This window comes from uncultured Paenibacillus sp. (genome assembly GCF_963515335.1).
GTDB lineage: Bacteria > Bacillota > Bacilli > Paenibacillales > Paenibacillaceae > Paenibacillus_I.
On the sequence record NZ_CAUPYC010000028.1, the window covers coordinates 1 to 46,673 of the forward strand.

Here is a 46,673-nt window from a genome sequence, read left to right on the forward strand (position 1 = left end):
GCTTAACGTAATCGACCACGCCGGGAAAGATCGCTCCATCACACTCTCACTGAATGACATCCAGGATTACACGACGTTCTTCCGCGCCATCGCCCCCAAATTGCCTTACGGTAAGACATCGCACTTGAAGCTTGACCGCTTTATGAAGATTTACGGCAATCGGCACGCTTATAAACGTATCTCCCCTGACTACCAAACTCGCGAACCCCTCATAAGTACATTCTCTTGGGATACTGTCACTTCAAAACGGTTCCATCTTGATCAGATTGCCTTAAGAGCGAACGCCGATAGGTTGTTTGCCTGTTTCTTGCTGACGCTGGAATCCGAGAACTGCTCACCCGAAGAGTTAACGATTGACGACGTTATTACCCGGTTGCCGCTCGGCACCGGAGGACTCTGCAATCCGGCGAGCTTCAACTACGCGCTGGTCGCGCTCTTCGGCGGGCAACGACAGCGCGATTTCTGGATTTTCGAGAAGCCCGAACTGCTTCATGCCTTTACAGCGCAAGCCAATCAGTCGACGCGAAACATGCGATATTATCTTGCACACGCTTCGGAAAAGCTGTCCGTCAACCCCAAGTACGTGAAAGTGAGCGATTGATTGCATGGGCAATGAATATGTAAGGAAACATACGGAATTGATCGAGCGGGAGGATGCGTTGCTCGGACAGGTCGATACTTGCCAGCAACTACTCGCCGCGACTTGGCGGTTTATTCATACTTCTGACGAGGCAATCGATATACCGACCGTTCGGCGTCTGATCATCGCGCTTTACGGTGTTGAACGAAGCATCGAGAATGAATTGCTGGATGTCAGGCTATCACTTCTCCCGTTTGCCATTTCCCGCAAAACCGCCCCGCCCTCGCAAACAAACCATTAGGGCAAACGTAGACATCTACGTAGATGTCTATGGTGCTGCAAATGTAAAAGTAGACGAATCGGTTGCCCGAAACTTTGCGAGGAGTGTTGTGACCATGAAGAGATCATTCCGTCTCTCCGAGTCTGCAAGCAGAGCGAAAGAACAACGCAATATGTGGTCGAGCGAATACCAGGATATCGATGTTCGGGAAGAGGAAAGTGTAGACGAATTAATGCTTAAGGAAGATTTGGCCATTAACGAAGAACCCGTGAATACGGAGCCGCCAAGCGAAGCCGTCCCCGTCAACGTCCCTGCCGAAACCGCCAAGCCGAGAAAAGCCAGGCCGGTCAGCAAGCCGAACTCCGCCCCGAAGCCCAAGTCCGTCCTGCGCCCCAAGTCGACTCCTGTCCCCACACCGCAAGCGACAGCCGGACCGGCAGCCAAAAGGCCACCGGCTGGCCCCGCCGTCAAGAGCGACAGACCAGAGCCAGGACACAAGCCGCTCAAGCGAAAGTCGCCGCCTTTCGGCGAACGGTACGCACGGATCACGACGTACCTGGAGAAGCCACTGTTCCGGCGCGTCCACGACTTGCATCAGCGCGGCGAGTTCGCCAAAATCGCAAGTCTGCTCAACGCCGCCGTCCGTGAATATCTGGACCGTCATTACCCGTCTTAAAACAAACGACCCGATTCCTCTTGGAATCGGGCATTTTCATTCCTGCCTGTTCTTTTCCGAATCGATCGTTGCCATAACGTCTGTAGCCAATCTTCGAATGAGCTCGACCTCCTCCAAGCTGCGCTCATTCAGAAATGCGGCAAGCAGCCGTATCGTAGCTTGTTTTCCCTCCAATCCCTCTCCTGTGTCCAGTCCACCGAAGCGAAAAACTTCGATCGGCTCTACTTCCAACGCGGCCAGCACGCGGGCCAGCGAGTCAAGGGATACGTTACGGACTGCCCGTTCTATGCCTGCGAGGTAGCTCTCTTGCATGTTGGCCTTCTCGGCCAACTCACTTTGAGTCAAGCCCTGACTCTTCCTTAACTGCCGGACTCTTTTCCCTACCAAAACCTTCAAATCTATTTCATCTGTTTTTTGATTGGTCATACGATCACCCTTCTTCCCACCTCTAATGGTAAAGAAGGTAATCGTTTGCTAGAAGGATAGTATAAGGCTATTAAATATTGTTTTTGAACTTATTAGTCCTGTATAATTAGAATAGGACTTATTTCTTACATGCCTTGTCCAAGGATGTCAAAAATACGAACGTTCGGGGGATCAAAAAAATGATAGTGCTCTATTTTGCAGGATTCTGTTTGTCCATTCTGCTGTTACTGATCGGCCTCATTAAGCCGTCCCTTGTTTACCGATGGGGCGAGCGTCGCACGCGGGGACGCTCGACTCTTCTGTACGGTCTGCTGATTGTGGCGTTTGCCGCCGCGATGGTCGCGACCACGCCCGATACGGATGATTCTGGCGTAATACAAGCCGGTTCCGCTAAACCAGCAAGCACGAACGCCGCTCCAACAACTACTCCAGCCGACGAAACAAACACAGTGCAAGCGCAGGCTGCGCCCGATACGCAAGTAAAAGAAGTCGAGGCGTCAGCCACACCAGCCGTTTCGAAACCGGCACCTGAAACGGAAGCTGAGCGAAAAACGGTTCAAATGGTCATCAACACGCCAACCAGCGAATATCTTGGCGTTTCCACGATGTATGAAGGAGAAGTAAATGAAACGGGTAATCCGCACGGCGAGGGAATCATTACCTACACATTCGATGATGTTCCCTACATTCTGTATGAGGGACAGTTCAATAACGGTGTCTACGACGGCATGGGGACTGCTTACTACAATGGCGATACCGAGATCGAGTTTAGCGGGGTTTTCCGAAATGGCGAGCCGGTACATTACCCGCTTGAGGACGAGTTCTATTCCAACAAAGGTTCCATTACGTTTTACGGCGACACGGACAAGCAGAAGACCGGAGATACGATGACCGTCTACTATACCGGCGGTAATGTGTATTACTCGGGCGGCTGGAAAAACGCCCAGCCGAACGGGAAAGGCACGACCTTTTACGACATCTACCCGCAGCGCAAGCTCGTAACGGGCACGTTCCGCAACGGCATGCTGCATGGAGAAGGCACCACGTTCTACCGCAACGGCAATCCCGAACAGACAGGAGACTTTGAGGACGGACAACTGAACGGGAAAGGAAAAGCGTTCTTCGAGAACGGCGCGGTTTACCTGGAGGGTAACTTCAAGAACGGACGGCTGCACGGCAAGGGTAAATCGTACTATGAGAACGGAAATCTTGAGTCCGAAGGCACGTTCGAGGAAGGCAGACTCATGGGCAAAGCTAAGCTGTATCATGAGAACGGGCAACTGGCGTTCGAGGGCTCTTACGACGATGGCTTCCTGAAATCCTACGGCGTGCAGGGCGACGGCGTCCTTTATCACGAAAACGGCAAATTGAAGTACAAGGGCGGATTCAAGAACAACCAATACCACGGCCAAGGAACGCTGTACAACGATTCCGGCGAAGTCATTCAAAAAGGAAAATGGGACGAAGGAACGTTTATCGGCGATTAGTTCTTGGCTTCCCCATCCAATCTAACCTGAAGGAGAATGTTATCATGCGAAAATACTCAATCATCCTGCTGACCGCGTTACTTATACTTGCCGCCGGGTGCGGCACACCAAACAACAAAGCGGAAGAAGCTCCGACGGCACAACCCGGCGCAAGCTCCACCCCCGCTGCTCCAACTGCACCTGTTGATAGTGAGCCGGAGAAGACCGGAGAAGAACAAGCCGTATCCGTTCAATTAGTCAGCGCACAATACATGGTCGATGACCTCAATCAGCCCATCGTATTCGAAGTTATACTTGAAAATAAGACGGATGCATCGCTCCGCATTTCCCATTTAGACTGCTACCTCATTACGCAGACCGGGGAAGTATTGGAGACCGGCTTATCGGGGTACAACAGCGAGGATCGCGTGCTCATCTCTGGCGGCAGGACAGAAGGCTTTAAGGTTGCGTTCGTAGTGGATGCGCCAGAAAATATTCGTTCCTTCGTGTTCGGCAAGCAATCGGAAGATATCTTTGTTGAGGTTCCGGGGCAGGACTTTCCCGAGCTTGTCGTGGTAGATAAGAGCGGCCAAATTGTTACCGAACCAGATTCCGTCGAGTCCGTCGTTCCTGAGGGCGGCGGCGTGAAGGCTGACGATTACGCTGAATAAGTACTCAAAAATAGCGCTGCGAGCGCTATTTTTTTGTATGCTCCTCGTTGTACTTCTCCGACTGCGTTGGATTTTTCCGCTTCAGATGCTTCCAAGCAAGATAAAATGTCGAAATGCTCAATGGTTCATCTCTACTCCAGCCCAAGTGGAAGTACGAACTTGGATGCGCTCTGATTTCATCCAGCACATCCTTGATCCTGATTTTCCCCGTCCGTTTGTTCGCTCGAACATTTTTTTCAGCTTCGATTAGCAAAGCGTCCCACTTCCCCTTGCTTACAGGCCGCACAAAGTATTGCTCTGGATGATCGCACGACTCGACTTTATCCAAGTATTTGCGCACGGTATTCCTATGTAAATCTAGCCGTTTTGAAATCTCCCGGATCGATGTTGCCTCTTCAAAATACAGGTGCAAAATCTCATATTGAAGTTCCTCGCTTATCATGGCTTCCCCTCACAGTTTGTCGTGGTGGCATGTCGACTAAACCATCTCATCTATCATGGTACACTTTTTTAGAAATTTGACAACCAACAAATCATTAGAAGATGCGTTATCGAAATTCGATACCATTTTCAATCTGAGATGAGGAGGTGATTGTATGAATGAACTGTTATGGATTGACGATGAGGAAAATGACCCGGTCGGCACGGTTACAGGCGTCCGCTTCCTGTTGCCGCCGTCGATTGCAACCAACCCGGATCATGTAGCTGCCGTTCGTAAGTTCCTGGAAGACTGCAAATTACCAGACACCAGCCTGGAACATTCTACGAATCTGGATCATGACGGAAATCTGGTGATCGGCTGCACGTGCACGTCAGGCATCATCGACGTCTTTATCCTAAACGACCTGTCTGACATGTTTTTAAACTTGCAGGATCGCTTTTCCGATATGATCGACGGGCGGTTTAACTCACATCGGGCGCGTCTGGAGGTTCTGATTTGCTGTGACGACGGTGAGTACGTTGTCGTTGTCGACCCTCGCGATTTGAGAAACCTTCTTTGCCTGAAGGCTGAACAATCATGGTAAAAGTTGCGGGGAGGTTCAGGGTCCTCCGTCCTTCCCCGCTCCATTAAAAATCTCAATTCGAATGGAGTGTTCATCTATGCCACCAGCAAAACGCATACTGTCAACAAACGTCTCACGTAGCACTTATCCTGCTCCACCTTCGGACGATCTCCTGATCGTTCGCCCCGCCTTCGACTCTGTAACAGACGGCCAGTACCCGTTCAAACTAAATACGGCCAAGGTCATTCAAGCAGGCGGCAAAAAGATGGTTCGTGTGTCCGGCGATTTCCGGGACGACGAGGGCGGCTCCCTTGAGGAATCGTTCCTTGTTGCCCCGGACTGGAAAGCGGGCAGCCCCTTCCGGCTCCTGTTGGAGGCGACCCAATGCTTGCCGGAGAAAAACTGCCCCTTCCGTCCTGAGCAGATGGTCGGCCAAGATCTGCTCCTGACGATGAAGGTCGAGTCGAACGGGAATAAGGAATATCTCAATCTGGTCTCTGCCGAAGTGCTGCAGGATGAGTTCGAAGAAGATCTCTCGGCTGTGGAGCAAGAATAACGAGAAGTAGTCAAATCGGCGGCTCCACTGCAATCATTGTGGTGGAGCCGCCATGACGGGAGGAAACGCACTTGAAGCGTCATCGACAGACACATTCGGACTGGAAGCCGGGCAAGACAGCCGCACTCTCGCTCGCAAAACTCGGCATTCCCGTCATACCGCTTTGCCCGCATGATCACACCGGAGTCAGCGACCAGCATAAGCAGATGTGTACAAGATACGGCAAAACCCCGCTTTTACTCAACTGGAGAACTCGTGCATCAACCGATCCTGACCAAATTGCCACTTGGTTCGATAAACTGTCTTTTGCAAATATCGGCATGGTGTTGGGTAAGCGATCAGGGATCATTGCTATAGATGTTGACGGCGAGTATGGCCAGGCGAAACTTGAGAAGCTATCCAGCGGGCAACTCCCCCAAACCTGGGAGTTCGAAACACCTGGTGGCGGGTATCGTTACCTGTACGCGGCTCCTGTAGGATACACATTCAAGAAATTCACCCTTGCATCGCCTGACGGCGGTCACGAAGAAATCGCATTACTTGGAGATGGCCAGCAGACCGTCATGCCGGGCTCCATCCACGCAAACAGTCGTCCATATACTTGGGCGGAAGGAAGAAGTCCTGATGACATCCCACTGGCCCAAGCTCCGGAATGGATGCTGAAACTAATGTCCGATCAGTTTAGCGCAGATCGGATTTTTGATGACGAGGTATCGAGCACTGCGGTATCTTCTGACCATGCAGGAATGCAAGCCGATTCATCGCTATCCACATTTACGTCTACGTATACATCTACGTCTACATCCAAGCGGACGGATACTTCAGTGGAGATGTTGGCTTCCATTAAAGATATGCCCGTCATGTCCAAACTGACTAAGCGTTGTGCCGTAATAGACGAAATCGCAACCGCCCAACTTGACGGAGGCTGCGATGAGGAGTCCTGGTTTAAAATAATCTCGCTTCTTAGCCGTCTTGGCGCGGCATCTGAAGCCGATGCATTTTCTCGGCGCTCGCTCAAGCACAACGCCCGCAGCCAAGACCGGCTGGAGAAAATCAAAGCTGACGCTGCAGCCAAGCATTTTGGTCCGCCGCGCTGCACAAGGTTCGGCTGCGGGGAAGATCAAATCCGGCGTTGCTTCGGAAACGTGCAGACAAACAAGAACAACGAGATTGCCAACAGCCCTGCCTGGTTCTTGACGAGAGACTTTGAATCTTTACGGAGAGTCGAAACACTTCTTAAGCGCACAAAATACAGAATTTCGGCAGGGAAATTGGGAGCTCCGACATTCGATAAGAACGGCGAGGAGAACGGCTTTAGCCCGATCGCCAACTTCGTCGCGATTCCGGTTCGCGAGGTTAGCGTCGACAACGGACTGGAAGCCAAGAAATTTTTCGAAATAGAAGGCGTCATGCTGTCGGACGGCATGTCGCTTCCTCCCTTGAGGATCGAGCATTCGGACTTTACTGATCTCAAATGGATCTCCGAATGGGGGCTACTGCCCAACCTGGAGCCATTCCCGGGCAGCAAGGACCGGCTGCGCCACTCCATCCAGCAGCTCGCGGGCAGCACCGAGAAACTTCATGTATACGCGCATCTCGGCTTTAGAAAGCTCTCCGGAAGCTGGCGATACTTGCACGCCGGGGGCTGCCTCGGCGATGCAAGCGTAGAGGTGGGGGTCGACAAGCGGCTAGAGAAATACAAGCTACCTGCAAGCTCGCCCGACATCAAGGCCGCCGTCGAGCAAAGTCTTTCTTTGCTGGATATTGCAGATGCAAGGGTCACGACACTGCTTCTTGCAACAGTTTACCTCGCGCCGCTGTGCGAGGCGCTGCGTCAAGCGGGGATCGAGCCCGCGTTCGTGGTCTGGATTCACGGTCAGACGGGAACGAGGAAATCCTCCCTGGCCGCGCTTTACATGTGCCACTACGGGAGTTTCTCTTCCAGAGGGGCTCCGGCCAGCTTTAAGGACACAGCGAATTCACTGGAAAGAAGGGCATTCGACACGAAGGACTCGATTCTTTGGATCGACGACTTTCATCCGAATAGCAACGTCGTCGAGGCTCGAAAAATGGAGCAGATCGTTCAGGCGGTTGCGAGAGCTTACGGCGACAGGGTGGGTAGAGGAAGGCTGACGTCGACCGCTCTGCTCCGGCCGGACTACCCGCCAAGAGGTCTCGCGATCGGTACCGGCGAACAGTTTCCTGACGGCCACTCCAGCAACGCCCGGCTTCAGGCCGCCGAGCTTCTGCCGGAAAGCGTGGACCTCGCCAAGCTGACGGCTGCGCAAGCCCGGGAGCCACTTCTCGCGGAGGCGATGGCCGGGTACGTGCAGTGGGTCGGAGAGCGGATGAACGATTCCGCGTACGCCAACCGGCTCAAGCAGGCGTTCCACGAGCGGCGCGAAATGGCGCTGGCCGTTCCCGGTCAGGCTCACGGCCGCCTTGCCGAGGCAGCCTCTTGGCTCTACCTCGGCCTCGACTCCCTGCTCGAGTTTGCGCTTGAAGTCGGTGCCGTGACAGAAGACGAGCGGCGCGACAAGCTGACTCAAGGCTGGGAATCCCTGCTTGCCGTTTCAGAGACGCAAAGCGAACAGGTCGCCGACGCCCAGCCCGCCAAGCAGTTCCTGTCGGTCGTGTCCGGGATGCTGCAGAACGGCTCTCTCACCGTGCTGCCCGCCGACCGAAACGAAAGAGAGAAGTACGAAGGGCTGTCTCCTGCTGAAACCCACGTGGGCTGGAGGGACGACGATCACTTCTACTTCTTGCCGGATATCCTTTACAACAAGGTGAACAGCTTCCTCTCGCGGCAAGACGAGCGGGTGCCCCTGAAGCAGGACGCGCTCTGGAAGCAGCTTGAGGCGGAGGGCTGCCTCGTCCCGGAAGTGTCTCGGGAGAACGGCAAGGAAAAGCTGCGGCGAAAGCGAAAGAAGGGGATCGACGGCAAGCGTCCCCTCACCGTCTGGCTCCGGAGAGAGTGCCTGGAAGAGCACGACGAGGAAACGTCGGAGAACCGGAGGCAGGCCCGCAGAGCTGCCGCCGCAAGCGGCGACGGGACGCCACGCGAGGACGTGTTCGGCGAGGGGTGATCCCCCTCTGCCGCCGGGTGCCCCCGCACAACGGGGTCGAAAAAGCCGAGGCGAGGCAAGGACTGGCAGCGACCTGCCCCCAAAGCCCCCTCAAAAAAACGGAACACACAAAAAAGCATGAACGAGACGGAAGCCCCCCCTAAAACCAAGTGGACACGGAGGCACTTGGGCCCCCCTGACTTGTTGACACTGGGGCCGCGCAGCGAAGCCGTGACGACAATAATTGAAAACATAAATTATGGATATTGAACCTATCAAAATGACGGAAAGGAGCAATATCCATGATCCAGATACGTACGATGAAAGATTTGCATTTACTGGCCGAAGCTCGCCTGCCCGAGCCGCTTATCGCTTACGCAAGGGAGCTGCTGGCCGGACTTCAAGCCGAGGCGGGGGAAGACGATTCCGACGACTTCCTCCTCCTCAGCCCTGTCTTTGTCTGCGAGGCTGGCGACAAGTTGCTGGATCGCTTCAGGGCCGTTCCTTACGGTCCCGAGTACGTCGAACTCGTTGACATATCCAGCTTCAGGCTTTATCGCGTCGGCATTTTGCTAGACAACGATTGGATCGCGCAATACCTCGTACCCGTCCATTCGCAAGACCAAGTTACGGAAGCCTGGCTCAGGGAACAAAGCGGCGGGGCGGTGAAGGAACGTGAGTAAGAAAAGCGCTGCGAAGCGGATCGAGATCGTAACGCTGCGCATGGTTCGGGAACGTTCGGCCATGTTTTACGCGCAACGGAAGATCACTCAGCCGGGCAACGCCGCCGAAATTTTCCGCCAGTTCATCGGCGACTGTGATCGCGAGTCGTTCTGCATTCTGTGCCTGAACACGAAAAACGAGCCCACCGCTCTGCACCAAGTGTCCAGCGGCACCTTGAACGCTTCACTTGTCCACCCGAGGGAAACGTTCAAGCTCGCGATTCTCGCCAACTCGGCATCCATTATCGCCTGCCACAATCATCCGTCGGGCAATCCTTCTCCAAGTCAGGAAGATGTGGAGTTGACGGAGCGACTGCGCGATACAGGCGCTCTGATCGGCATTGAATTGTTGGACCACATCGTACTCGGTGACGGCACGTACGTAAGCATGAAGGAACGGGGGCTCATGTAGATGTTCTCCAAACCATCGCGATACGTCACAAGGCGCGTGCAGGACACCGTTAGCCCTGAGATTCAGTCCGCCCTCTGGTCTATCATTGATCAGAACCTGAACAGCGGCAAGGATCTGGACTACTTGCAAGTGTTCTCATTATCCATTATTCCTGCTGGGGATGTCATGTATCAACGGGTCAGGCATACGCAAGAACAGCCAAACCGCCAACAGACCTACGACATTACTGGCATTCGGGAGCCCGTCTCGGGTGTCACGGTCTGGGTCATCGACAGCGGCGTTTACTGCACGATGCTGCTGCCGGACGAGTATTGAGGCCGTTGCGATGAAGAAGGCAATTGTTGCACTAGTCATGGCCACTACCCAGCTCGTTCTTGAAATCATCGAATATCGAAAGAAGAAAAAATAATCTGGGAAGGAGCCTATCCATGGATGATGTAGCTACGAATCGCTTCGCCCTTGTGTGCGATTTAATTGCCGAACTGCTGCTGCCCCATCTGGCCAAGCAGGAGCATTCTCTGCGTATATCAGAAATCAGCCCGGACGTCATTGCCGCGTCCGAGCGTGAAATCGAGGCGCACCTGGATCATGAAATGACGGCAGAGTTGCTCGGTACGCCGGATTATCGGCTCATCGCATGATGTCGCCTAAAGGTTCAAAAGCCGCGCTGTACGTGCGGGTCAGCCTGGCTGAGCAGGCACAGCACGGATTTAGCATTGACGGCCAGATCGAGGCGCTGCGCCGCTACTGCAAGTTAAACCATCTCGAAATCTACGACATTTACGTGGATGCAGGCGCATCAGGCCGCTCTACGAAAGGTCGGCCTCAACTAGCGCGCATGCTCGCTGACGGAGCTCAGCGGCGCTACCAGATCGCCTTAATCTGGCGCATCAGTCGGCTGTCGCGCCATTTTAGCGATCTGCTTGCCATCGTGGATTCGTTTAAGCAGAACGGCATCGTTCTCCGCAGCCTGACGGAACAGTTTGACAGCGAAACGCCACTTGGCGGCTTTGTGCTTCAAATGATGGGCGCAGCGGCAGAACTTGAGCGGGTGAACATTGGCGAGAACGTGAGAATTACGGCGTTGGAACGCGGTCGTCAGGGAAAATGGAACGGCGGCAACAACGTGCTAGGCTACCGCTGGCTCTCATCGCTCTCTGAAGGGGAAGGGTGCGTGGAGATTGTTCCCCACGAAGCGGCCATCGTTCGACGCATCTTCGAGATGTACGCCACGGGAAAGTTCGGCTTGAAAGCCATCACAAACCGCCTGAATCATGACGGCCTGCGAACGAAAAAAGGAAACCTGTTCAGCATCCTGGCTGTGCGGGGAATCCTCCAGAACCGGAATTATATCGGTCATATTCGCTACAACGGGACCGAAAATCGGCGAACCCGTGGAGCCGTAGCTGTCGAATGGTCGGTAGGCGAACACCCCCCTATTATTTCCGAATCCTTGTGGGAGTCGGTTCACGCCATCTATACCAAACGTTCCAAGCCGGTAAAGCGGAAAATTGATCGTCCCTTCCCGCTGGCGGGACTGCTCCGATGTCCGCAGTGCGACAGCGGCATGATACCCGGTCGAACGCAGCGACAGCGTAAAGACAGAACGTATCGAACCAACTACTATTACGGCTGCGGCAGCTATAACGCGAAGGGCGCGACCGCTTGCAAAGCGAATCACGTTCGGGCCGACGACGTGGAAAGAACGTTTTACCATCAGCTCCAGCGCTTCCTTGGCACACCTGAAATGATAGACGGCATTGCGAAAGCCGCCGCAGCCAAGCGGGATGTCGCCCGAACTCCCATTTTGGAGCGCATCCGGCACATCGACGAAGAGCTTGCCCAGTTGGCCACCCGTCACAAGCAGATTTTTCATGATTTCGAAAACGGAAAGCTGGATAAAGAACGGTTGGTGGACGAACTGGACTCACTCAAGCAATGTCGTCAGGAGCTTCAACTGGCCCGAGAAAACGCCGAGCGCGAACTTACTTCTTGTCCAGTTCCCGCCTTCTCTGCTCAAGCGATCCAGGCAGCCTTGAAAAAATTACGCGTGGTGCTGGAATCCGAGCCAACCGACAAACAAAAGCACCTGCTGCGCAAACTTGTCAACAAGATTACGCTCCCGCCTGACCGGGATCTGAGTCGCTTGACCATTCACGGGTCTGATGCTCTTCTGAATCTCAAAATTACTAATCAAATGGAGGAATTTAAATGAAACAGCCTGTTCGTGTCGCCCTTTACATCCGCTCTCATACCAACTCACAGCCTCTCGTTGACGTTCAAATCGAACAACTGCGCAATGCCTGTCTGCGCGAAAACAAAACCGTTGCTGAGATTTATGTCGATCATGGTTTTAGTGGGAGGAATCTCGACCGGCCATCGCTGCAAAGGCTGCTAACAGATGCGGCAACGGGACGGTTTGATGAAGTACGAGTTATCGGGCTTCACAAGCTATCGCGCAGAATGCTCGATTTGCTGCGTCTTACAAAGACACTTGATAGCAGCAACGTTTCCATCGTTACTGAAAACTTCGATTCCCGCGCAGCTCTGATTTTACAACAGACAATGGCCAGCCTTAAAACGCTTATGCAGGAAACTACCGATGGACACGATGCCTTATGCTAGCAGCTGCCAACAAACCGACACTTACCGCTATCTATATTCGCGTTAGCACCGAGGAGCAGGCCGAGCACGGGTATTCCATTGATGCCCAGCGGGAAACGCTACTCCGGTTTTGCGAGGACACCGGGCGAACCGTATACAAGATTTTTTGCGATGCCGGGGTCAGCGGCAAGAGCATCTCCGGTCGCCATGCCCTCCAACAGTTGATGCGCGATGCTGAAATGGGTCTGTTTGCCGAACTGTTAACGTGGAAAATTACACGCGTTGCGCGGCGCAATCTGGATTTGCTGCACATCGTCGACCATCTGAGTAAGCATAACGTAACGTTTCGCTCGTTCTCGGAAAATTTCGAGACCGAAACGCCGATGGGCCGGTTTGGCTTGCAGATGATGGGAGCCGTCGCGGAGCTTGAGCGAAATACGATTCTGGAAAATATTCGACTTGGGCAAACGCAGCGGGCGCGAACGGGAAAACACGTCACCAAGCCTCCGCTTGGCTACCGGCTCGTAGACGTGCCGAATAGCGGAGCGAGGAGACGCGAACGGGCGTTGGAGCTTGTTCCCGAGGAGGCCGCCATCGTGCGGCTCATCTTCGAGCGGTTCGCTTCCGGACGCGGCCTGAAGTCGATTGCCAACGAGCTGAATCACGACGGCCACAAGACGAGGAATGGCAACGCGTTTTCCATTTGCGCCATCCGGGACATTCTTGAAAACCCGTTCTTTATCGGACAAATCCGTTACAATCGGTACACTAACTGGAACGACCAGCGAAGAAAGGGCAAAAATCCAGCCCCTTTAATCGCCGAGGGAAGTCACCCAGCTATCATTGATAGAGCGCTCTGGGATAAGGTGCAATTTCTACGCAACCGCAAGTCTCACACTTCGAAGAAACGGTTTCACGGCGACTATCTGCTGACCGGTTTAATCCGTTGCCCTCAGTGCGGGGCGGCGATGACGGCCAGCCGAACGAACAACAAGGCCAAGGACGGGAGTCCCGTCGTGCGCATGTACTACTCCTGCGGGAACTTCCGCAGCAAGGGCAGCGCCGTCTGCCGCGCCAACAGCGTCCGCAAGCAAGAGGCCGAGAGTTACGTGACCGACCGGATCAAGGAAGTGCTGTCCAAGCCGCACATCCTGCAAGCGATCGTTAGGAGCGTCAACGAGCGGAAAGTGGGCCGGGTCAAGCCGCTGCAGGACGAACTTTCATCCGTCTGCGCCCGGATCGAGGAAGTGCACGAGAAGAAACTGAAGTACGTGGAACTTTACGAAATGGACCAGTTCGACCGTAAACTATTCGCCGCCCGTCTTGAGGAGTTGGAACACGATTTCGATCGGCTTCACGCCAGGAAATCCCAGCTAGAGTCCGAGCTTGACGGCAATCATGCCCAACCAGTCTCTCACGAAACCGTGCGTTCGCTGATTGCAAGATTCGAGCACCTACTACGCACGTCTCCTGTAGATCAGCGAAAAACGCTGTTACATCTCATCATTCACAAGATCACCGTAGGCGACAACCGACGGATCGACAAGATTGAAATGCACTTCGACGAAACGACGGAACACCATTTTTTAAGCGTAGCCCCTTCCGCTGATTTAATAGCGGAAGGGGCTTTCCTTTTTAACAGGAAAGCCCCGGCGTTGAAGAATAAAGTGACTATTGCCATTTAAAGATGCTGTTATGCCTGCATAGATCATAGCTTGGCAACGAGTCACATTAAAAATATAAGGAGTCCGATCTAATAATAGATAGCGGACTCCTTATATTCAAGCTAGTTTTTGCAACCGTTTTTGTCACAAGTGATATTGGAGTAAGTCCCGACCCAATGGCTTGGGTTCTCGTTAGTGTTGAATCCACATCCGGTTGTACCACCCTTTGTTCCACTGTGTACGATACCTGTCGGTGTATGTTTCACTGCCATCCTCTCACCTCCCTTATGAATCAAATATCTATCAATGGATATTTGATTCATTAATAATAGCACACCGGAAATACAGGAACAAGTGTTCCTTTTTATTAAAAGTCTACAGAGGACACTCTGAAAGACTCAACAAATTGTCAGGCTGATCTCCATCAGCTTCAGTTTTCAAATACTTATTCCCGTATCGGCTCGTCGATACAATTACATTGACGGTATGACCAGCTCTGTTTACGTAGAACGACCACTTACCTCCCTCAATACCGGCGATAGCATCTTGTTGGGTTAGCTTCCACCTTGACCCGTTATCATTTTTGCCACCGATATGAGTAATTCGTTCGTGAGGATTGTATCGATCACTTTTGTTTACACATAAAACCTGATGTCTGCTTGCCATCTTTGATCATTCTCCTTTTATCGTAATATTAGCCTTCCCTGCGAACTCCCTTGAACGGAGCTTTGCTACTTGTTTTCTGATCCATGAACCTTCCAGTTTCAGTATTTCTCTTGACCCAATGACCACTTAGAGTCTTCACCTGGCTTCTTCCTTTAACTGCTCCAATACGTCCATTTCCCTTTGCACCATTAGTCGCCATTGATTCGTCACCCCGGATAAAATAAGTTATTTATGTGAACATGCTGAAATGCATGGATTTTTATTGTGTTGATTATCAACTCAACATTTAGTTTAAAAGAAAAGGCAGATTAAAAATCGAAAATAATCTGCCCTTGGCTTTCACTTTTGGAATCATAAATCGTTCCGTCATCATCTATGTACAATAAATCCAATTGTTTGAGTCTAACTATTAAAGCGCTAATGGAAACCTTAAACATTGGTGCTAACCAGTATAACTGCTTCATCTGTATTTTTCCTTGAGCCTTCATATTACCCACTACTTTTTGAATGATTGGTTTGGGAATTAATAGAGACCCAGCAAACATATCGGCCTGATATTCTTCTGGTGGTTTCTTTGACCGACTTCGGCAAAAAAATGTCTGGGACGAGTCATTGAAGTCTATTGATGTTTGCAGGTTCTCTCTGTCACTCACATGAAGTACCCAATGACCCAATTCGTGTGCCATTGTGAAATGCATTGTTCCAATCTTTTCTTCAAAGAGTTCCTTACATGACTCGTTCATAATAATTCGCTTGTCGCTAGGAATGATTGCTGCCATAACTAACCCAGATGGATCAAAGTGGTCAATTGGTTCCCAGTGAATGTCTAAGCCATAATGAAACTCAATAATCTCATCAATTGGAACTGCTTCAGGGAAATCCTTATTTTCAAAGTCGAACCCGTAATCTCGCAAAATCCCTTGGGTTATTCGTTCCATTTCATCATGCGTTATAAACGGATATTTACTCACTTTTATTTCTCACCATTTTCTGGAGTCTCATTCATGATCCCCCGGATTCGCTCCCATTGATGAGGAGAGAAACTTGAAGCTTTCCTAAGAAAAACAGGTACGTCTTGATGCTCAGTAATAATTTTCTGCAATTCACTTGGCACCTTTTTAGCGGAAATCAAAAGTTGGTCCGGGTCTACTTTAAATACCTCTGCCATTTTAATGATTTTATCTTCGGCTGGCGGGTCCATTGTGCCGCTTTCAATTTTGCTAATGTAAGTAAAATCAATACCCACCAACTCAGCTAGCTTTCGCTGACTAATTTTGTGCTCCTGACGTAGCGATTTGAGCAAATCCCCAAACTCGCTCATAATATCACTACCTTTCTTTATTCACTATATATCGTGTTGATTATTTTGTCAACATACTAAATACGGGAGGCATAGTGAACTAGAAGATACGGGGGACTCTAACTATTTAGAATCCCCCCATTCCCGTCCCGCCGAGTCCATGCACCTCAAGCAGCCCACACGAGCCCGCCTGCGCAGCAATCTTCCCCCGAGGCAGCCCATCCTCCACCCCGCCCCTCGGGGGCACGTTTCCGCGCCCAGCAAGCGGTTAATACAAAAAATTTCGCCTCATTTATGATAGGTTTCCCCCCGATTAATCTTCACCGCTCGGTAAATCTGCTCGGTCAGCACCAGCCGCATCAGCTGGTGGGGCAGCGTCATGCGGCCGAAGCTCAGCTTCTGCTGGGCACGGCGCAGCACCGCCGGCGACAAGCCATTGGAGCCGCCGATGACGAACACCACATGACTGCAGCCATAGGTGCCCAGCTTGTCCAGCTGCGCGGCAAGGTCCTCGCTCGACCATAGCTCGCCGTCTAGCGCCAAGGCCACGACGTGCGCGTCTGGCTTCACAAGCGCCAGCAGCCGCTCGCCTTCCCGTTCCCTCACCTGCGCCTCCTCCGCCGCGCTCATCGATTCCGGCGCTTTCTCGTCGGGCACCTCAAGCACCTCAAATTTCACGTACGGCTTCAATCGCTTCGCATATTCCGCGATCCCGTCCGTTAAATACTTTTCCTTCAACCGGCCTACCGCTGCAATCTGAATCAGCAACGCCCGCTCCCTCCCTGCCTCGAAATCCAATCCTATCTCGAAATCCATATCTATATTCAACCCGATATCCTTATGTGGTGTGACCGTCGCCCATTCAGCGCCGCAACGCGCACCGGGAGAAACGCGTGTTACTTGCCGCGTGTTTCCATCCATCCCCAACCGTCCATTATCACCACCTTGCTCATCCCATGAATCTTAATGTTTTCTAATGCGAATTTCGTTTGGCAAGCAAGGATTGCCGTTTATTGTATGTACAGCAACACCAAATACATTTTGCAAGATGAAAGGGGAAGTCTCTCATGAAGAACGCGAAATGGCTCAAGCTGTTCCTCACGGCACTGATGTCCGTCATCCTGGTCTTCGGCGCAGCCGCTTGCGGCGAAGCGAACGATGACGTGGTCGTCAACGAAGAGAACGGCGGCGGCGCGCCGGACGTTGACGTGAACACACCGGACGCACCGGACGCACCCAACGTTGATGTAGACGCGCCGGACGCAGACGTTGACGTTGACAATGGCGCCGACGGCGGCGCAGCCGATGACAGCGCGGCTGACGACACGACGACCACGACGCCATAACGAAAAGCGGCGATCTGGCAGTCATCCTGCTCTGCACAAATGCAGACACAATGACAACCAGACGTCATAGCAGACGCGATGCACCATGCACGATGCGGAAAACCCGTGGACAGGCGCGCTCAGCCTGAACCACGGGTTTTCGTTGCGCAGCGAAGCTTCCCTACACGATCAGCACCTGCGCCTCGTTATCGCACCAATCACACTTGCGCGGCGGATCCCAGTCGGAGAACTCGGTCACCGCGAGATTCACCATGTCGGGCGCGTCCTCGTATTCGTCCACGAACTTGTCGAGCGCCAGTTCCACATGCTCCTTGCATACACAATACATAACCCGCCGACAACCTTCTCTCTATTCTTCGTCTGTCTTCTCCGCCAGCTTGAACGACACCTTCTCCAGCTTGCCGTCCCGGTAAAAGCTGACTTCGATCTTGTCGCCGATCTTCTTGGCCTCATACAAATACTTCCGGAGCTCCATCGTGCTCCCTACCGGCTGATCGTCGAGCTTGACGATCACGTCGTTGAACGTCAGTCCCGCCTCCTGGGCCGGCCCGACCGCCTCCAGCACGATAACGCCCTCCGTCACATTCTTCGGCAGCTTCAAGTCTTCCCCTTCCACGGCCTCATCCGAGGGCGAATCCGTGTCAGCACCGCCGGCTCCATTGTCCACAGCGTCATCCGCGCCGCCCGACTCCGGTTCGTCCGCGCCCGCTCCCGAGCGCTCCCCATCTCCCGAACCGCTGCCGCTGCCATCGCTGCCATCATCCGCACCGTCCGGCTGCTGCGCGAAATATTGCTCCAGATCCATCGTATATACGCCAAGATAAGGGCGCGCCACCTTGCCGTACTTCATTAGCGTTTCCACAACCGGCATCGCATTATCAATCGGAATCGCGAAGCCGAGCCCCTCTACGCCGTAATCGGCCACCTTCATGCTGTTGATGCCGACCAGCTCGCCGTTCAGGTTCACCAGCGCGCCCCCGCTGTTGCCCTGATTGATCGACGCGTCGATCTGGATCACTTCCTGTTCCCAATCGTACACGCCGTCCTGGTTCAGCGACACGGGAATGACGCGCTGCCGCTTGCTCACAATCCCCATCGTCAGGGAATCGCCCAGTCCGAGCGGATTGCCGATGGCGATTACGGTCTCGCCGTCGCGCAGCTTATCCGAATCTCCGATCTCCACCACCGTATCGATCCCGCGCCCGTCGATCTCCAGCACGGCCAGATCCGTGATCTGATCCTTGCCGATCACCTTCGCCTCGCGAAGCTCGCCGTTCCCCAGCACCGCCTTGACCGAATACGCGCCTTCAACGACATGGTTATTCGTTATGATGAGCGCTTTCCCCCCGCTTTTGCGGAAAATAACGCCCGAACCAAGGCCCGCCTGCTGCAGCGTTCCCTCATCCTCCGGCAGCGTCGGCTCCGCGTCTCCGCCTGCGTTCGGCTCGCCTTGCCGGTCATCCGTCCCAACACCGGAGTCCCCGCCGTCGGGAAGCATTTGCTCGTTAATGATACTCACGACTGCAGGCCGCACCTTCGCCGATGCTTGAATAATCCGTTCTGCCGTGTCTCCTGTTTGAACCGGATTTGCCGTCGTCCGACCGCCCGCGGTGCCGTCTCCGACACCGCCGAAGCCGAAGATCAGGCCGAACAGCAGCACCGCTCCCAACGCGCTGACGAAAGAGGAAGCGAACGCGATTTGGACTGGCCCCCAGTTACGGGTTTTTCCGAAGGAGCTGAAGCCCCTGTCGTCTTTTCCCGTCCGCGCCTTCCGCGACACCCGTGTGGAATAAAAATCGTCGTCGAACAAACCCATATCTATCTCTCCTCTCGATGCTTGCCCAAGCATCAAGACTATTTTCCTCTATTAGGAATGATTTCGGCAGAACGGACTACAATAATAATAGGACCAGAGTTACTAGAATACCCTTAATGAACGGAGCTTAAACCCAGGCGGACTGCGGATCGGTCCGGCGTCTTTCAAGCCTGCAGCCTTACCGCCCCTATGATCCGCACCCTATAATGCCTATATCGCCGTAAAGGAGCTGTTAACCGTGAAGCCGCCGAAACCGCAAACGCAAACGCAATCGGAACCACACCCGCAACCGCAGCGTTCGATCCACACATGGGAGCAAGTCAACCTCGCCGCCTCAATCGCAGATCTCAAGGATCAGCATTACCGCACGCTGCTCGCGCTCGGCTCGCTGCTCGATCTCCTGATCGACAAAGGACTGATCAGCCGGGAAGAGCTGGAGCGCAAAGCCGCGCAGCTCGATGCCGAAAGCGAACGTGACATGCTCACACGATTGCTTTCCGCCTCACTTCATCCCAGGGAGTAGCGCGGTCGTGGTAGGTGTGCTGCAGCACGGCCTCATCGCTCTTAAAAAATATGCCGCGGTCTTCCAGAATAGACTGTACCGTCATCCGCGCCAGCTCCTGCATGTTGTGGTCCAGACTGAGGTGGGCCAGATACACCCGCTTCGTCCGGTCGGTCAACAGCTCGCACAGCGCTTCGCCTGCGGCCTCATTCGATAAATGGCCGATGTCGCTCAGAATGCGGCGCTTGATGTTCCACGGATACCGCCCCATGCGCAGCATGTTCACGTCATGGTTCGATTCCAGGACGAGCACGTCCGAATCGATCGCCATCCGCCGGACTTTATCGCTCATGTAACCGAGATCGGTGACCAAACTAAGCTTCACATCGCCATCCATGAAGCAATAGCCCACCGGCTCGGCCGCGTCATGCGAAATCGGATACGATTCCACCCGCAAGCCGCCGAACTCGACCGTTTCCCCTGTCGCCACAATGCGCCGCCTGTCATCCGCAATCTGGCCGACATGCCTCTCCAGCGCCGCCCATGTGGCATCGTTCGCATACACGGGCAAATTATATTTGCGGGCGAATGCGCCCAGGCCCTTCACATGATCGGAATGCTCATGCGTGACGAAAATGCCGTCGATCTCCTGTCCGCTCACGCCGCGTTCCCTCATCAGCTCTTCCAGCTTCTTCGCGCTCAGGCCGGCGTCGACCAATAGCGTCGCATCGTCGGTCCGCACAACGGTCGCGTTCCCCGTCGACCCGCTGGCCAGCACCGTAAACCGCAATCCCATCGTTTGCTTCGATCCTCTCTCCGAACCCAAGCGGCTCTCCCGCCGCCGGGCCCCTTCGCTAGCCTGCCGTGTCGGTTGCTTCATTCACGGACACGACTTCCCCGCTGATGGCGTCCACGTAGTAGTCGGGGCCTTCTTCAAGCAGCACCCGCCAGGTCGGCGCCGTTCCCTGTATATCCTCGGTATTGAACGCTTGACCCTGATAGCCGTAGCCGAGCCGGATTTCCCTGATGATCGAGCCGGGCTGCAAATGCTTCAGAATCAGGCTGTCCACCGCCGTAGCCGCCGGAAGCAGCGGCTGCTTCTCGGAGTCCTTATCCCCAATCAGCATGATCCGATCCTGCTTGTAAGCCACGATTTTCTGATTGCTGTAGTAGAGCTCCAGCTTCACATCGTACATCGGAAGCCCTTCATACAGCCTATACAAGACGAACACGCCGTCGCCGCTGGCCGCCGGATCGTACCGGTACATCGCCAGATCGGGCACGATTTCTCCCAAGCCTTCTATTAATTCTCTCTCGGTAAAAACAATCCTGCTGTCGACCGGCGTTTCCAGCGTTATTCTGTCGTCTTGCCCCGGCTTCGACGTATAGCGGAACGACAAGTCCGCCAGCTTCGGCGTATCGGACGGTATGCTGCCGGTCAGCCGTATCCCTTTCTCTTGCATGACGAGCTGCGTCTCTTGAGGAAGGGCCGTCAGATCGACGTTCGAGTTGAGCCGCTCGCTCATGTCCGTCCAGAGCTGATAGCCGAGCAGCACGTTCAGCAGCAGAAAAGCGATGATCAACACACTTTTGGCCCGGCCCCAATCCATGCGGCTGACCGCCCCCTTCCCACTAATCCGCTCACGCGAAAATGTTGCCGGACGGACGGCTCAACCGCCCCCGCCCGCCGAATCCCCCGGCTGCGCCGGTTCCGCCGGCTCCCCGTCATCCGGCAGCAATGACCCGGACCCGAAGCCCGGATCCTGCAGCCCGCCGGTGCGGGGAGGAATATCCCCGCTTCCCGGGCCGGCGCCATTCGGCGCATCCGGTCCCGCTCCGGCGGGCGGCTGCACGACCGGCTCCGTCTCCGGCTTGAAGCCTGCCGCCCAAGCCTGCGCAATCGTTGCCTGTGCGCCGTCGGCCAGGCGCACAGCCCATACCGGCTCCATCACCAGCGCCGGCTCGACGCCTTTATCTCCGTGCTGCTGCGCGACGACCAGCGCCGGAAACACCGCCTCGATCTCGCCCCGCCGGGCGAATTGATTCAATGCGCTGCGAAGCCCTTCTCCGCCGGGCAGCCAGCGGACCGTGCTTTCGCCCCGGCGCTCTCCGCGGGTCAGGAGGGAACGCTCGTAATTGCGGACGACGCCCTGCTCCAGCTCAAGCTGAATTTGACCGTAACGCAGGTTCGGCGAATCGAGCAGCGGATACGAGCCGAAATATTGCTGGAACACGATGCTGCGGTTATCCGATTCCGGACCGGGCCCGACGAACCGGTGAACGCCGTCCCATCCGCCGTGCTGATTGACGAACTGCAAGGCGGCCAGCGTGTTGTCCGCCAGACTGTTGGGACTATCAAGCATCGCCACCGGATCGGTGTAGACCATCCAGGTGCCGTTCGACTCCAGCTTCAGCCCGCGCTTGCCGTCCGTGTAAATCTGATTTCCGTCATAATCCTTCAGGTTGCGTGTCTTCGCCTGGTCGAAAAACAGGTTGCGCTGCATCTGCTCCGGCGAATACGACGCATAGCCGAACCGGTACTCGACGGCCTCCACCGGCTGCTGCGGAATATAGATAGAGCCCCGCCAAAGGGTATAGGCCGGCAGATAAGCCCCGTATCCCACTTGCCGCTGCAGCCTTTGCGCCGACAGGTCGCTTTGGCTCGACTCATATACGGTAACGCCGTCCGTGCTGAAGAAATAAGCCTTCGGCGTCTCATTGTCGGCCCGCTTCATGATCCAGATCCGCTCGATCGAATCGCCCATGAACAGGATATCGCCTTCAAGCCGCGGCACGACCCGCTGCAGCAGCGTGACCGGCACGCCCTTCCCGAAACGAAGCTCGACACCGGCCGCCTGCGCCCGCAGCTCGTTCCAGTTCGTCCGGTCGACCCGCGTTCGTTGGAAGCTTCGGTACTCGCCCTCGCGGATATCCGCGTAAATATTGTTATAGAACGTCATGTCGGGATACAGCACCGTATGCCGATCCTTGCCCATATGCAGGACGATATCCTCGGGAAAAAGGACCTGATCGATCTTCTGCGCCTGGCCCATCGTCTCCGTCGGAATGTACTCCTGCTCCGCCGTCACGGTCGCTCCCAGGTTCGGAAAGCTGTAAGCCAGCAAATAGCTTTGCAGCAGGCTAAGCATGACGAGCACGACAAGAGCGCCTGTCTTGATCCTCTCGATCATACGGCTTCGCCCCCTTCATGGACCGTCGGCAGCGTGAACGTAACCGTCGTGCCTTCGTTCCATTCCGACTCCAGTTCGATCGTGCCGCCGTGCGCCTTGATTATTTCCCGGGCAATCGACAAACCGAGCCCGGTGCCGCCCATATTGCGGGAACGCGCCTTGTCGACGCGGAAAAACCGGTCGAAAATCCGCGAGATATCCCGCTGCGGAATACCCATGCCGTTATCCTTGACGCTGATCGCCACCGACGAAGCATCCGGCTTGCGCGCCGCGATCTCGATATGCCCGCCGTCAGGCGTATACTTGATCGCGTTGGACATCAGATTGTCCAGCACCTGGTCGATCTGGTCGCGGTCGAGCCAGACGTTCTCGATGCCGTCCTCAATCAGGACGGAGCTTCCGATCGACTTCTGCCGCATCTGGAACGAGAAGCGGTCGGAAACCTCCTCCAGCATCTCCCGCACCCCTGCCGCCTTGCGCCTGAGCGGCGCCTGGTTCGAGTCGAGCCTGGAAAGATGCAGCAGGTCGGTCACCAGCCGGATCATCCGCTCCGACTCGCCGCGGATAACGCCCACGAACCGGCCGGCCAGATTCTTATCTTCCAGCGCCCCGTCATCCAGCGCCTCGACATAGCTCTTGATCGTCGTCAGCGGCGTGCGCAGCTCATGCGAGACGTTCGCCACGAACTCGCGGCGGGACCGTTCGAGCTTCTCCTGCTCCGTGACGTCCTGCAGGACGGCGATCGTGCCGGATGTCGTCTTGTCCCGCCGGTGAATCGGCGTAAACGTAACGCGGAGCAGCCATTCCTCCTCGCTGTTCTCCAGCTCCTTGCGGAGCAGGGTGGAATGCTGAACGCCCGTCTGCAGCTCATGGACCTTGTCTTCCGGCATGCCGAGCAGCACGGCAAGCGGCTGGCCCGTGCCTTCCTTCACGTCGAGCATTTCCCTTGCGCGCCGGTTCGTGACGATCACAAGCCCGTTCTCGTCGGCCGCGATGACGCCGTCGCTCATATTGGCCAGAATGGAAGCGAGCTTCTCCTTCTCTTCCTCGTTGGCGGACAGCGCTTCCTGCAGCCGCACCGTCATATGGTTGAACGCTTCGCTCAGCTGTCCGATCTCGTCGTCGCCGTATACCGGCACCTGCTTGTCGAACTTCCCTTCCGCAACGGCCGACACCTGCCGGGTCAGCCCCTTGATCGGGGTCGTAATCGTATGGGCCAGCAGTACGCCGAGCACGCCCGTCAGGCCAAGGGCGATCAGCATGCCGGAGACGAAAATCCGGTTGATCCGGTTGACCGTCTCGTACAAATCCTTCATCGAGGCCACGATGTAGACCGCCCCGACCACCCTCCTCGGCTCGACGTTGCGGCCGTATTCGTAGGCCGGACGGGCAATCACCTTTTTGCGCACATTATCGCCGTCGATGATATCCTCTTCGATATTCGAGATGCCCTGCAGCGCGCGGATGACCGCGAGCGTCGTATTTTTGCGCCCGACGATCGATTGCTGGGCCTGGTCGGAGGTGGCGAGCACCTTGCCGTTCGCGTCGAGAATCTGGATATCGGCTTCGCTGATGTCGAAAAGCGAGCGGAGCAGGCTGTTCAGCTCCGCGGAGATTTCCTCCTCCGTCGCCTCGTTGTCGCCCGCCGCCTTCGTCAGCGTATCCTCGACGAGCACGGTCAGCATGTTCGTCTGTTCGCTCAGGCTGCTCGTAAACGAATCCGTAAGCGATGTTTTCATCGTGCTGATGAAATAGACGCCGATCAGCTGCATGGCGATGAGAATGAGCAGGACATAAATAATAATCAGCTTGACCTGAATCGTGCGGAACAGCCGGCCCCTTCTCATCCCGCGCCGAATCCGCCCGTTTTCGGGTTGCGCATCATATAGCCGAGCCCCCTGCGGGTCAGAATATATTCCGGCCGACTCGGATCGTCCTCAATCTTCTCGCGCAGCCTGCGGATCGTCACATCGACCGTCCGGACATCCCCGAAATATTCGAAGCCCCATACCGCCTGCAGCAGATGCTCGCGCGTCATCACCTTGCCGCTGTTGCGCGCCATATAATAAACGAGCTCGTATTCACGGTGGGTCAGGTCAAGCGGCTCCCCGTCCTTGCAGACCACGTACATATCGGTATCGATGAAAAGATTGAACAGCTTCAGTCCCTGCTTCTCCGGCTCTTCCTCCTGTCCGCCGTCGCCGGCCTCCCGCAGCTTCGTCTGGCGGCGCAGATGCGCCTTCACGCGGGCCAGCAGCTCGCGCGTGCTGAACGGCTTCGTGACATAATCGTCCGCGCCGAGCTCCAGGCCGAGCACCTTGTCCAGCTCGGTATCCTTCGCGGTCAGCATAATGATCGGCGTCTGCATGCGGGCGCGAACCTCGCGGCACACATCCATGCCGTCCTTGACGGGGAGCATCAGGTCCAGCAGGATCAAATCCGGATTCTCCTCATACGCCAGCCGGACCGCTTCGCCGCCGTCGAAAGCGCAGACGACCCGGTAGCCTTCTTTCTCCAGATTGAACTTCAAAATATCCGCAATCGGCTGCTCGTCGTCCACCACCAGAATTTTTCCTTGCATTTCTTCACCACCTGCCCCGCCTGTATCCATTCCTTTTCATTTTACCACAAGCCGCACGCCCGTCCCAATGAAAGTTCTATCGCTTTTCCACATTTTCTCGCGCGCGGAAAGCCCCGAAGCGGCAGGCAAAAAGGCACCGCAGCCTTCGGACCTCCCGCCGGCTGCGATGCCTTTATAACGCGCAATCGATTATAGATACTTCATCGGATTTTGCACTCTTCCGTCTTTGCGAATCTCGAAATGCAGGTGTACACCGAAGGAATTGCCCGTATTGCCCATGACGCCGATCTTATCGCCCTTCTCGACGACCGCATTCTGCTTGACGTCGATTTTGCTTAAATGGGCGTAAACCGTTTTGTAACCGTTTTGGTGATCGATGATGATCGTCTTGCCGGTGCCGTTCCTCGTGCCGGCAAATTCGACGACCCCGTTGTCCGCGGACAGAATGCTGCTGCCGCCGACCATGTCGAGACCCTTATGCAGACGGCCCCAGCGCTCGCCGAAGCTGCTCGTCAGCGTCGGGTTGCTGACCGGCCAGGCGAAATTGCCTGTCCCTTCGCCGAGTATGACCTTGGTGCCCTTCATGACGATCGCCGGAATCGCCGGTTCGATGATTTGTTGGTTGATGAGCTCCTCGCTCATCAGATAACCGTTCTGCTTCACAAGCTTATACGTGACCTGCCTGGAGCCGGCCACCCCTTGGCGGATGGTCTTCTGCTGCCCCGCGCGCATTTGGTCGTTTTTCCGCACGATAACGGCCGGCTCGATGACCTCCGTTTCGGTGACGTTCTCCACCGTCTCCACCGTCAGCTGCGGCTGAAGCACGGTCAGGTCGAGCACTTCGCCGGCCTTGATCTCTTCGCCCTTGAGCCACGGATTGTTCCGGTAAATCAGCTGCGGCGAGATGTCGAATTTGTCGGCGATGCAGCCGATGCAGTCGCCTTCCCGAATCGTATACTTCGTCGGCTTCGCATTGCCGGTGACAAGCCGCTTATACAAGGTGTCCGCATCCTGGATGCGCTCCGGATCGACGTCAACGCTGCCGGTGTCGACCTTTTCCACGAATTTGACCGACGCGATATCCGGTTGCGACGCTGCCGCCGGCTTCGTCTTCGCATTGAACGCCAGCGCCGTCACTTCAACCTTCGGCCCGGCCGCCGCCCGGCGCTCCGGCGCGAATTTGCCCTGCACCCGCTTCAGCACGGCGTCGGCTGTCCGCTCATCCTTCGCGATGCCGATCAGCTTCCCGTTCACACGCACCTCCACGCCGACGGCATGGGCGGCGACCATTCCCTCGAGCTTGGCCAGCGTCGCTTCATCATCGGTCTTCGCCTTGAAACCGCTGCCGCGCTCATATGTAATCTCGCCTGCATCCACCGCCATCCGTATACCCGGATACTGCCGCTCCGCCTGCTCCAGCTTGCGGCCCAGCAAATCCTCAACGACTTTGGGGTCGCTCACCGTTCCGACCGCCACGCCGTTCCGCAGAACGCGCGCATAATCGATTGTGTTGGATTTCACATAATAGGTACCGCCGAATCCGACGACAGCGAGAAGCGCCAGCGCTCCTCCTGCAAACAAAAGTTTCTTCTTTCCGGCGTATGCGAACGAAACGCTCATGCTTGCGGCTCGATGCCGAATCTTGCCTTTCCAGTCTTGCAACCGGCGGCCGATGGCGGAAGGCGCTGCGCCTGTCCCCGTCCGCCCTTCCCGGTCTCGGTTCCTGAAAACGGTCATGTTCTTCTCCTTTGCCAACAATCAGATGTCTGTATCATCATCCGCCGCAAAAGGCGGAATGCTCCCATCCGGGTCATTACGCCTTCTACTTTAACATAGCCTTTACAAGCCGGGCAACCGAGGTATCCTACTTAAGCATTAATATTTACTCAGAATATCCATCATTTCGTCATATTCCGCCTGGTTCAGATATTTTGCGACAATCTGCTGGACATTGGTCATTTCCGTTCCGGTGAGCCCGTCTTCGACGTAAACGGAGATGGTCTGCCACTCCTCCTGCGGCAAACGGCTGACAAGCAGCGCAAAAAGCTTGCCGCGGTCCTCTTCGCTCATCAACTCCTTTTTCTCCGCAATCTCATCGGGCGTCAGGACGGTTTCCCCTGTCGTGCCTTGTGCGCTTTGGGTCTCCGGTCCCAACCCTGCGCCTATGCCTGTCACGGGCGCGGATTCGATAGCCGAATCGTCCGCCGCCTCAGCAGCGGATTTGTCTTCTTCGGAGGCTCCCGCTTCCGCTTTGCCGTCATTTCCATTGATGATTTCATTCGTGCTGCCATCGCTCTTTTCCGTGCTTCTGCCTTCGCCGCTTGCCGACTCCGCGGCCGCCGCTCCGTCCGGTGTCTCGATATTTTCCGCTCCCCACAGCTTTCCCCACAGCCCCGACAGGGCAAAAGGCTGCGTCTCCAGCGGCAGATTATACTGCTTGATAAGCGTTTCCACATAGCTGGTGACGATGTAGCCGGATGTCCATATCGCCAGGAAGCTGACGATCAGCGCGGCCGCGACGGTCCTTCCCAGCCAGCCGAACATTTTCCACATAGCAATCCTTCCTTTTCTATCATACTTTTCCCCGCAAAGGGACATATATGCCAGTATGGTCGAATCGCTGCCGGTACATTCCTGCGAAATGGGAAAATGTGCGGCCCGTACCGCGGTTGTTTCGCCTGAACGGTTAACATGCACTTGATAGATGAGGACGCCTCCGGGCATCGCCACGGTGTATTTCCGAACAACCGGATCATAAGGCTGGTTATTGCAGGACGAAAAAACCGCCAAGGCATCCCGGCTCGCGGGAAACCTCGGCGGTTAGCCGATTCGATTGATTTACGGATAGATGCGCACAACCGGGTTCGTCTGCTCGCGGTTGCGTCCGACCGAGAAAATCGCGATCGGAATACCCGTCAGCTCGGATACGCGGTCCAGATAGCGGCGGGTCGTCGCGGGCAGATCCTCAAGCGTCTTCGCACCCGAGATGTCCTCGCTCCAGCCCGGCATTTCCTCGTACACCGCTTCGCATTCGGCCAGCATTTTCAGGCTTGCCGGGTAGTGCTCGATCACTTCGCCGCGGTACTTGTAGCCGGTGCAGATCTTGACGGTTTCAAGTCCGGTGAGCACGTCGAGCGAGTTCAGCGACAGGCCCGTGATGCCGCTCACGCGGCGGGCATGGCGGACGACGACGCTGTCGAACCAGCCGACGCGGCGCGGACGGCCGGTGACCGTGCCGTACTCATGGCCTTTCTCGCGGATCCAATTGCCGGTGTCGTCGTGCAGCTCCGTCGGGAACGGGCCGTCTCCGACGCGGGTCGTGTACGCCTTGGCCACGCCGATGACCTGCTGAATCTTGGAGGGGCCCACGCCCGAGCCGATGCACACGCCGCCGGCCGACGGGTTGGACGACGTAACGAACGGATACGTGCCCTGGTCGATGTCAAGCATAACGCCTTGCGCGCCCTCGAACAGCACCTTCTTACCGGCATCGATCGCATCGTTCAGCACGACCGACGTATCGGTTACATATTTGCGCAGCACCTCGGCGAAACCGAGATATTCCCGAACGATCACGTCCGCGTCAAGCGGCTCGCCGCCGTATACCTGACGGATCACCTGGTTCTTGTCTTCGATCAAGCGGCGCGCCTTCGACTCGAATTCTTCGGCGTCCAGCAGGTCGGCGATCCGGATGCCGTTCCGTGCCGCTTTATCCATATAGCAAGGGCCGATCCCTTTGCGGGTCGTGCCGATTTTGTTGTCGCCTTTGCGGTCCTCTTCCAGCGCGTCCAGCACCATGTGGTACGGCATGATGACATGAGCGCGGTCGCTGATTTTCAGATTGTCCGTAGAGAAGCCGTTGTCGTGGATATAATGGATTTCGTCGATCAGCGCGGCCGGATTGATGACCATTCCGTTGCCGATCACGCATGTTTTATCAAGATTGAAAATACCCGACGGGATCATGGTGAGCTTGTATTTCTTGTTATCGATAAGAATCGTGTGCCCGGCGTTGTTACCGCCTTGATAACGGGCGACGACGTCCGCGCCTTCCGCCAGGTAATCGGTAATTTTGCCTTTTCCTTCGTCCCCCCATTGGGTTCCGACAACCACAACCGTAGACATGCTCATACCCCCGCACGTGTGCAAATGAAGCGCACAAGAAATTTACCGCCTACAAGCCGCGGGGGATTCCCCGGTTCTCGGATTCTGAAGGCAGCATCCTTAGTTTAGCAGTACGTATACGCGATGTCAACCGATAAAAACGAACGATCACAAGAATATATCCTGTAATTGTTCGGAATTTATGAGGCCATTCCGGGGTCATGCACCCGATCGATGCTTACGAATTTATTGAATTGCTTGAGGAACGCCAATTCGACGGTGCCCACCGGGCCGTTACGCTGCTTGGCGATAATGATCTCGATGATGTTCTTCTTCTCGGATTCCTTATCGTAGTAATCGTCCCGGTACAGGAACGCGACGATATCCGCGTCCTGCTCGATCGAGCCCGATTCCCGAAGGTCGGACATCAACGGCCGCTTGTCCTGCCGCTGCTCGACGCCCCGGCTGAGCTGCGACAGCGCGATCACCGGCACCTCGAGCTCACGCGCGATCTGCTTCAGCGTCCGCGAAATTTCGGATACCTCCTGCTGCCGGTTCTCGCCGGCCTTGCCGCGGCCCTGGATGAGCTGCAGGTAGTCGATCAGGATCATGCCTAGCCCTTTCTCCTTCTTGAGCCGCCGGCATTTGGCGCGAATATCGGCAACGGTGATGCCCGGCGTATCGTCGATATAAATGCTCGCCTCCGACAAGGAGCCGATCGCCATCGTCAGCTTCTCCCAATCGTCGCCCTCCAGGAAGCCCGTCCGCATCCGGCCCGCATCGACGTTCGACTCGGCGCAGATCATCCGCTGCACGAGCTGGGCGGCCGACATCTCGAGACTGAAGATCGCGACCGTTTCCTTCGCCCGCACGCCCACGTTCTGGGCGATGTTCAGCGCGAACGCCGTCTTGCCGACGGACGGTCGTGCGGCAACGATAATGAGGTCGCTCCGCTGGAAGCCGGCGGTCATTTTGTCGAGGTCCTGAAAGCCCGACGGGATGCCGGTCGTGCCTCCCTTATGGGAGTACAGGAACTCGACCTTCTCGAACACCTCCATCAGCACGTCGCGGATCGAGATGAACCCGCTGCTGGACCGGTTGTTCGCGATTTCGAGAATGCGGGACTCCGCCTCGCTGAGCAGCACGCCGACGTCCTCGGAGGCGGCATAGCCGTTCTGCACGATTTGGGTCGCCGTCCGAATGAGCCGCCGCAGCAGCGACTTCTCCTCGACGATCTGGGCGTAGTAATCGACATTAGCCGCCGTCGGCACGCCGCTGACGAGCTTCGCCAGGTAGCTGACGCCGCCGATCTCCTCCAGATGCTGCTTGTTCTGCAGCCAAGCGGTCAGCGTCACGAGATCGATCGGCTGGTTGTCTTCGCCGAGCTCGATCATGGCTTCATAGATCAGCCCGTGTTCGGGCGAATAGAAATCCTCGCTGCCGAGCCGCTCCATCGCCGTGACGAGCGCTTCCGCCTGAAGCAGGATAGAGCCGAGCACCGCCTGCTCGGCTTCGAGATTTTGCGGCGGAACGCGGTCAAACATCGGTTCGTGATTCATCGTTCCGTACTCCTTCCCGAACAATTGTTTCCCGGCGGCGATGCCGCCCAAAAGCGGATGCGTCCCATCGTTACTCTTCCGCCGCCTGCACCTTGAGCGTCGCCTTTACGTCCGGATATACCCTCACCGCCACTTGCGTTACGCCGAGCGCCCGAATCGGCTCATCCAGCTCGATTTTGCGTTTATCGATCGTAAAGCCTTGCGCCGCCAGCGCTTCGGCAATTTGCTTGCTGGTAATCGCGCCGAACAGCCGTCCGCCCTCGCCGGCCTTCGTCTTGACGACGACAGTCGTCTCATTCAGCCGGGCTGCGAGCTTCTGCGCTTCTTCCTTCTCCTGCGCCTTCTTCTTCTGCTCGGAAGATTTCTGCACCTCCAGCGTCTTGATGTTGCCTTCGGACGCTTCCTTCACGAGCCCTTTCGGCAGCAGAAAATTGCGCGCATACCCTTCGGAAACGTTCTTCACTTCGCCTTTCTTGCCTTGCCCCTTTACGTCCTGCAGGAATATAACCTTCATTCGAACAACCCCTCTTCCTTCTCGATTTCATCCAGAATGCCCATCAGCTTCGCCGCGGCGGCGGTCACGGAACCTTCGAGCTGCGCCGCGGCGTTCGTCAGGTGGCCGCCGCCGCCCATCCGTTCCATGACGATCTGCACATTCATATGTCCAAGCGAGCGGGCGCTGATCCCGATCAGGCCGTCCGTCCGCTCCGCGACCACGAACGATGCGAGCACATCCGTCATATTGAGCAGCGTATCCGCCGATTGCGCGATCAGCAGCTGGGAGTACTTGCGGCCCGGCTCCGTTACCGCGATCGCGACATGCTCGTAATGGATGACCGCATGCTTGATAATATCCGCTTTCTTGTTGAACTCCTCGAGATCCTCCTTCAGCATCCGCTGAATAAGCGTCGAATCCGCGCCGTTGCGCCGGAGGAACGAGGCCGCCTCGAAGGTGCGCGCTCCCGTGCGGAGCGAGAAATTTTTCGTGTCAACCGTAATGCCCGCGAGCAGTGCGGTCGCTTCCGTCACGTCAAGCGCGACACGTTCATGAATATATTGCAGAAGCTCCGCGACGAGCTCGCATGTCGAAGAGGCATACGGCTCCATATAGATAAGCACCGGATTCGTAATAAACTCCTCGCTGCGCCGGTGATGGTCGATGACGACGATCCGGTCGGTTAACGACAGCAGCTTCGGCTCCTTCACCATCGATGCCTTGTGCGTATCCACGACGACGGCGAGCGTCCGCGGGCCGACCAGCCCCATCGCTTGCTCAGGCGTGACGAACCGCTTCGACAGCTGCTCCTCATCCTTCAGCAGCTCCATCATTTTCTGGATCGCGGGGTTGACGCCCTCAAGCACAATGCAGGCTTCCTTCTGAAAAAGATGCGCCGCCTTCAAAACGCCGATCGCCGCTCCGATCGCATCCATATCGGGCATCCGATGCCCCATAATGACGATGTTGTCGCTGTCCTTGATCAGGTCGCGCAGTGCATGGGCCACAACCCGGGCGCGCACCCGGGTTCGCTTCTCGACGGCGTTCGATTTGCCGCCGTAGAACGTCTGGCGCTGGCCTACCTTCACGGCGGCCTGATCGCCGCCCCGGCCGAGGGCAACGTCCAGGCTGGCCTGCACCCACCGACCCAGCTCGATGACGTTGGCGGCGCCGGATGCGATGCCGATGCTGAGCGTCATCGGAATTTTATTGTCGAACGTCATTTCCCTGACTTCGTCCAGAATGACGAAGCGCGACGCTTCCAGCAGCTTCAATGTTTTATGATCCGTGATGATCAGATAGCGGTCGGACGTCAACCGGCGCAAATACAGCTGATAACGCTGCGCCCATTCCGTAATTTCCGCGGTTACCTTCGACAGCAGCGCGGCACGCTGCTGATCGTCCATCCCCTGCGTAACTTCCTCGAGATTGTCCATCATGACGACGCCGAGCGCAAGCTTCTCATCCTCATACCGCCTCGCCATTTGCACACGGGCCGTAATGTCGCGTATGTAGAGCAGACGCTCTCCCTGATTCAACAGCAGCTCGTAGGTTCGGTCGCCGAGCGCAATCTCGATTGCGTCTTCCTTGTCCCGGTCCTTCAGCTGCAGCGTCGGAAACAGCTCGGACAACGGAACGCCGACCGCCGAATCGCGATCCAGCATCCGCGCGACGAACGGATTATGCCATTCCACAACCCGCTCCTCGTTAAATAAAAGAATACCGAAAGGCAGATCGCTGATCACTTCGTTCCCGGTTTTCTTGATCCGGTGCGACAGCGTGCCCAGGTAGATTTTCAAATCGCGGCGAAAAGCCCGCTCCGCCATAATCGTATATACGGCCATCGCGCCGGTCAGCATGAGGCCGACCAGGCCCAGCACCCATTGATACCATGCCAGCGCAAGCGTCAATGCGATAATAATCACGAGCGCCCATACATGATGCATCCCGTGCCATCGTTTCATTAAAAACTTCGGCATCTCCCATTCGCCCCTGTACTCAAGGTCTCACAAACGATTTCCGAATCGGAAACGCGACATCCAGCACGCCGATCAGGCTGAGCGGCGGGAACAGCAGCACCGGCACCGCGAGGAGGAGCGGCACCGAACGGTGCCATTTCTTCTGTGCGGCCAGGAAAAAGAAAAACCCGATCGCCTGCACCGTGAAAGCGAACCGCAACAATGGCAACAGGTTGATCACGACGACCGACAGGAACGAGCCGTCTTGCTCCGGCGTGAGAAAATCGAGCACAATCACGATCAAATAATAAAGGACGAACGTTCTCGGCAGCATCCAGTCCTTCGCCTGCCGGAAGGCCGGCACCTCGACGCCGGATTTAAGCAGGGCCCTTCTGGCCGCCCAATGCGAGAACGCCGCATAAATGAACGAGATGACAATGAGCGCCATCGGCAGCGAGGCAACCATTGAATCGATCAGTATCTCCGTCATGTCCGGCGTCCATACGTCCGTCGGAAGCAGGCCCTCATCGGCAAGCGACTCGAAATTGCGCCGAATGAGGCGTCCCATCTCGCCGATGAGCTGGATATCGAAAATAAACGACAAGGCCGCCAGCTCAAGCAGGAACAATCCGAGCAGCGTCAGGGTAACGCCGGTCATGACTGTTCTTGCGGCGGTTTTCCTGCGGTACAGCTCACCCATGACGAACGCCGGAACGATGAAGAAAAAACCGATCATGAGCGCGGCAGGCCCCATGATAACAAAAGCGGCGAACCACACCGCCGCTACATGGACGGCGAACGATCCCACCGGCAAAATGACATATAAAACGGCAAAAGGGACGAGCAGCAGCATGATTGTGACCATATTGACGACCGGTACGGCGACGGACAGCAGCAGCAGCAATGCCGCGGCGCTCCACAGCAGCGGTCGGGTTCCCGTCTTCAAACCTTTCACTCCTCGGCGCATAAGCTTTACTCCCCATTATAGCATAAAGTGCGGCTTGAACACATGGGAACAAGCGGGCAACAGGCGGGCAGCACCACCGGCTTGTCCCACCGCAAGGCGTTCCACGACCCCTTCCGGAGGCGGAAGAAAAAGGGCACCCCGGTCGGCCCCGGCATGCCCTTTTTTCTCACATCGATATTGCTGTTTTGACGTGCACCTCACCTTATGTCCAATCTATCCCGATGCGCTAATGGTCCTCAATCGGGACGGCTCCGACGGCCGATGCTCCACTTTTATCCTTCGTTCGATCCGGCCGCGGCCGTCTCCTTGCCGGACTTCACATGCTCCACCATGGCGCCGGCGCAATAATCGATAATGTCGCTTCGGCGGACGATCCCGATGAACCGGTTCATATCGTCGACCACAGGCACGAAGTTCTGCACCTTCGCCAGCGAAATCAAATCTTCCATTCTCGCATCGATCGGCACGGTCCGGTTGTCCAGGCGGAGCGGCACATCCGACAGCTTGACCCGGTGGCTGTGCTCAAACGTGATCTCGGGATGACTCTTCATATACCACAACAGGTCGCCTTCAGTAACCGTACCCGCGTAGCCGCCTTGCGCATTGAGAATGGGTACGGCCGTATAACGGTGATACTCCATCCGCTCCAGTGTCTGACGGAGCGTCGCGTCAGCCGTGACAGTCACAACCTCCTGCTTCGGCAGCAGAAAAAACGCGATGTTCATCGTACTTTCCCCCTCGCTTACGGCCGATCCGGCTGCGTACCGGTCCGGCAGCGGCAGCAGCGGCTTCGGCGTCGCTTCATTCAACCAAGCCTCAATCCAGCCTTTCGCCTTCTCCACGTCTTCCTCATCCGCAAAATAATACCAAGCGCCATTTTCCCGCCGATCCTCACCCTTCAGCGTATGGCTGTAAATCGTCCGGCTGTCCGCCGCAACCATGCTTTTGGCAAGCCCGACCATCCTCTCGGGAGCCATGTCGCCGCCCGCATCCTCCCGGAAACGGACGTAATTCAGCGCGTCTATTCCATTGTAGAGCGGTTGCCCCGCTTTGACAACAAACTTCTCGTGCCCCGGTTCGTCGTTGGCATGGGTAAACTTATCCGGACATCCGGACCGCTTGCGTCCCGGAATTTCGACATACGTATCCTGCTTCCTTCACCATACACGATATACACGGCATGGCATTCCGGCAAACATGCATGGATTCTCTTATATGACGGCCAGCTTGTGCAGACATAACAGGGGACTTGGACGAATACAATGGCCGTGAGGGTCTCCGATGGAGGTCATGATAAGAAAGGGGAGGGAATCGGATGAGCGAGCCGTATGTGCCGAAATCGTCGACCGGCCTAGATCCGAAGCTGGTAGGCTTACTATGCTATCTGCTCGGCTTCGTGACTGGAATTTTATTTCTTGCGATCGAAAAGGACAGCAAGTTCGTGAAGTTTCATGCTTTGCAATCGACCCTGCTGTCCTTGTCTCTTATCGTGATCCATTCCGTGCTCGGCTTCATCCCCATCATCGGATGGCTGTTGGGACTCATCCTGGGTCCGCTGACGCTGATTCTCTGGTTCGCTTGCATGCTGCTGGCGGTCCAAGGCCGCTTCTTCAAGCTTCCGCTCATCGGCGATTTGGCGGAGAGGCAGGCCGGCAAGCTGTGACCGGAGAAAAACGGCCTCCCGGCAAGACGGGAGGCCGTTTGCTTGTCAATCGATTCGGATCTGCCTATCCCCCGACTAATGGCGCTCTTCCTTTTTCCTCCCTTGGAAAGCAGCCTGCACGTTGTCCACCATGCCTTCCACGGCATCGGCCGCCGGATCTGTCGACGCTTGATTCTGTTGATCGTTGGACGTCGTAATATCGGCCGCCGTATTGGCCGTTCGCTCTCTATCATCTGAGTTCGGCATAGATCTTCACTCCTTCGCAGTCGTGTACGTCGTGTGTACGTTTTTTTCATTATTATACCCGTTCGCGGCCGGCCGGAATCATTGCCGCTGAAATGCCGGATTCGTCCGTTTCCATAGACATCAACGGCTGCCGATTTGCATGACCAATAGGCCCACGAACATCGCCGGCAGCGCATAATCGAGCCCGTATTGCCGCGGAACCGCGATCTATGCCCCCCTGATCGCGCCGGCCAAATTGGCCGCTATCCAATTCACATGCGCCGTTACGTTCAGACCTAACATCCAGCGGTCGGCGATTTCGGTTTTCGGTCAATTTGCCTGCCGCCATCATCCCCGCTACGATGAACTGGGCGGAGCCGGCTAAGCCGAAGCTCAATAACCCAGCAGCCGTAGGGAACAGTCGACCATACCCCGGTAAAAAAGATAATTCGTCGTCCGTCCTGCCGTTCGAATACATCTGCCGATGGCCATGATGTCCCTCCCGGAATTGAACCGTTAACGCTTCTGCACTCTGCCGTTTGTCCCATCCTGCAAAAAGCACCCTTGGAGTTCTCATAATGAGAGCTCCAAGGGTGCCCGATGCTTGAACGACAACTACTCCGTCGTGTAAGGCAGCAAGGCTACCTGACGCGAGCGCTTGATCGCGATCGTCAGCATACGCTGATATTTCGCGCTCGTTCCCGTCACGCGGCGCGGCAAAATTTTGCCGCGCTCGCTGATGAACTTCTTGAGCAGGTCGGTGTCTTTATAGTCAATGTGCGTGATCTTGTTGACCGTGAAGAAGCAAACTTTGCGGCGCTTGTTGCGTCCGCCTTTGCGGCCGAACTTGCGTTCCGGACGCTCTCCGTCGCCGCCTTCTCTTGGTTTGAAAGCCATGTTCATTATCCTCCCTTTCGTCGAAAATCATTCACCGGCCAAGGGCGTCGCCCCCATGCCTTAGAACGGCAAATCATCTTCCGATATATCGATTGGTCGTCCGTCATCCGAGAACGGATCGTTGTCGTTCCGCGAAGCATTCCCCCGGCCGCCGGCATTGCCGCCGCCGTAGTTGCCTCCGCCGCTTCCGCTTCCGCCGCTGCCGTAGCTTCCGCCGCCTCCGCCGCCGCTGTATCCGCCGCCGGATTCGTCGCGATTTCCGCCCTCGCGGTTCGCCGACTCAAGGAAACGAACGTTGTCGGCGATGACTTCCGTCACGTAAATCCGCTTGCCTTCGTTGTTCTCGTAGTTGCGTACCTGCATGCGGCCTTCAACGGCTGCGAGCCTGCCCTTGCGCAGATAGTTCGCGCAAGTCTCGGCCAGCTGCCGCCATGTGACGATCGGAATGAAATCGGCTTCCCGCTCGCCGCCGCCGCTCGTAAACGGACGGTCGACCGCCAGCGTAAATTGCGTAACCGCCACACCGGACGGCGTATATCGCATTTCGGGGTCTCGTGTGAGCCGCCCGATTAGAATGACACGGTTCAACATTGGTTATTAACCTCCCAATCGGTTAACATCCCTTGCGCATAATCGCATGATTACGCTACGTCTCTGACGATCAAGTAGCGGATGATTTCATCCGTAATCTTCATGACGCGGTCTAGTTCTGCAATGACTTCGGAAGAAGCATTGAAGTGGACCAGCACGTAAATGCCGTCACGAATCTTATTGATCTCATACGCAAGGCGGCGTTTGCCCATCACGTCTTGCTTCGTGACTTCTCCGCTGGTTCCGATGATGCCATTGAATTTTTCGACGAGCGCTTGAACAGCTTCCTGCTCAACCTCCGGACGAATAATGTACATCACTTCGTATTTGCGCATTTGATTCACCTCCTTCTGGACTAAGCGGCTCCTTTGCAAGGAGCAAGGAGCGAGGAATTCTCGCATACCGGAATATTATATCAAAGACAAGCTTGCTATAGCAACCCTTATTTCTCCTTATTTTCTCCGCGCGAACGGCGGACCGCCACATTGTTCCGGTCATCCGATGGAAGGACGCTGCGCACACTAACCCTGTAGTCGATCCTCGAAAGGAGGTATTCCGCATGGGCGAATGGTCGGAATTCGATCCCGGGCACAGGGCGCCGAACGACGGGGTCTACATCGAAGTCGGCGAACAGTCGTTCCATATGGGCGTAAATGACCCGAAAAAAATTTCACTTAAAAAAGGCGAGCGTTTCCCCGACACCTCGAACCATAACCGCAAGTGGAAGCGGCTGAAGTAGCGTCAAATGACTGGCCACAAAAGCTGGCCCGACGGATGCATAATCCGTCCCGCATCGGGTCATCCTATTTAATGACGGTGCGAAGAGAGGTGTGGTTCCGTTGGTCCTACTGGCGCAACAACCGCAGGAGGAACAGATCGAATCGGCTTAGAAGCGGAGGGATGTGCCAAAGACACGTCGTCTGCAACACACGCGCATTTTAGGATGCACCTGTTTCTGATCGCTTGAGGAAGATGCTGAAGACTCAACCATCAACCACCGTCGGAAAGGGCCCGCAAGGGCCCTTTTTCTTCGCGCTGCCGAAACGGGCTCCTTCATCATACTTTCCTATACAATAAAAAACCTCCCACGACACAGTCGGTCGTAGAAGGTTAGTCAACGTATGTAGTGGCGGAGAGGGTGGGATTCGAACCCACGCACGCTTTGACACGCCTAGCTGATTTCGAGTCAGCCCCCTTGGGCCTCTTGGGTACCTCTCCATTTTTCACAAGCAAGATTCATTCTAGCACACCGGCTTGTCCGATGCAACAGCCAAAACATGTAATAACGGGCGCCGGGCAAAGTCAGAATATTCGTTCTTCCAGCCGGTTCGGTCCGCCATCCAGCGCCTCAACGCGTGCCGGGAGAGATGCGCGCTAACGATCCGTTCCCTGCCCTTCCGCTTCGTTCGAAACTGCGGCGCTCCGCACGACCTTCTTCATATTTTTCTCGAATTTCGCCCTCGGCACCAATACGCTGTGCTTGCAGCCGATGCATTTGATCCGGATGTCCATCCCCATGCGAATGACCTCCATCTCATTGGCCCCGCACGGATGGGGCTTTTTCATCTGGACGACGTCGCCGAGCTCGAAAACTTTTCGTTCCAACGGTCACGCGCCTCCCTTTTCTCCCTTATGGTAAGTCACTACTTTCGGATAAGGTATTTCGATCCCTTCCGTGTCGAGCGCCTTTTTGATTTCCGCATTCAGCAGCCGGGACACGATGGCCTGCGTGTTGGGCAAACATTCCGCGATCACCCGCAGCGTCACCTCCGAAGCGCCCAACGCCTGCACACCGAGCACCTCGGGCGTTTTCGCCAAGCTCTCATGCTTCACCTGCATGACCGTATTTTTGATCACCTCGATCGCCCTGTCCATGTCCTCTTCATAAGCCACGGATATATCAACGATCGCCAGCGCATTGCCGAGCGAGAAATTCGTCACCTCGTTAATCAAGCCGTTCGGTATAATATACACCTCGCCCGTCCAGCTTTTCAACCGCGTCGCCCGCAGTCCGATCACCTCTACCGTTCCTTTGAACTGGCCCGTCTGAATGACATCCCCGACCGCGAATTGGTCTTCCAAGATAATGAAAAACCCGGTTATCACATCCTTCACCAAGCTCTGCGCGCCGAACCCGATCGCTAAACCGACTACGCCCGCACCGGCAAGCAGCGGCGCCAGATCGATGTTGAACTCTGCCAGTATGAGCATAAGTGTGATGAAGTGTACGACGTACGACGCTACATTTTTCAGCAGCTTGCCCACCGTCAGGAGCCGCCGCTGCTCCACGCGCAGCCTTGACGGATTCCGGTTTAGAATCGCGTAAGTGATCGCCTTATGGATCAGCCAGATCGCCACCCGGCTTATGGCCAGGATCAGCAGAATCCGCAAGACGGTTATGCCTAGTCCGATCCACATCGCTTCATCCAGAAACCAGCCCGTCGTTTTATCCAGAACCGAATTCCAGTCATCCTTCATAGAAGCCTTGCTCCTTTCCTCAATCATTCTTGCTTGCTTCGGTTAAAGCGTTACCGGAATATACCCGGTATCCGTCCGGTCGAATATTCCTCTTATTTCAACCTTCTCTTCTACTATGACTCTCTTTACCTGAGGCAGACTCTCCTGCGGAAAATCGATCGACAACGCGCACCCGGCGGTAATTTCCTTGGGCGTGGGGCGAATGTCGATTTCGATGTCGGCATATTCGAGCAGCATTTCCGCACGCAGCGCCTGCTGTGTCGAGTCGAAGGCAATCAGCACCCCGTATCCCCCTTATCTGCATCTTTTCGGCTGTTTTTCAAGCAACCCAAGTATATTATGCCTTTTCTGTCCATATAATAAGTAATACTTCAAGATGCGATGCAACGCCGGCCCCGGTTTGAATCATCGGCCGGCAACCGTGAGCGGAGGGGATTCTATGAGAACGGCAAGCCGAAAAGATACAAGCTTCAAGATTCCATATACGGAATCGAACGCCGGCGTCATGTTGATCAATCGATTGGCCTCATACCTGGAATCACTTGAGCCCGACCGGCGGATCGTCATCGTCTGCATCGGTACCGACCGGTCTACCGGCGATTCGCTCGGCCCGCTTGTCGGCACTCATTTGAACAAATACCGCCGTTCCTCGTTTGATTTATACGGTACGCTGGAAGAACCCGTTCACGCCATGAACCTGGAAGAAACGCTGCGCACCATTCATAGCAACCTGCCCGATCCGTTCATTATCGGCATCGATGCCTGTCTCGGACAAGTCGCCAGCGTAGGCTGCATACAGGTCGGAGACGGCCCGGTCCGACCGGGCGCCGGCGTCAACAAGGACCTGCCTCCGGTCGGTGACATGCATATTACCGGAATCGTTAACGTCGGAGGATTCATGGAGTATTTCGTACTCCAGAATACCCGTCTTCACCTTGTCATGCGTATGGCGGACATGATCGCCCAAAGTCTATATCTAGCCATTACTTCATCGATGCGAAAGGCCGCTATTTCTGCTGCAAGGCAAGAGTAATGGCATTTCGCTCCTCCGGGGTCAGCGGATAGGAGGATTCGCCGTTCTCGACCGGCTTTGCATACATATAGGTTTCTTCACGGGTGTGAATGCCGCTAAGCACAATTCCGTCCTGTTCCTCATTCATAATCGCAACGGCAAAGCTCAAATCGCTGCCCTGTCCCTCAAATGCGTTGAAGCGCCTGATACCGACTTTCCCTTTCGTCCGGCGCAGACCCTCGCGCAGCTGCGCCATCTCCGCGACTTGGGCCGCCGCTTCGGATTCCTTCGCTTGAAGCCGGCGCTGCAAATCGGCAATGACCTGCTCCAGATCCGCTACTCCGCTGCCGTCCATCATCGCCCTGTACTGCCTGCTTAAACGTTTGAGCTTGCTGCTCGTTCTCATCATGCCGATCATCATCGCCAGAATGATTAAAGTCAGTACAACGATATATAGTCCCAATTGGCCGGTCGTCAAGTTCTCCATCCCGTTCTCCCCCATGTCCGGCGTTTGTCAGCCTTTAATAATGACGTTTGATTTCCGCGACGGCCCCGATCAGTGCGTCGATATCCGCTTCCGTTGTGAAATATCCCACACTCGCCCGCACCGCACCGGTATCGGTGGTTTTTGCGCATTCATGCGCAAGCGGCGTGCAATGGAAGCCCGAGCGGACCGCAATGCCGTAATGCTGATCCAGTATAAAGGCCGTTTCCGACGGATCCGCGTTGTCGATAATAAATGACACAATACCTGTCCTGGGCTTGCCCAGCTCAGGCCCTAACACCCGAATGCCGTCTATCCTCAGCAATCCCTCCATCAATCGCTGTGAAAGGGTCCACTCTTTATTATGGATCTTTTCCACTGTCTCATGCAGGACGAACCTTACGCCGGCTGCCAGTCCGGCAAGCCCCGGCGTATTGTGCGTGCCGGATTCGTAGCGGTCCGGCCTGACGTCCGGCTGCTGCACCGCCTCCGACTGAGAGCCGGTTCCACCGTGCAGAAGCGGCTCCAGCGTCAAGGCGGAGTGTATATATAGCCCTCCCGTTCCCTGCGGCCCCAACAGCCCTTTATGCCCCGGAAAGGCCAGCAGGTCGATCCCCATTGCTTCCACATCAATCGGCAGAATCCCCGCGCTCTGCGCGGCATCCACGAGCAGCTTGGCGCCGTGATTTTTTGTAATCGTGCCGATTTCCGCTACCGGCGCAATGGAACCAAGCAGGTTGGAGCTGTGGTTGACGACGACGAGCTTCGTATTCGCAAGCAGGGCCTTCTCAACGGCCTCGGAACGAATAGCCCCCTGCTCATCCGCTTCCACATAAGCAATATCGACGCCTGCCGTGCGTCGCAAATATTCAAGCGGCCTCCTGACGGAATTATGCTCCACCGCGGTCGCCACCACATGATCTCCCGGTTGCAGCAGCCCTTTAATCGCCATATTCAGCGCAATGGTCGTATTAAAAGTTAACGCGATATCGTTGGGATTGGCGATGGCAAACAGCTTGGCCAACGCTTTGCGGGCGTCAAAAAGGACGCGGCTTGCGCTCACCGCCATCCGATGGCTTCCCCTTCCCGGATTCGCCGCCTGGCGAACCATCGCTTCCTGTACGGCATCCAGCACCGATTGCGGTTTCGGCCATGAGGTCGCCGCGTGGTCCAAATAGATCAGACGATCCGTCTGCTGATTCATGATCAATGCGCCCCTTCATATTCCTACCCGATTGGATTTCAGTCAGACTGCCTTCAGCGGCAAAACAATAGCATACCTAGTTTAATCTTTCCATCGAAAGATTACAACGCGAGGTATGCTATCCTTTTGTAGCTATGGCGTTACGCTAGCTTCTCCAGCATTTCCAACAGCCGCTCCAGATCCTGCTTGTTATAATAAAGCAGCTCAATCCGCCCTTTATCTTTCTGCTGTTTGATTTTAACCGTTGTTTTGAAACGTTCTCTTAACGACTCTTCCACCTCTTGAATATAGGGATCGCGTTTTTTTGTCTTTGCCTTCGTCTGCTCTTCCTGGCTGCCTTTGCGTTCCAGCCGCTGGATCGTTTCCTCAAGCTCACGGACGCTCCACTCATTACTGATCGTCAGCTTCGCAAGCTCCCGCTTCTTTGTGTCCTCTTTGACTCCGGCCAGCGCTCTTGCATGTCCCATCGATAATGTTCCACGTGAAACATTTTCTTTGATTTCTGGCGGCAGGGTCAGCAGTCTCAGAAAATTGGCGATATGAGAGCGCGACTTCCCCACCTTCAGGGAAAGCTCCTCCTGCGTCAGGTTGAACTTATCCATGATGGAATGATAAGCAATCGCCAGTTCCATCGCGTTCAGGTCTTCACGCTGCAGGTTTTCAATAAGCGCGATTTCCATCGCTTGCTGGTCGGAGAAGCTTCGAATAACCGCCGGAATCGTCGAGCTGCCGATTAATTGCGAAGCCCGGAAACGGCGCTCCCCGGCTATAATCTCATACCCTTTAACGACACTTCGTACAATGATCGGCTGGATGACGCCATGCTGCTTTATGGATTCCGCCAATTCCTTTATGGCGTCGTCATCGAACGTTTTTCGTGGTTGATACGGGTTCGGTCTTAGCTGAGAAAGATTGATTTCAATGACCTTGTCGTCATCATTCACCGACAATGAAGGAATGAGGGCATCCAGCCCCCTACCTAGCCGCTTGCTCATAAGTAATCACTTCCTTCGCCAATTCAAGATAAACCTCAGCGCCTTTCGATCTCGGATCATAGGTAATAATGGATTGGCCGTGAGAAGGCGCCTCGCTCAGACGAACATTACGCGGAATGACAGTCTGGTAGACCTTTTGTTGAAAATATTTCTTCACTTCTTCAATGACCTGAATGCCCAGGTTGGTCCGCGCGTCGAACATCGTCAGCAGCACGCCTTCGATCTGAAGCGACGTATTTAAATGCTTCTGGACAAGCCGAACCGTATTGAGCAGCTGGCTCAACCCTTCAAGCGCATAATATTCGCATTGGATGGGTATGATAACCGAATCGGCCGCCGTCAGCGAATTGATCGTCAATATGCCGAGCGATGGCGGACAGTCGATTAAAATATAATCAAACATATGCTTGACCTGTGATAACGATTTTTTCAGCCGTACCTCGCGCGAAATCGTCGGTACCAGTTCGATCTCCGCCCCCGCCAACTGAATGGTAGCCGGAATAAGCGTCAAACCTGGTATATTCGTCTCTACCATAGCATCCTTGGGATGCACCTCATTAATAAGAACATCATAGATGCAATTGCTCACATCGGCTTTGTTGATGCCGATGCCGCTTGTCGTGTTCCCCTGCGGATCAATGTCCACAAGAAGAACCTTTCTCCCGAGAGAAGCAAGACAAGCACCTAAGTTAACGGAAGTCGTTGTTTTGCCGACGCCGCCCTTTTGGTTCGTAATAGCTATGATTTTGGACAATCCGGTCACCCCAATTTCATGCAAAATGTCTGTCCGAAGATAAAATGAGTACAGCACTGGTCCGCATCCGCTTATAAGACTCATTTTCCAAGTCCTTGTAACTATGCCGCTTCGCGGTTATGCATCATTCGTATGTTGTAAATGCGAACCATCCAGGCGCCTACTCGGTTCATCGGACGGACCTCCGGTAGGCAGAAACGCAGAATGCTTCCCAAAAAGTGAAACCAAACTTCGCAGCGTATTCGGACGACCGGACTGTCTAGTCCACTCGCATCGAACGATTCCGCTACTCATGGTCGCTCATCTTCGACTTGCATCCATGCAGCTTTCGATCATACTTATCGGGGACCCCATAAGGAATATAAAGACTTAATGAGAAAAACTTCTATCGAAGTCACTCGAAGAGGAACGACCGCGTTTAGCGGAAGTTTTTATCGCCGATCGAGAAAGGTTGAGTTTGCTGCTGCGCGCAAAACTCATACTTTCTGATACGGTGAGAAAACCTCTATCGAAGCCTTTCGAAGATGAGCGACCTACAGGATTGCGGAGCAATCCACTTCGTAAGCAGGCAGGTTTATTGCCAATTAAGAAAGGTTTAAGTTTTGAACTGCCTGACCACTTATACTTTCTTATATGGTAAAAGAAAAAGCGGCAGCTTGGCCGCTTTCGCAAACGGTTAGGATATGAAGTGCATCGTGCAGCCCGATTACCGTTTCGGGATCCGAATTACGATTTCATAATGGTCCTCGTAATCCTTCTCATCCTTCTTGATTTGCAGCCCCGAACCGGATACCATATCAATCGATTGCCGGATTGTATTCAGCGCCAGCCGAACGTCCTTCGTAAATGAAATCCGTTTGGACTTTTTCACTTTTGCGGCTTCTTTAAAGAAGGCGACTCGCGATTCCGTCTGCTTCACATTCAATTCTTTGGAAACGACGTCTTCAAGCAGTTTTACCTGAAGCTCCTCCGAATCGAGCATAAGCAGCGCCCGGGCATGCCGTTCCGTAATTTTTCGTTCCATAAGCGCCTGCTTAACCGGCTCCGATAAATGCAATAACCGGAGCTTATTGGCAATCGTTGATTGGCTTTTGCCCAGCCGTTGGGCCAAGCTTTCCTGGGTCAGGCTGTGCAGCTCAATCAGCTTCTGGTAAGCAACCGCTTCTTCGATCGCGGTCAGTCCTTCGCGCTGCAAATTTTCAATCAAGGCGATCGAAGCCGCCTGTGAATCGTTAAATTCCCGCACAATAGCCGGGATCGTTTCCAATCCAAGCTTCTTCACCGCTCTGTAGCGCCGCTCGCCCGCAATAATCTCATACCGCCGGTTGCGTATACGCACAACAATCGGTTGAATGACGCCATGCGTCCTGATCGTCTGGCAAAGCTCATCAATCCGATCGTCATCGAAAATCGTTCGTGGTTGATAAGGGCTTGTGTCGATTTCAGCAATCGGTATTTGCTTGACTTCATCTTGAGTCGATCGATCCTCTTGACCCGATTTGTCAGCCAGACCGAACAGCCGCGAAAATTGTTCTTTCATAACGTCATTACCCACCCAATTCAGTATGCCTTAGTCAACAACTATATTCCAATAAAGACAAAACCGTCCCGCAGCTGGCGTTAAACGTTGAAGACGTCGAGAAAACATGTATCAAAATAAATTTCGCCCAGTCGTTGGCGTTTTCCTGCTTGACAGTTATTTTTCTATCCTGAAAATAAATCTCAGTTGCAATAAAAAGACAATAGCAAACAAACCCG

At 55.2% G+C, this 46,673-nt stretch carries 53 protein-coding genes, 1 tRNA gene and 2 pseudogenes; 20 read left to right on the forward strand and 36 right to left on the reverse strand.

What is annotated here, in order from left to right:
• The 3 genes and pseudogenes from RWM61_RS10705 to RWM61_RS10715 form a co-directional block, all read left to right on the forward strand.
• Positions 1 to 601: pseudogene (locus RWM61_RS10705) on the forward strand (hypothetical protein); the annotation flags it as partial.
• 37 nt (positions 602 to 638) lie between these two features.
• Positions 639 to 881, forward strand: a complete 243-nt coding sequence (locus tag RWM61_RS10710; protein WP_314000491.1) for a hypothetical protein — start codon at positions 639 to 641, stop codon at positions 879 to 881.
• A gap of 94 nt (positions 882 to 975) precedes the next feature.
• A complete protein-coding gene (locus RWM61_RS10715) occupies positions 976 to 1,536 on the forward strand; it encodes a hypothetical protein (protein WP_314000493.1) in 561 nt (186 codons plus the stop codon).
• Between the two features lie 36 nt (positions 1,537 to 1,572).
• On the opposite strand, the gene RWM61_RS10720 is transcribed toward RWM61_RS10715, so the two are convergent.
• Positions 1,573 to 1,962, reverse strand: coding sequence for a helix-turn-helix transcriptional regulator (locus RWM61_RS10720; protein ID WP_314000495.1), 390 nt, complete (start codon positions 1,960 to 1,962; stop codon positions 1,573 to 1,575).
• Positions 1,963 to 2,141: 179 nt separating this feature from the next.
• On the opposite strand from RWM61_RS10720, the gene RWM61_RS10725 reads away from it, so the two are divergent.
• Together RWM61_RS10725 and RWM61_RS10730 are read left to right on the forward strand one after the other, a co-directional pair.
• Positions 2,142 to 3,449, forward strand: a complete 1,308-nt coding sequence (locus tag RWM61_RS10725; protein WP_314000497.1) for a hypothetical protein — start codon at positions 2,142 to 2,144, stop codon at positions 3,447 to 3,449.
• A gap of 44 nt (positions 3,450 to 3,493) precedes the next feature.
• The gene (locus tag RWM61_RS10730) at positions 3,494 to 4,099 is read left to right on the forward strand and encodes a hypothetical protein (protein ID WP_314000500.1); all 606 of its coding nucleotides are present in this window, start codon (positions 3,494 to 3,496) and stop codon (positions 4,097 to 4,099) included.
• Positions 4,100 to 4,124: 25 nt separating this feature from the next.
• Here RWM61_RS10730 and RWM61_RS10735 read toward each other — a convergent pair whose 3' ends face one another.
• On the reverse strand, positions 4,125 to 4,541 hold the full coding sequence (locus RWM61_RS10735; protein WP_314000502.1) for a helix-turn-helix domain-containing protein: 417 nt from the start codon (positions 4,539 to 4,541) through the stop codon (positions 4,125 to 4,127).
• Positions 4,542 to 4,695: 154 nt separating this feature from the next.
• Between RWM61_RS10735 and RWM61_RS10740 the strand changes: the two genes are divergently transcribed.
• The 10 genes from RWM61_RS10740 (at position 4,696) to RWM61_RS10785 (ending at position 14,147) form a co-directional block, all read left to right on the forward strand.
• Positions 4,696 to 5,124 (forward strand): hypothetical protein, encoded by a 429-nt coding sequence (locus tag RWM61_RS10740; protein ID WP_314000504.1) that lies wholly within the window; start codon positions 4,696 to 4,698, stop codon positions 5,122 to 5,124.
• A 76-nt stretch (positions 5,125 to 5,200) separates the two neighbouring features.
• Positions 5,201 to 5,659: a hypothetical protein gene (locus RWM61_RS10745; RefSeq protein ID WP_314000506.1), complete on the forward strand. Its 459-nt coding sequence runs from the start codon at positions 5,201 to 5,203 to the stop codon at positions 5,657 to 5,659.
• A gap of 71 nt (positions 5,660 to 5,730) precedes the next feature.
• Entirely contained in the window at positions 5,731 to 8,745 is a 3,015-nt protein-coding gene (locus RWM61_RS10750; RefSeq protein ID WP_314000508.1) for a bifunctional DNA primase/polymerase, read from the forward strand.
• Positions 8,746 to 9,026: 281 nt separating this feature from the next.
• Positions 9,027 to 9,407: a hypothetical protein gene (locus RWM61_RS10755; protein ID WP_314000510.1), complete on the forward strand. Its 381-nt coding sequence runs from the start codon at positions 9,027 to 9,029 to the stop codon at positions 9,405 to 9,407.
• Positions 9,400 to 9,858: a JAB domain-containing protein gene (locus tag RWM61_RS10760; protein WP_314000513.1), complete on the forward strand. Its 459-nt coding sequence runs from the start codon at positions 9,400 to 9,402 to the stop codon at positions 9,856 to 9,858. Before RWM61_RS10755 ends, RWM61_RS10760 begins: the two co-directional genes overlap by 8 nt.
• Complete coding sequence (locus RWM61_RS10765) at positions 9,859 to 10,173, forward strand: DUF960 family protein (RefSeq protein ID WP_314000515.1); 315 nt, start codon at positions 9,859 to 9,861, stop codon at positions 10,171 to 10,173. It abuts the gene before it with no gap.
• 113 nt (positions 10,174 to 10,286) lie between these two features.
• Positions 10,287 to 10,499, forward strand: a complete 213-nt coding sequence (locus tag RWM61_RS10770; protein WP_314000517.1) for a hypothetical protein — start codon at positions 10,287 to 10,289, stop codon at positions 10,497 to 10,499.
• Entirely contained in the window at positions 10,496 to 12,073 is a 1,578-nt protein-coding gene (locus RWM61_RS10775; RefSeq protein WP_314000519.1) for a recombinase family protein, read from the forward strand. Before RWM61_RS10770 ends, RWM61_RS10775 begins: the two co-directional genes overlap by 4 nt.
• Entirely contained in the window at positions 12,070 to 12,483 is a 414-nt protein-coding gene (locus tag RWM61_RS10780) for a recombinase family protein (protein WP_314000521.1), read from the forward strand. The genes RWM61_RS10775 and RWM61_RS10780 overlap by 4 nt, the downstream gene beginning before the upstream one ends.
• A complete protein-coding gene (locus tag RWM61_RS10785) occupies positions 12,477 to 14,147 on the forward strand; it encodes a recombinase family protein (protein ID WP_314000523.1) in 1,671 nt (556 codons plus the stop codon). The genes RWM61_RS10780 and RWM61_RS10785 overlap by 7 nt, the downstream gene beginning before the upstream one ends.
• Positions 14,148 to 14,501: 354 nt before the next feature.
• Here the strand turns inward: RWM61_RS10785 and RWM61_RS20265 are convergent, their stop codons facing one another.
• The 4 genes from RWM61_RS20265 to rlmH all read right to left on the reverse strand — a co-directional run bounded on the left by RWM61_RS20265 (position 14,502) and on the right by rlmH (position 16,860).
• The gene (locus tag RWM61_RS20265) at positions 14,502 to 14,792 is read right to left on the reverse strand and encodes a DUF3892 domain-containing protein (RefSeq protein ID WP_399538397.1); all 291 of its coding nucleotides are present in this window, start codon (positions 14,790 to 14,792) and stop codon (positions 14,502 to 14,504) included.
• 308 nt (positions 14,793 to 15,100) lie between these two features.
• Positions 15,101 to 15,763, reverse strand: coding sequence for an ImmA/IrrE family metallo-endopeptidase (locus RWM61_RS10790; RefSeq protein ID WP_314000525.1), 663 nt, complete (start codon positions 15,761 to 15,763; stop codon positions 15,101 to 15,103).
• Positions 15,764 to 15,765: 2 nt separating this feature from the next.
• A complete protein-coding gene (locus RWM61_RS10795; protein ID WP_314000527.1) occupies positions 15,766 to 16,113 on the reverse strand; it encodes a helix-turn-helix transcriptional regulator in 348 nt (115 codons plus the stop codon).
• 267 nt (positions 16,114 to 16,380) lie between these two features.
• Positions 16,381 to 16,860: a 23S rRNA (pseudouridine(1915)-N(3))-methyltransferase RlmH gene (rlmH, locus tag RWM61_RS10800; RefSeq protein ID WP_314000590.1), complete on the reverse strand. Its 480-nt coding sequence runs from the start codon at positions 16,858 to 16,860 to the stop codon at positions 16,381 to 16,383.
• Positions 16,861 to 17,159: 299 nt separating this feature from the next.
• Between rlmH and RWM61_RS10805 the strand changes: the two genes are divergently transcribed.
• On the forward strand, positions 17,160 to 17,438 hold the full coding sequence (locus RWM61_RS10805; protein ID WP_314000529.1) for a hypothetical protein: 279 nt from the start codon (positions 17,160 to 17,162) through the stop codon (positions 17,436 to 17,438).
• A 160-nt stretch (positions 17,439 to 17,598) separates the two neighbouring features.
• On the opposite strand, the gene RWM61_RS10810 is transcribed toward RWM61_RS10805, so the two are convergent.
• Positions 17,599 to 17,766: a CxxH/CxxC protein gene (locus RWM61_RS10810; protein ID WP_314000531.1), complete on the reverse strand. Its 168-nt coding sequence runs from the start codon at positions 17,764 to 17,766 to the stop codon at positions 17,599 to 17,601.
• A 21-nt stretch (positions 17,767 to 17,787) separates the two neighbouring features.
• Complete coding sequence (locus RWM61_RS10815) at positions 17,788 to 19,254, reverse strand: trypsin-like peptidase domain-containing protein (RefSeq protein WP_314000533.1); 1,467 nt, start codon at positions 19,252 to 19,254, stop codon at positions 17,788 to 17,790.
• Between the two features lie 301 nt (positions 19,255 to 19,555).
• Between RWM61_RS10815 and RWM61_RS10820 the strand changes: the two genes are divergently transcribed.
• Positions 19,556 to 19,777, forward strand: a complete 222-nt coding sequence (locus RWM61_RS10820; protein ID WP_314000592.1) for a hypothetical protein — start codon at positions 19,556 to 19,558, stop codon at positions 19,775 to 19,777.
• Here RWM61_RS10820 and RWM61_RS10825 read toward each other — a convergent pair.
• The 13 genes from RWM61_RS10825 to RWM61_RS10885 all read right to left on the reverse strand — a co-directional run bounded on the left by RWM61_RS10825 (position 19,737) and on the right by RWM61_RS10885 (position 35,337).
• The gene (locus RWM61_RS10825) at positions 19,737 to 20,552 is read right to left on the reverse strand and encodes an MBL fold metallo-hydrolase (RefSeq protein ID WP_314000594.1); all 816 of its coding nucleotides are present in this window, start codon (positions 20,550 to 20,552) and stop codon (positions 19,737 to 19,739) included. The genes RWM61_RS10820 and RWM61_RS10825 overlap by 41 nt on opposite strands.
• Positions 20,553 to 20,610: 58 nt before the next feature.
• Complete coding sequence (gene yycI / locus RWM61_RS10830; protein ID WP_314000535.1) at positions 20,611 to 21,366, reverse strand: two-component system regulatory protein YycI; 756 nt, start codon at positions 21,364 to 21,366, stop codon at positions 20,611 to 20,613.
• A gap of 60 nt (positions 21,367 to 21,426) precedes the next feature.
• Complete coding sequence (locus tag RWM61_RS10835; protein WP_314000537.1) at positions 21,427 to 22,947, reverse strand: two-component system activity regulator YycH; 1,521 nt, start codon at positions 22,945 to 22,947, stop codon at positions 21,427 to 21,429.
• On the reverse strand, positions 22,944 to 24,794 hold the full coding sequence (gene walK, locus RWM61_RS10840; protein WP_314000539.1) for a cell wall metabolism sensor histidine kinase WalK: 1,851 nt from the start codon (positions 24,792 to 24,794) through the stop codon (positions 22,944 to 22,946). The genes RWM61_RS10835 and walK overlap by 4 nt, the downstream gene beginning before the upstream one ends.
• A complete protein-coding gene (yycF, locus tag RWM61_RS10845; protein ID WP_314000541.1) occupies positions 24,791 to 25,528 on the reverse strand; it encodes a response regulator YycF in 738 nt (245 codons plus the stop codon). The genes walK and yycF overlap by 4 nt, the downstream gene beginning before the upstream one ends.
• Before the next feature lie 189 nt (positions 25,529 to 25,717).
• Positions 25,718 to 27,265: a peptidoglycan DD-metalloendopeptidase family protein gene (locus RWM61_RS10850; RefSeq protein ID WP_314000543.1), complete on the reverse strand. Its 1,548-nt coding sequence runs from the start codon at positions 27,263 to 27,265 to the stop codon at positions 25,718 to 25,720.
• A gap of 138 nt (positions 27,266 to 27,403) precedes the next feature.
• Positions 27,404 to 28,081, reverse strand: coding sequence for a hypothetical protein (locus RWM61_RS10855; RefSeq protein ID WP_314000546.1), 678 nt, complete (start codon positions 28,079 to 28,081; stop codon positions 27,404 to 27,406).
• Between the two features lie 285 nt (positions 28,082 to 28,366).
• The gene (locus RWM61_RS10860; protein ID WP_314000548.1) at positions 28,367 to 29,653 is read right to left on the reverse strand and encodes an adenylosuccinate synthase; all 1,287 of its coding nucleotides are present in this window, start codon (positions 29,651 to 29,653) and stop codon (positions 28,367 to 28,369) included.
• Positions 29,654 to 29,832: 179 nt separating this feature from the next.
• A complete protein-coding gene (gene dnaB, locus RWM61_RS10865; RefSeq protein WP_314000550.1) occupies positions 29,833 to 31,191 on the reverse strand; it encodes a replicative DNA helicase in 1,359 nt (452 codons plus the stop codon).
• 70 nt (positions 31,192 to 31,261) lie between these two features.
• Entirely contained in the window at positions 31,262 to 31,705 is a 444-nt protein-coding gene (rplI, locus tag RWM61_RS10870) for a 50S ribosomal protein L9 (RefSeq protein WP_314000552.1), read from the reverse strand.
• Positions 31,702 to 33,666 carry a DHH family phosphoesterase gene (locus RWM61_RS10875; protein ID WP_314000554.1) on the reverse strand — a complete coding sequence of 655 codons (1,965 nt, stop codon included), beginning with the start codon at positions 33,664 to 33,666 and terminating at the stop codon, positions 31,702 to 31,704. The genes rplI and RWM61_RS10875 overlap by 4 nt, the downstream gene beginning before the upstream one ends.
• A gap of 19 nt (positions 33,667 to 33,685) precedes the next feature.
• A complete protein-coding gene (locus tag RWM61_RS10880) occupies positions 33,686 to 34,600 on the reverse strand; it encodes a DUF2232 domain-containing protein (protein WP_314000595.1) in 915 nt (304 codons plus the stop codon).
• A 284-nt stretch (positions 34,601 to 34,884) separates the two neighbouring features.
• Positions 34,885 to 35,337, reverse strand: coding sequence for a CBS domain-containing protein (locus tag RWM61_RS10885; protein ID WP_314000597.1), 453 nt, complete (start codon positions 35,335 to 35,337; stop codon positions 34,885 to 34,887).
• Positions 35,338 to 35,927: 590 nt separating this feature from the next.
• On the opposite strand from RWM61_RS10885, the gene RWM61_RS10890 reads away from it, so the two are divergent.
• Positions 35,928 to 36,275: a DUF4870 domain-containing protein gene (locus RWM61_RS10890; protein WP_314000556.1), complete on the forward strand. Its 348-nt coding sequence runs from the start codon at positions 35,928 to 35,930 to the stop codon at positions 36,273 to 36,275.
• 75 nt (positions 36,276 to 36,350) lie between these two features.
• Here RWM61_RS10890 and RWM61_RS10895 read toward each other — a convergent pair whose 3' ends face one another.
• The 5 genes and pseudogenes from RWM61_RS10895 to rpsF form a co-directional block, all read right to left on the reverse strand.
• Complete coding sequence (locus RWM61_RS10895; RefSeq protein ID WP_314000559.1) at positions 36,351 to 36,521, reverse strand: hypothetical protein; 171 nt, start codon at positions 36,519 to 36,521, stop codon at positions 36,351 to 36,353.
• 123 nt (positions 36,522 to 36,644) lie between these two features.
• Positions 36,645 to 36,812, reverse strand: a pseudogene (locus RWM61_RS10900) (branched-chain amino acid ABC transporter permease); the annotation flags it as partial.
• A gap of 303 nt (positions 36,813 to 37,115) precedes the next feature.
• Positions 37,116 to 37,397 carry a 30S ribosomal protein S18 gene (gene rpsR, locus RWM61_RS10905; protein ID WP_314000561.1) on the reverse strand — a complete coding sequence of 94 codons (282 nt, stop codon included), beginning with the start codon at positions 37,395 to 37,397 and terminating at the stop codon, positions 37,116 to 37,118.
• Between the two features lie 60 nt (positions 37,398 to 37,457).
• Positions 37,458 to 37,988, reverse strand: coding sequence for a single-stranded DNA-binding protein (ssb, locus tag RWM61_RS10910; protein ID WP_314000563.1), 531 nt, complete (start codon positions 37,986 to 37,988; stop codon positions 37,458 to 37,460).
• 50 nt (positions 37,989 to 38,038) lie between these two features.
• Positions 38,039 to 38,323 carry a 30S ribosomal protein S6 gene (gene rpsF, locus RWM61_RS10915; protein ID WP_314000565.1) on the reverse strand — a complete coding sequence of 95 codons (285 nt, stop codon included), beginning with the start codon at positions 38,321 to 38,323 and terminating at the stop codon, positions 38,039 to 38,041.
• A 224-nt stretch (positions 38,324 to 38,547) separates the two neighbouring features.
• On the opposite strand from rpsF, the gene RWM61_RS10920 reads away from it, so the two are divergent.
• Positions 38,548 to 38,727 carry a YjzC family protein gene (locus RWM61_RS10920; protein WP_314000568.1) on the forward strand — a complete coding sequence of 60 codons (180 nt, stop codon included), beginning with the start codon at positions 38,548 to 38,550 and terminating at the stop codon, positions 38,725 to 38,727.
• A 388-nt stretch (positions 38,728 to 39,115) separates the two neighbouring features.
• On the opposite strand, the gene RWM61_RS10925 is transcribed toward RWM61_RS10920, so the two are convergent.
• The 4 genes from RWM61_RS10925 to RWM61_RS10940 form a co-directional block, all read right to left on the reverse strand.
• Positions 39,116 to 39,206, reverse strand: a tRNA-Ser gene (locus tag RWM61_RS10925).
• Positions 39,207 to 39,362: 156 nt separating this feature from the next.
• Positions 39,363 to 39,593 (reverse strand): DUF951 domain-containing protein, encoded by a 231-nt coding sequence (locus RWM61_RS10930; RefSeq protein WP_314000570.1) that lies wholly within the window; start codon positions 39,591 to 39,593, stop codon positions 39,363 to 39,365.
• A gap of 3 nt (positions 39,594 to 39,596) precedes the next feature.
• Positions 39,597 to 40,466, reverse strand: coding sequence for a mechanosensitive ion channel family protein (locus tag RWM61_RS10935; RefSeq protein ID WP_314000572.1), 870 nt, complete (start codon positions 40,464 to 40,466; stop codon positions 39,597 to 39,599).
• A gap of 42 nt (positions 40,467 to 40,508) precedes the next feature.
• Positions 40,509 to 40,748: a DUF3343 domain-containing protein gene (locus RWM61_RS10940; protein WP_314000574.1), complete on the reverse strand. Its 240-nt coding sequence runs from the start codon at positions 40,746 to 40,748 to the stop codon at positions 40,509 to 40,511.
• Positions 40,749 to 40,905: 157 nt separating this feature from the next.
• Between RWM61_RS10940 and yyaC the strand changes: the two genes are divergently transcribed.
• Positions 40,906 to 41,499, forward strand: coding sequence for a spore protease YyaC (gene yyaC / locus RWM61_RS10945; RefSeq protein ID WP_314000576.1), 594 nt, complete (start codon positions 40,906 to 40,908; stop codon positions 41,497 to 41,499).
• Here yyaC and RWM61_RS10950 read toward each other — a convergent pair.
• The 6 genes from RWM61_RS10950 to RWM61_RS10975 form a co-directional block, all read right to left on the reverse strand.
• Positions 41,474 to 41,965: a DUF4446 family protein gene (locus RWM61_RS10950; RefSeq protein WP_314000578.1), complete on the reverse strand. Its 492-nt coding sequence runs from the start codon at positions 41,963 to 41,965 to the stop codon at positions 41,474 to 41,476. The two genes, yyaC and RWM61_RS10950, sit on opposite strands and share 26 nt — an antisense overlap.
• A 34-nt stretch (positions 41,966 to 41,999) precedes the next feature.
• On the reverse strand, positions 42,000 to 43,166 hold the full coding sequence (locus tag RWM61_RS10955; RefSeq protein ID WP_314000580.1) for an aminotransferase class V-fold PLP-dependent enzyme: 1,167 nt from the start codon (positions 43,164 to 43,166) through the stop codon (positions 42,000 to 42,002).
• A 140-nt stretch (positions 43,167 to 43,306) separates the two neighbouring features.
• The gene (locus tag RWM61_RS10960) at positions 43,307 to 44,161 is read right to left on the reverse strand and encodes a ParB/RepB/Spo0J family partition protein (protein WP_314000582.1); all 855 of its coding nucleotides are present in this window, start codon (positions 44,159 to 44,161) and stop codon (positions 43,307 to 43,309) included.
• On the reverse strand, positions 44,142 to 44,915 hold the full coding sequence (locus RWM61_RS10965) for an AAA family ATPase (protein ID WP_314000584.1): 774 nt from the start codon (positions 44,913 to 44,915) through the stop codon (positions 44,142 to 44,144). Before RWM61_RS10965 ends, RWM61_RS10960 begins: the two co-directional genes overlap by 20 nt.
• A 706-nt stretch (positions 44,916 to 45,621) precedes the next feature.
• Complete coding sequence (noc, locus tag RWM61_RS10970; RefSeq protein WP_314000586.1) at positions 45,622 to 46,455, reverse strand: nucleoid occlusion protein; 834 nt, start codon at positions 46,453 to 46,455, stop codon at positions 45,622 to 45,624.
• Positions 46,456 to 46,489: 34 nt separating this feature from the next.
• Positions 46,490 to 46,673 (reverse strand): hypothetical protein (locus RWM61_RS10975; protein WP_314000588.1); only part of this gene is annotated, 184 nt, incomplete at its 5' end.

Coding starts and splice junctions, on each gene's coding strand:
- RWM61_RS10715 (WP_314000493.1), top strand. CDS start 976: ATGAAGAGATCATTCCGTCTCTCCGAGTCTGCAAGCAGAGCGAAAGAA.
- RWM61_RS10720 (WP_314000495.1), bottom strand. CDS start 1,962: ATGACCAATCAAAAAACAGATGAAATAGATTTGAAGGTTTTGGTAGGG.
- RWM61_RS10725 (WP_314000497.1), top strand. CDS start 2,142: ATGATAGTGCTCTATTTTGCAGGATTCTGTTTGTCCATTCTGCTGTTA.
- RWM61_RS10730 (WP_314000500.1), top strand. CDS start 3,494: ATGCGAAAATACTCAATCATCCTGCTGACCGCGTTACTTATACTTGCC.
- RWM61_RS10735 (WP_314000502.1), bottom strand. CDS start 4,541: ATGATAAGCGAGGAACTTCAATATGAGATTTTGCACCTGTATTTTGAA.
- RWM61_RS10740 (WP_314000504.1), top strand. CDS start 4,696: ATGAATGAACTGTTATGGATTGACGATGAGGAAAATGACCCGGTCGGC.
- RWM61_RS10745 (WP_314000506.1), top strand. CDS start 5,201: ATGCCACCAGCAAAACGCATACTGTCAACAAACGTCTCACGTAGCACT.
- RWM61_RS10755 (WP_314000510.1), top strand. CDS start 9,027: ATGATCCAGATACGTACGATGAAAGATTTGCATTTACTGGCCGAAGCT.
- RWM61_RS10765 (WP_314000515.1), top strand. CDS start 9,859: ATGTTCTCCAAACCATCGCGATACGTCACAAGGCGCGTGCAGGACACC.
- RWM61_RS10770 (WP_314000517.1), top strand. CDS start 10,287: ATGGATGATGTAGCTACGAATCGCTTCGCCCTTGTGTGCGATTTAATT.
- RWM61_RS10775 (WP_314000519.1), top strand. CDS start 10,496: ATGATGTCGCCTAAAGGTTCAAAAGCCGCGCTGTACGTGCGGGTCAGC.
- RWM61_RS10780 (WP_314000521.1), top strand. CDS start 12,070: ATGAAACAGCCTGTTCGTGTCGCCCTTTACATCCGCTCTCATACCAAC.
- RWM61_RS10785 (WP_314000523.1), top strand. CDS start 12,477: ATGCTAGCAGCTGCCAACAAACCGACACTTACCGCTATCTATATTCGC.
- RWM61_RS20265 (WP_399538397.1), bottom strand. CDS start 14,792: ATGGCAAGCAGACATCAGGTTTTATGTGTAAACAAAAGTGATCGATAC.
- RWM61_RS10795 (WP_314000527.1), bottom strand. CDS start 16,113: ATGAGCGAGTTTGGGGATTTGCTCAAATCGCTACGTCAGGAGCACAAA.
- RWM61_RS10805 (WP_314000529.1), top strand. CDS start 17,160: ATGAAGAACGCGAAATGGCTCAAGCTGTTCCTCACGGCACTGATGTCC.
- RWM61_RS10810 (WP_314000531.1), bottom strand. CDS start 17,766: ATGTATTGTGTATGCAAGGAGCATGTGGAACTGGCGCTCGACAAGTTC.
- RWM61_RS10815 (WP_314000533.1), bottom strand. CDS start 19,254: ATGGGTTTGTTCGACGACGATTTTTATTCCACACGGGTGTCGCGGAAG.
- RWM61_RS10825 (WP_314000594.1), bottom strand. CDS start 20,552: ATGGGATTGCGGTTTACGGTGCTGGCCAGCGGGTCGACGGGGAACGCG.
- yycI (WP_314000535.1), bottom strand. CDS start 21,366: ATGGATTGGGGCCGGGCCAAAAGTGTGTTGATCATCGCTTTTCTGCTG.
- RWM61_RS10835 (WP_314000537.1), bottom strand. CDS start 22,947: ATGATCGAGAGGATCAAGACAGGCGCTCTTGTCGTGCTCGTCATGCTT.
- walK (WP_314000539.1), bottom strand. CDS start 24,794: ATGAGAAGGGGCCGGCTGTTCCGCACGATTCAGGTCAAGCTGATTATT.
- yycF (WP_314000541.1), bottom strand. CDS start 25,528: ATGCAAGGAAAAATTCTGGTGGTGGACGACGAGCAGCCGATTGCGGAT.
- RWM61_RS10850 (WP_314000543.1), bottom strand. CDS start 27,265: ATGACCGTTTTCAGGAACCGAGACCGGGAAGGGCGGACGGGGACAGGC.
- RWM61_RS10855 (WP_314000546.1), bottom strand. CDS start 28,081: ATGTGGAAAATGTTCGGCTGGCTGGGAAGGACCGTCGCGGCCGCGCTG.
- RWM61_RS10860 (WP_314000548.1), bottom strand. CDS start 29,653: ATGTCTACGGTTGTGGTTGTCGGAACCCAATGGGGGGACGAAGGAAAA.
- dnaB (WP_314000550.1), bottom strand. CDS start 31,191: ATGAATCACGAACCGATGTTTGACCGCGTTCCGCCGCAAAATCTCGAA.
- rplI (WP_314000552.1), bottom strand. CDS start 31,705: ATGAAGGTTATATTCCTGCAGGACGTAAAGGGGCAAGGCAAGAAAGGC.
- RWM61_RS10875 (WP_314000554.1), bottom strand. CDS start 33,666: ATGCCGAAGTTTTTAATGAAACGATGGCACGGGATGCATCATGTATGG.
- RWM61_RS10885 (WP_314000597.1), bottom strand. CDS start 35,337: ATGAACATCGCGTTTTTTCTGCTGCCGAAGCAGGAGGTTGTGACTGTC.
- RWM61_RS10890 (WP_314000556.1), top strand. CDS start 35,928: ATGAGCGAGCCGTATGTGCCGAAATCGTCGACCGGCCTAGATCCGAAG.
- RWM61_RS10895 (WP_314000559.1), bottom strand. CDS start 36,521: ATGCCGAACTCAGATGATAGAGAGCGAACGGCCAATACGGCGGCCGAT.
- rpsR (WP_314000561.1), bottom strand. CDS start 37,397: ATGGCTTTCAAACCAAGAGAAGGCGGCGACGGAGAGCGTCCGGAACGC.
- ssb (WP_314000563.1), bottom strand. CDS start 37,988: ATGTTGAACCGTGTCATTCTAATCGGGCGGCTCACACGAGACCCCGAA.
- rpsF (WP_314000565.1), bottom strand. CDS start 38,323: ATGCGCAAATACGAAGTGATGTACATTATTCGTCCGGAGGTTGAGCAG.
- RWM61_RS10920 (WP_314000568.1), top strand. CDS start 38,548: ATGGGCGAATGGTCGGAATTCGATCCCGGGCACAGGGCGCCGAACGAC.
- RWM61_RS10935 (WP_314000572.1), bottom strand. CDS start 40,466: ATGAAGGATGACTGGAATTCGGTTCTGGATAAAACGACGGGCTGGTTT.
- yyaC (WP_314000576.1), top strand. CDS start 40,906: ATGAGAACGGCAAGCCGAAAAGATACAAGCTTCAAGATTCCATATACG.
- RWM61_RS10950 (WP_314000578.1), bottom strand. CDS start 41,965: ATGGAGAACTTGACGACCGGCCAATTGGGACTATATATCGTTGTACTG.
- RWM61_RS10955 (WP_314000580.1), bottom strand. CDS start 43,166: ATGAATCAGCAGACGGATCGTCTGATCTATTTGGACCACGCGGCGACC.
- RWM61_RS10960 (WP_314000582.1), bottom strand. CDS start 44,161: ATGAGCAAGCGGCTAGGTAGGGGGCTGGATGCCCTCATTCCTTCATTG.
- noc (WP_314000586.1), bottom strand. CDS start 46,455: ATGAAAGAACAATTTTCGCGGCTGTTCGGTCTGGCTGACAAATCGGGT.